43 protein-coding genes, 1 tRNA gene, 2 pseudogenes and 1 riboswitch (1 of these 47 running past the window's edge) are annotated in these 50,323 nt (G+C 58.4%); of the genes and pseudogenes, 17 read left to right on the top strand and 29 right to left on the bottom strand.

Annotated elements, in window-relative coordinates:
- The 8 genes and pseudogenes from HJW02_RS02780 to HJW02_RS02745 form a co-directional block, all read right to left on the bottom strand.
- Nucleotides 1-235: pseudogene (locus HJW02_RS02780) on the bottom strand (autotransporter domain-containing protein); the annotation flags it as partial.
- A 168-nt stretch (nt 236-403) separates the two neighbouring features.
- Nucleotides 404-799, bottom strand: a complete 396-nt coding sequence (locus HJW02_RS02775; protein ID WP_102721992.1) for a metal-dependent hydrolase — start codon at nt 797-799, stop codon at nt 404-406.
- A gap of 53 nt (nt 800-852) precedes the next feature.
- Nucleotides 853-1,254 carry a hypothetical protein gene (locus tag HJW02_RS02770; RefSeq protein WP_102721993.1) on the bottom strand — a complete coding sequence of 134 codons (402 nt, stop codon included), beginning with the start codon at nt 1,252-1,254 and terminating at the stop codon, nt 853-855.
- Nucleotides 1,255-1,332: 78 nt separating this feature from the next.
- Complete coding sequence (locus tag HJW02_RS02765) at nt 1,333-2,148, bottom strand: class II aldolase/adducin family protein (protein WP_102721994.1); 816 nt, start codon at nt 2,146-2,148, stop codon at nt 1,333-1,335.
- A gap of 13 nt (nt 2,149-2,161) precedes the next feature.
- Nucleotides 2,162-3,586, bottom strand: coding sequence for an L-fuculokinase (gene fucK, locus HJW02_RS02760; RefSeq protein ID WP_102721995.1), 1,425 nt, complete (start codon nt 3,584-3,586; stop codon nt 2,162-2,164).
- Between the two features lie 44 nt (nt 3,587-3,630).
- Complete coding sequence (locus tag HJW02_RS02755) at nt 3,631-3,987, bottom strand: four helix bundle protein (RefSeq protein ID WP_022398386.1); 357 nt, start codon at nt 3,985-3,987, stop codon at nt 3,631-3,633.
- Nucleotides 3,988-4,080: 93 nt separating this feature from the next.
- Nucleotides 4,081-5,859: an L-fucose isomerase gene (locus HJW02_RS02750; RefSeq protein ID WP_102721996.1), complete on the bottom strand. Its 1,779-nt coding sequence runs from the start codon at nt 5,857-5,859 to the stop codon at nt 4,081-4,083.
- 618 nt (nt 5,860-6,477) lie between these two features.
- Nucleotides 6,478-7,818: pseudogene (locus HJW02_RS02745) on the bottom strand (sugar MFS transporter); the annotation flags it as partial.
- 188 nt (nt 7,819-8,006) lie between these two features.
- Between HJW02_RS02745 and HJW02_RS02740 the strand changes: the two are divergent.
- Together HJW02_RS02740 and HJW02_RS02735 are read left to right on the top strand one after the other, a co-directional pair.
- Nucleotides 8,007-8,519, top strand: a complete 513-nt coding sequence (locus HJW02_RS02740) for a hypothetical protein (protein WP_102721998.1) — start codon at nt 8,007-8,009, stop codon at nt 8,517-8,519.
- Nucleotides 8,520-8,663: 144 nt separating this feature from the next.
- On the top strand, nt 8,664-10,712 hold the full coding sequence (locus HJW02_RS02735; protein WP_180976246.1) for a sialidase family protein: 2,049 nt from the start codon (nt 8,664-8,666) through the stop codon (nt 10,710-10,712).
- A gap of 322 nt (nt 10,713-11,034) precedes the next feature.
- Here the strand turns inward: HJW02_RS02735 and HJW02_RS02730 are convergent, their stop codons facing one another.
- Nucleotides 11,035-11,628, bottom strand: coding sequence for a sigma-70 family RNA polymerase sigma factor (locus HJW02_RS02730; RefSeq protein WP_102722088.1), 594 nt, complete (start codon nt 11,626-11,628; stop codon nt 11,035-11,037).
- 305 nt (nt 11,629-11,933) lie between these two features.
- Between HJW02_RS02730 and HJW02_RS02725 the strand changes: the two genes are divergently transcribed.
- From HJW02_RS02725 to HJW02_RS02690, 8 genes are all read left to right on the top strand, one after another.
- Entirely contained in the window at nt 11,934-12,419 is a 486-nt protein-coding gene (locus tag HJW02_RS02725) for a GNAT family N-acetyltransferase (RefSeq protein ID WP_102722000.1), read from the top strand.
- A 212-nt stretch (nt 12,420-12,631) separates the two neighbouring features.
- Nucleotides 12,632-12,907 carry a metal-sensing transcriptional repressor gene (locus HJW02_RS02720; protein ID WP_022398378.1) on the top strand — a complete coding sequence of 92 codons (276 nt, stop codon included), beginning with the start codon at nt 12,632-12,634 and terminating at the stop codon, nt 12,905-12,907.
- 125 nt (nt 12,908-13,032) lie between these two features.
- A complete protein-coding gene (locus HJW02_RS02715) occupies nt 13,033-14,943 on the top strand; it encodes a cation-translocating P-type ATPase (RefSeq protein WP_102722001.1) in 1,911 nt (636 codons plus the stop codon).
- Nucleotides 14,944-15,084: 141 nt separating this feature from the next.
- Nucleotides 15,085-15,204, top strand: a riboswitch (TPP riboswitch).
- A gap of 65 nt (nt 15,205-15,269) precedes the next feature.
- The gene (gene thiC, locus HJW02_RS02710) at nt 15,270-17,096 is read left to right on the top strand and encodes a phosphomethylpyrimidine synthase ThiC (protein ID WP_022398376.1); all 1,827 of its coding nucleotides are present in this window, start codon (nt 15,270-15,272) and stop codon (nt 17,094-17,096) included.
- Between the two features lie 102 nt (nt 17,097-17,198).
- Nucleotides 17,199-18,143 (top strand): thioredoxin fold domain-containing protein, encoded by a 945-nt coding sequence (locus HJW02_RS02705; protein WP_102722002.1) that lies wholly within the window; start codon nt 17,199-17,201, stop codon nt 18,141-18,143.
- Nucleotides 18,144-18,263: 120 nt separating this feature from the next.
- The gene (locus HJW02_RS02700) at nt 18,264-18,842 is read left to right on the top strand and encodes an RNA polymerase sigma factor (RefSeq protein WP_240454321.1); all 579 of its coding nucleotides are present in this window, start codon (nt 18,264-18,266) and stop codon (nt 18,840-18,842) included.
- A gap of 15 nt (nt 18,843-18,857) precedes the next feature.
- Nucleotides 18,858-19,529 carry a hypothetical protein gene (locus HJW02_RS02695; RefSeq protein ID WP_102726352.1) on the top strand — a complete coding sequence of 224 codons (672 nt, stop codon included), beginning with the start codon at nt 18,858-18,860 and terminating at the stop codon, nt 19,527-19,529.
- 386 nt (nt 19,530-19,915) lie between these two features.
- The gene (locus tag HJW02_RS02690; protein ID WP_180971013.1) at nt 19,916-20,869 is read left to right on the top strand and encodes a PDZ domain-containing protein; all 954 of its coding nucleotides are present in this window, start codon (nt 19,916-19,918) and stop codon (nt 20,867-20,869) included.
- A gap of 271 nt (nt 20,870-21,140) precedes the next feature.
- On the opposite strand, the gene dgt is transcribed toward HJW02_RS02690, so the two are convergent.
- From dgt to HJW02_RS02675, 3 genes are all read right to left on the bottom strand, one after another.
- Nucleotides 21,141-22,469 (bottom strand): dGTP triphosphohydrolase, encoded by a 1,329-nt coding sequence (gene dgt, locus HJW02_RS02685; protein WP_102722007.1) that lies wholly within the window; start codon nt 22,467-22,469, stop codon nt 21,141-21,143.
- A gap of 59 nt (nt 22,470-22,528) precedes the next feature.
- Nucleotides 22,529-24,766 carry a multicopper oxidase domain-containing protein gene (locus HJW02_RS02680; RefSeq protein ID WP_102722089.1) on the bottom strand — a complete coding sequence of 746 codons (2,238 nt, stop codon included), beginning with the start codon at nt 24,764-24,766 and terminating at the stop codon, nt 22,529-22,531.
- Between the two features lie 141 nt (nt 24,767-24,907).
- Nucleotides 24,908-25,792: an EamA family transporter gene (locus tag HJW02_RS02675; RefSeq protein ID WP_146018191.1), complete on the bottom strand. Its 885-nt coding sequence runs from the start codon at nt 25,790-25,792 to the stop codon at nt 24,908-24,910.
- Between HJW02_RS02675 and HJW02_RS02670 the strand changes: the two genes are divergently transcribed.
- Together HJW02_RS02670 and HJW02_RS02665 are read left to right on the top strand one after the other, a co-directional pair.
- Entirely contained in the window at nt 25,764-26,090 is a 327-nt protein-coding gene (locus HJW02_RS02670) for a hypothetical protein (RefSeq protein WP_146018192.1), read from the top strand. The two genes, HJW02_RS02675 and HJW02_RS02670, sit on opposite strands and share 29 nt — an antisense overlap.
- On the top strand, nt 26,087-27,139 hold the full coding sequence (locus HJW02_RS02665; RefSeq protein WP_102722010.1) for a hypothetical protein: 1,053 nt from the start codon (nt 26,087-26,089) through the stop codon (nt 27,137-27,139). Before HJW02_RS02670 ends, HJW02_RS02665 begins: the two co-directional genes overlap by 4 nt.
- A 272-nt stretch (nt 27,140-27,411) precedes the next feature.
- Here the strand turns inward: HJW02_RS02665 and HJW02_RS02660 are convergent.
- Nucleotides 27,412-27,486, bottom strand: a tRNA-Val gene (locus tag HJW02_RS02660).
- Between the two features lie 216 nt (nt 27,487-27,702).
- Between HJW02_RS02660 and alr the strand changes: the two genes are divergently transcribed.
- The gene (alr, locus tag HJW02_RS02655) at nt 27,703-28,806 is read left to right on the top strand and encodes an alanine racemase (protein WP_102722011.1); all 1,104 of its coding nucleotides are present in this window, start codon (nt 27,703-27,705) and stop codon (nt 28,804-28,806) included.
- A 408-nt stretch (nt 28,807-29,214) separates the two neighbouring features.
- Here alr and HJW02_RS02650 read toward each other — a convergent pair whose 3' ends face one another.
- The 12 genes from HJW02_RS02650 to HJW02_RS02595 all read right to left on the bottom strand — a co-directional run bounded on the left by HJW02_RS02650 (nt 29,215) and on the right by HJW02_RS02595 (nt 43,970).
- Nucleotides 29,215-30,222: an oligopeptide/dipeptide ABC transporter ATP-binding protein gene (locus HJW02_RS02650; protein WP_102722012.1), complete on the bottom strand. Its 1,008-nt coding sequence runs from the start codon at nt 30,220-30,222 to the stop codon at nt 29,215-29,217.
- 21 nt (nt 30,223-30,243) lie between these two features.
- Entirely contained in the window at nt 30,244-31,221 is a 978-nt protein-coding gene (locus HJW02_RS02645; protein WP_102722013.1) for an ABC transporter ATP-binding protein, read from the bottom strand.
- A 3-nt stretch (nt 31,222-31,224) separates the two neighbouring features.
- A complete protein-coding gene (locus HJW02_RS02640) occupies nt 31,225-33,474 on the bottom strand; it encodes an extracellular solute-binding protein (RefSeq protein WP_102722014.1) in 2,250 nt (749 codons plus the stop codon).
- Nucleotides 33,475-33,499: 25 nt separating this feature from the next.
- Complete coding sequence (locus HJW02_RS02635) at nt 33,500-35,107, bottom strand: ABC transporter permease subunit (protein WP_102722015.1); 1,608 nt, start codon at nt 35,105-35,107, stop codon at nt 33,500-33,502.
- A 5-nt stretch (nt 35,108-35,112) separates the two neighbouring features.
- Entirely contained in the window at nt 35,113-36,501 is a 1,389-nt protein-coding gene (locus tag HJW02_RS02630; RefSeq protein ID WP_102722016.1) for an ABC transporter permease, read from the bottom strand.
- 175 nt (nt 36,502-36,676) lie between these two features.
- On the bottom strand, nt 36,677-37,414 hold the full coding sequence (locus tag HJW02_RS02625) for a metallophosphoesterase family protein (RefSeq protein WP_102722090.1): 738 nt from the start codon (nt 37,412-37,414) through the stop codon (nt 36,677-36,679).
- A gap of 165 nt (nt 37,415-37,579) precedes the next feature.
- Entirely contained in the window at nt 37,580-38,458 is an 879-nt protein-coding gene (locus tag HJW02_RS02620) for a hypothetical protein (RefSeq protein ID WP_102722017.1), read from the bottom strand.
- A 20-nt stretch (nt 38,459-38,478) separates the two neighbouring features.
- On the bottom strand, nt 38,479-39,396 hold the full coding sequence (locus HJW02_RS02615; protein ID WP_102722018.1) for a 2-dehydropantoate 2-reductase: 918 nt from the start codon (nt 39,394-39,396) through the stop codon (nt 38,479-38,481).
- A gap of 38 nt (nt 39,397-39,434) precedes the next feature.
- A complete protein-coding gene (locus HJW02_RS02610; protein WP_102722091.1) occupies nt 39,435-41,057 on the bottom strand; it encodes a formate--tetrahydrofolate ligase in 1,623 nt (540 codons plus the stop codon).
- A gap of 309 nt (nt 41,058-41,366) precedes the next feature.
- Complete coding sequence (locus HJW02_RS02605) at nt 41,367-41,945, bottom strand: DUF1287 domain-containing protein (protein ID WP_102722019.1); 579 nt, start codon at nt 41,943-41,945, stop codon at nt 41,367-41,369.
- Between the two features lie 30 nt (nt 41,946-41,975).
- The gene (purD, locus tag HJW02_RS02600; RefSeq protein WP_022398354.1) at nt 41,976-43,232 is read right to left on the bottom strand and encodes a phosphoribosylamine--glycine ligase; all 1,257 of its coding nucleotides are present in this window, start codon (nt 43,230-43,232) and stop codon (nt 41,976-41,978) included.
- Nucleotides 43,233-43,469: 237 nt separating this feature from the next.
- Nucleotides 43,470-43,970, bottom strand: a complete 501-nt coding sequence (locus HJW02_RS02595) for a single-stranded DNA-binding protein (RefSeq protein ID WP_102722020.1) — start codon at nt 43,968-43,970, stop codon at nt 43,470-43,472.
- Nucleotides 43,971-44,161: 191 nt separating this feature from the next.
- Here HJW02_RS02595 and HJW02_RS02590 point away from each other — a divergent pair, with 191 nt between their 5' ends.
- The 4 genes from HJW02_RS02590 to def are packed head-to-tail and all read left to right on the top strand — an operon-like array spanning nt 44,162 to nt 47,068.
- Nucleotides 44,162-45,379, top strand: a complete 1,218-nt coding sequence (locus HJW02_RS02590; RefSeq protein WP_102722021.1) for a hypothetical protein — start codon at nt 44,162-44,164, stop codon at nt 45,377-45,379.
- A 43-nt stretch (nt 45,380-45,422) separates the two neighbouring features.
- The gene (locus HJW02_RS02585; protein WP_022398351.1) at nt 45,423-46,049 is read left to right on the top strand and encodes a MotA/TolQ/ExbB proton channel family protein; all 627 of its coding nucleotides are present in this window, start codon (nt 45,423-45,425) and stop codon (nt 46,047-46,049) included.
- Between the two features lie 7 nt (nt 46,050-46,056).
- Nucleotides 46,057-46,485 (top strand): biopolymer transporter ExbD, encoded by a 429-nt coding sequence (locus tag HJW02_RS02580; protein WP_102722022.1) that lies wholly within the window; start codon nt 46,057-46,059, stop codon nt 46,483-46,485.
- A 34-nt stretch (nt 46,486-46,519) separates the two neighbouring features.
- A complete protein-coding gene (gene def, locus HJW02_RS02575) occupies nt 46,520-47,068 on the top strand; it encodes a peptide deformylase (RefSeq protein ID WP_102722023.1) in 549 nt (182 codons plus the stop codon).
- Nucleotides 47,069-47,532: 464 nt separating this feature from the next.
- Here def and HJW02_RS02570 read toward each other — a convergent pair whose 3' ends face one another.
- The 4 genes from HJW02_RS02570 to HJW02_RS02555 all read right to left on the bottom strand — a co-directional run.
- On the bottom strand, nt 47,533-48,198 hold the full coding sequence (locus tag HJW02_RS02570; RefSeq protein WP_180971017.1) for an SdpI family protein: 666 nt from the start codon (nt 48,196-48,198) through the stop codon (nt 47,533-47,535).
- A 92-nt stretch (nt 48,199-48,290) separates the two neighbouring features.
- Nucleotides 48,291-48,620: an autorepressor SdpR family transcription factor gene (locus tag HJW02_RS02565; RefSeq protein ID WP_102722025.1), complete on the bottom strand. Its 330-nt coding sequence runs from the start codon at nt 48,618-48,620 to the stop codon at nt 48,291-48,293.
- A gap of 332 nt (nt 48,621-48,952) precedes the next feature.
- Complete coding sequence (locus HJW02_RS02560; RefSeq protein WP_022398346.1) at nt 48,953-50,134, bottom strand: glycoside hydrolase family 57 protein; 1,182 nt, start codon at nt 50,132-50,134, stop codon at nt 48,953-48,955.
- Between the two features lie 48 nt (nt 50,135-50,182).
- Nucleotides 50,183-50,323, bottom strand: the end of a protein-coding gene (locus HJW02_RS02555) for a glycosyltransferase (protein WP_022398345.1). It continues 1,158 nt past the right edge of the window; only the last 141 of its 1,299 coding nucleotides appear in the window; its start codon lies beyond the right edge, outside the window; it ends in the stop codon at nt 50,183-50,185.

Below are 50,323 nucleotides of genomic sequence, written 5' to 3'. Positions count from 1 at the left end.
GCTTGCCTACGTTCAGGCCCGCGTTCCCCGCTCCCGTTTCCGTGTAGCCGTCCATGCGCGTCGTCACCACGGAGGCGTTGGCCAGGGGCTGCAGGATGCTGCTCCTGTCTTCATTGAGGTACACGTCGTAGGTCAGTTCATACATCGCTCCAAAGCCCCACCCGCTGGTGTTGCCCTGCGTCCTGTAGCTGCCTTCACCGTAGTTGACCGTGCGGTTGAGCTTGGCGTTGTCCCATCCTCCGGAAAAGGAAGAAGCGTCCCAGCGTCATTCATCATGGATTCCTGTAGAAAATGGATTTCCTGAGGGAGATTCCGTCTTCCTTCTGCCAGAAACCATGATACAGACGGAAACGGCAATGATGAGCAATTCCAGAAAAAAAGACCAGTGCAGCAGGAAGTTCAGCTACCAGGGGTGGTACTGCGCCTGGACAGTGGCCAGCGCGTGAAAGCGCATGGACCACGGAGCCAGGAGAGGGATGTCTCCCACGATGCAGTCCAGAAGGAGGTGCAGGAAGCCGCTCATGGAAAAGATCAGCAGCCATGTTCCGCCCGTGCTCCATGGTTTGATCCGGCTGGCTCCCCATGCGAGGAGCATCAGCGCGAACCAGACGGAAGGATAGTGCGTCCAGTAGGAATAATGGTGGTGCTGGCGGCCGTCCAGGGTATAAAAATAAAACAGGTCCAGGTCCGGGGCAATCGCCCCCAGAAGGGCGGCGGTCATGACGGCCTTCCTTCCCGGTGTGCGTAAACGGATGGTTTTTGCCAGGAGATAGCCTGCAGGCAGATGGGCGATGAACATGAGCGTTCAATAATAGAAGAAAAACGGACAAAGACGGACAGTCCGGGTGCGTACTACCTGGAAAAAGGTTTTTCCACCCAGTCAAAGGATAGTTCCCTGTTTCCGCCTCCCACGGAAGAATAGACTGTTCTAACGCCGCCGGATGAAGGATTCTTCCAGATGAGGGACAGTTCCTCAATCCGGCTTTCCCCCGATTCCAGGAAGATCTTGTGAATGCGGAGGCCAGGCAGGCGCCAGGCCCTCACGTCCGGGTGGACATAGGTGGTTTCCCAGGCGGTTTGATGTCCTTTGCCGGTTCCGCACGTCCATGTAATGCTCAAGGACATTTTTTTATCAGGGGTGCTTTTTCCGGCCCCGGTATATTCCACACTGACGGGAATGGTCCCGGAAGATTGCGGGATGGCTGCCGGGCTGCAAACAAGGGCGGCGAGGGATAGGGGAAGGAGGCTGATCATTTTTTCACAAGGGAGGGGGGCGTTGAGAAAAAAGGGGGCGGCTGGCCTGCATCAGCCGCCGCCCCCTTGGAGAGGGGGTTATCTGCCGGATTTGCCCAGCTTGTACCCGGCGTAGGTTTCCGTGTTGTACAGGGGCTGGTTGTCCGGCACGGCGTAGCCGATGGATTTGCGGATGGCGAGGAAGTCCGCCACGCCTTCCGGTCCCACCTGGTTCAGGGGGGCCTTGTGCAGCCCGGCCATCAGCACCATGCGGCAGTAGGCGTCCGCGTTTTCCATGAACCATTCCGCTTCTTCCACGTCGCGGGCTCCGGTGATCACGCCGTGGTTTTCCATGAAGACCACGGTGGATTGTTTGGCCGCTTCCGCCACGGCTTGTGCCGTCTCCAGAGAGCCGGGCGTGCCGTAGGGGGCCAGCGGGATGTGGCCCAGGAAGATATCCGCTTCCGGATTGATGCCGGAGGGGGGAACCTGCCCGGCGAACAGGAAGGCGTTGCAGTGCGGGGGATGGGCGTGGATGCAGGAGTTGACGCCCACGGATTTCATCATGGCGATGTGCGTTTTCACCTCACTGGTGGAGGGGCGTATGCCCGCCTTCTGGCGCGCGTCCATGTCCACCAGGCAGATGTCTTCCACGGTCATGAAGCCCTTGGAGCACAGGGTGGGGGAGCAGAGCAGCAGGTTCTGCGCCACGCGCACGGAAATGTTGCCCCCGTTGCCGTCTACATATTCGCGGTTCCACAGGCGGCGGCCTATGTCGCACATGCGTTCCTTGATAACCAGGATTTCAGGGGAATGGAAGAATTCGTTCACTTCCTCCCGCGTGACGGGGTTGTATTTTTCCCACGGGAACACCTTGTCCGGGAGGGGAGGGGAGATTGACCAGTCTTCTGACATATTTAGTTGCGTGTTAGTGGTTGAGCTTTTCGTAGGCGGCTTCCTGGGGACCCGGCATATACGTCCGGTAAGTGATGCCGAAGGCGTCCCTGGCCTGCTCCGGCGTAGAGTACACCCCGGCGCCTGCAAAGGCAAACATGGATGCGCCCAGCACGGTACTTTCAGATACTTCAGAGACCTTCACGGGAATGCGGAGGATGTCCGCGCGCATCTGGGTCCAGACGCTGTTTCTGGCGCCGCCGCCCACCAGGATGAGGAATTCGCTTTTGAAGCCGCTCACGGATTCCAGGCGGCGCAGGCGGGATTTCAGCCGCCAGGCAAGCGCCTCCATAGCGGCGCGGTAAATGTGGCCGCGCGTCCGGCCCAGCACCAGGCCGCCGATGGAGCCTTTCCGGTCCCCGGAAGCCAGGAAGTCCGGAACCATCGTTACGCCGTCGCAGCCGGGGGGGATGGCGGCCGCTTCCGCATCCATGGTATCGTAGGATTCACCGCGGAAGCAGGCGGCTTTCACCCATTCAATGATGCCGGAACCGAGCCATTGCAGGCCGGGGTTCAAGAGGCCCGGTTCCGCGTCGAATTCCGCCGTGGCGCCGTCCGCGTAGTCCTCCGGTGTCAGCCGGGCCTGTGCGGAGCGCGCCATCAGGATTTCCCAGGTGCCGGAGGAAAGGACCGGCTGGTCCCTGTCCGCTCCGGAACCGAAGATGGCAAACTGGGTGTCGTGCCCCGCGGAAATGACGGGAACGCCCGCCAGGGCGGGAATGCCCATGGCCGCCGCCGCTTCCGGAGTAAGAACGCCGATGGTTTCCCCCGCGTCCACCGTGGGGGGGAAGAGGCCGCGGCGCAGGCCTAGGCGGTTCAGGATAAGCTCGGAAAAGTCTCCCGTTTCCAGGTCCGTGAGCTGGGAGGTCCCGGCCATGGTCCGGTCCGTCGCCATGACGCCGGTGAGCTTGTACGCCAGGAGGTTGGAGATGAAGAGCCACGCATGGGCCTTTTCCAGCAGCTCCGGGCGGTTTTCCTTAATCCAGACGAGCTTGTAAATGGTGTTGAAGGCAAAGGCACCCACGCCGGAGATGCGGTCAAGCTCTTCCTGGGAGATGTACTTGCCGATGTTTTTCATGACCTCCGCCGTGCGGGGGCATTTCCAGGATATGACGGGGTAAAGCTGGCTGCCGGAGGCGTCCACCAGCGCGCCGTCCACGCCGAAGGTGGTGACGGTTACCGCCCGCACCTGTTCCGCATCCAGGCCCTCAAGGGCCTTCACGGCGCATTCGGAGAGCTGCTTGAAAATCCGGTCCGCGTCCCAGACGTGGAATTCCGGGTTTTCCTCACCGGGCAGCGTGGCGTTCGGCTGCGAGGCCTTCCCCGCGATGACGCCTTGTTCATCCACAACCATCGCGCGCACGTTCGTCGCGCCGCAGTCCAAGCAGAGGGAGTACATAGAGAAATACTAAATTTTGAAGATTAGATACTAAAGGAAACTGTTCAGAGATTTTGCCCGGCAAGCGTTTTTGTCGTAGCGGTCAATAGCCGCATTAATTCCAGGCAATCCTGTTTCAAGCTTTCAAATTGCTGGTCCGTCAGGCAGGAAGTTGCATGCAGAAGGCGGAGCCAATACCAAGTCTCCGAACATTCTTTTAGTGAAATGTGTACTTTGGAGAAGAAGTCTTTTTTGCTTACGGCATAGGAAGCTTCTGCGAGGTTGGCTCCTATGCTTGTTCCGGAGCGCAGAATTTGCTGGATCAGTGCCTGCTCGCACCGTTGCTTGCGAAGATGGCGGCATAAGGAAACGATACGAATGGAAAAGGCAAAACTTTTTTCATGAGCGGCACTTTCGTTCATCTTTTAGTCTTTAATCATTCGTATTTAGTCTTTGATATTAACGCTGAACGTCATCAGGGGAAGAATGTCTTCCCCTGATGAAAAGGTCAGTCGTTAATATTTGCCGTACAGCGGGCCGTAGTTGGCGCAGGCGCGGAAGTCGGCGCCTTCCGGGTCCGCGGTGCCATGGAGGCCCCAGGCGGAGGGACGGTAGATTTGGTCGTCCGGGATGTTGTGGGCGTATACGGGGATGCGCAGCATGGAAGCGAGCGTCAGGATGTCTGCGCCGATGTGGCCGTAGGTGAAGGCTCCGTGGTTGGCGCCCATGTTGGCCATGACGCTGTAGACGTCCGTGAAGGCTCCCTTGCCGGTCAGGCGCGGGGCGAACCAGGTGGTCGGCCAGCCCGGATCGGTGCGTTCGTCCAGGGTCTTGTGCACCTTGGCGGGCAGGTCCACGGACCAGCCTTCCGCCACGATGAGGACGGGGCCGAGGCCCTTGACGATGTTCAGGCGCATCATGGTGACGGGCGCGCCGCCCTTGGTGACGTAGTGGACGGAGTAGCCGCCGCCGCGGAAGTATTCCCGGTTGGCCGGGCACCAGACGGCTTGTTCCATCATGGTTTTCGCGTCGTCCGGGGTAACGTCCCAGTGCTTTTTCATGACGGGCTTGCCGTCCTTGTCCGTGCAGGCCATGCAGCCGTCCAGGGCCGCGGAGCCGGAGTTGATGAGGTGGATGATGCCGTCCTTGGCATGGCCTTCCAGCTTGTAGCCCGTGACGCGCTTCACGGCTTCCGGGCTCCAGTAGGTGCGCACGTCCGCAAAGACGTTGGCCTGTCCGGTGAGCAGGTAGCCGAAGAGGAGGCAGGCTCCGTTCAGGGAGTCGTTTTCCGTGGCGAAGGGCATCGGCGCGCGCGGGCCGTTCCAGTCAAAGGTGGAGTTGAGCAGGGTTTCCGCAATGTCTCCGTTCGGGTAGAAGTCCGTCCAGTGGCGCTGGCCCTGGAAGCCGCCGGCAATGGCCTGGTAGCCCAGGGATTCCTCTTCGCGGTCAATTTTCTTGAGCTTGGGGTTGCCCTGCATCATGTCCCGGAAGATCATGGCCATCAGCACGCTTTCCTTGAAGGTCCTGCGGCGTCCGGCTTCGTCCAGCTTCAGGTCCGGGCGGTTCTTGTCTTCGGCGAATTTGAAGACGGCGTCCGCCCATTGCATGGCGAGGTCGAATTCCGCTTCGTCGTAAATCTTCTGGTCCATGCGGCGGCGCACTTCCGTCATGTCCACGGCCTGTACGCGGATGCCCAGGTAGTTTTCCCAGAAGGACTGGTCCACGATGGAGCCGGCGATGCCCATGGAGCAGCCGCCGATGGAGAGGTAGCCCTTGCCGCGGAGGGTGGCTACGGCCAGGCCGGCGCGGCAGAAGCGCAGGATTTTTTCAGCCACGTCTTCCGGAATGGAGGTATCCCCGGCGTCCTGGACGTCTTTTCCGTAAATGGAGAAGGCGGGGAAGCCCTTCTGGTTCAGTCCGGCCAGGGCGGCGGCCAGGTACACGGCGCCGGGGCGTTCCGTGCCGTTGAAGCCCCAGATGGCCTTGGGCGTGAACGGGTCCATGTCAAAGGTCTCGCTGCCGTAGCACCAGCAGGGCGTGACGGCCAGGGAGACGCCGACGTTGTTGGCCTTGAATTTGTCCGCGCAGGCGGCGGCTTCCGCCGGACCGCCAATGCAGGTGTCTGCGATCACGCACTTGACGGGTTCGCCGGAGGCGTGGCGGATGTTGGCCTCAATGAGAGCCGCGGCCGCCTTGGCCATGTTCATGGTTTGATCTTCCAGGGATTCCCGGACGCCGAGGCGGCGCCCGTCAATCGTGGGACGGATACCGATGGTTGGTAATGCTGTTTTCATATCTTGCGTAGGTGATGTGAAGCTGGTTCAGGCCTGGGCAGGCGCGTCCTCTTCCTTTTTCAAATGGGTGTTGCGGAAGAAGAAGCCGTAGATTAGTACCACGGCAAAGCAGATGATGGGAATAAAGAAGGATGACCGCACCGCTTTTTCCACAAAGTTTTCCTGGGCCGTCTGGAATTGCTTCATGTCCAGGGGGTCGGAAATCAGGTTGCCAAGTACCTCGGCCTGGTTCCCGGAGAGCGTGGTGAGCGCCGGAATCAGGGAGAATTGCTGAATTTGCTGTTCTCTCCCGGCGGGGGCGGGCAGGCGGTCCAGGTTGGCCTTGAAGACCGCCAGTTCTTCCGGCTTGAGGCCGGAGCAGCCGGGCAGGGATTTGGCCGCCCGGTCAAAGGCTTCCCCGTCCAGGGTATGGAGGGAAAGGAAGGTATCCAGGTTTTTCTGGAATTTGGCGGCGGCTTTGGCCTGTTCTTCCCCCCCGGCGGGATTGGCTTCCGACATCTTGTAGAGGGCCAGCATGGCGCCGGAGACGGATTTGCGGGAGTCCGCTGCTTCCGCCTGCGCGATCAGGGGACGGTCAATGGATTCAAAGTAGGCCACCTGGTTTTTTACCGTGGTGTTGTCAATGAAGGAGCCCATGTACGGGGTGATGACCGCGCCCCCCAGAATGGCCATGATGAGGCCCGCGGCGCCCAGCTTCACTTCGGAACCCAGTCCGCGCAGGGCGATGCCGTAAATGGTGGGGAACATCAGGGACATGCAGCCGGAGATGCCCACCAGCGTCCAGACGGAGATTTCCTTGGGCAGGTACATGGTGCCCAGGCAGCAGAGGATGCCCGCGATGGCAAAGAGGGACATCATGTTGGCCGGGTTGAATTTTTTCATCAGCGCCGTGGTGATGGCGCGGCAGGCGATGAACAGGACGATGGAGAAGATGTAGTAGTTGGAGGCCGCCGCTTCCTGCATGCCGGGGAAGACGGACATGATGTACTTGATGGTCCACGTCCAGACGGCGATCTGCACGCCCACGTAGAAGAACTGGGCCACCACGCCGCAGAAGTAGCGCGGCAGCTTCACCAGCTTCATGAGCTGGCAGCGGTAGTCCGGCATGATGAGCAGGAAGGCGATGGGCCCGATCATCATGATCAGGATCTGCTGCACCATGCTGAATTCAAAGGTGGAGTAGTACTGGAACAGGAAGGGAATGAGGATGAAGGCGACGCACAGGCCCAGGCGGCCGAGCTTGGAGGAAAGGGGCTGCGTGTTTTCCCGGGTGGGCACGCTTTCATCGTCGGACTTGTAGCGGCAGAAGAAGAACCAGATGACGGCGGCGATGGCGACCAGGCCCACATAGGGAACGCACACCCAGAAGAGCTCGTCGCTGACGATGGCGTTCAGTTGTTCCGGGTCCATGGCCTTGCGGGTGTCCATGTCCGCATCATTCAAGTGCGCCAGGATGAAGTATTTGGCCAGGAAGATGCCCGTCAGGGAGCCGATTGGGTTGAAGGCCTGGGCGAAGTTCAGGCGGCGTACGCTCGTCTCCTGGGACCCCATGGAGAGGACGAACGGGTTGCAGGTGGTTTCCAGGATGGAGAGGCCGCCCGCCAGCACGAAGATGGCTACCAGGTAAATGTCAAAACTTTGCCCGATGGCGGCGGGTATGTAGCACAGCGCGCCGATCATGTAGAACCCCAGGCCGATGAGCACCCCGGCCTTGTAGGAGAATTCCTCCAGCAGGATGGAGGCGAAGATGGCAAGCACCGCATACGCCCCGTAAAAGGAGATTTGCACCCCTGCGGATTCCGAAGCGTTGATCATGAAGATCTTGCTGAATGCCGGGACCAGGTTGTCCGTCATGTTGTTCAGCAGCCCCCACAGCGCAAAACAGGAGACCAGCATGAAGAACGGCAGCCGGTACTGTTTGGGAACGATCGGCACGGTAGAGGTACGGTTTTTGTCCATATTGCTTTTGTCAATCTCTCACAAGGACGGCGGTGCGTCAATCTGGAAACGGAAAAGAGTCCAGAAATCATCCAACATGTTGACAAATAAAACAAAGCGGTATGTTTGGGTTGGGATATCCTGTCAGCGTTCACGGGAGACCCGGCTTCTTCTTGACTCCTGTTTCCGAGGCGGCTAAGGATGGGCTGATGAAGAAGTGCATTCTTGCCGTTTGTCTTGGGCTGGCCGGTTTTTGGGGCGTTCAGGCGGAAGATTCCCCCGTCGCCAATCCGGAAAAGACGGATGAAAAAAGCGGCGTGACGCTGCCGTCCGGAGAACTGCTGTCAGACCATGTGGCGGAGGCGGAGTTTACGGGTATTATTCACCGCAAGTGCAGGTTCCTTACCTCCCTCTGTCCGGACAAGTGTGACCACGCCAAGGATTTCGCCGCTTTCCGGATCATCAAGTATCTGGATTACCGGAAACCCGGCAAGTACGGGGATGAAAAGCAGGAGCAGCTGATGATTGACGTCAATCCGGCGCACAAGCCCATCCTGCAGGGGGCGGACATCCTGAAAAAGGTAGCCGCCCTGAAGCCGGGGGACAAGGTTGTCCTTCACTGGTCCCATTACTACATGCACCGGGATTCCAGCTCCTTTCCGGAACGTCCCGTGATTTCCATGGAGCCGGCGTCTCCTTCCAGTGAAAAGACGAAAGATTGAGGACTGGTCTTTCTACAGGCCTCCCAGGCAAGGCTGGACGCGGCGGAAAAGCGTGTGTTAGGAAACAGGCTGGCAATGACGCAGCTCCGGGCAAGATTGTTCCGGTTCGCTGCGTATTGTCCTGCGAAACACACCATAAATACGATGCGTTTACCTTTGAATACATTAACGGGGCTTGCCCTGCTGTGTGCCCTGGGCATGTCTGTTCCCGCTGCCTTGGGTACGGAAAGCTTTGAGCAGGCCAAACACGGCAAGTTTACCACGCTTTCCACCAAGTACGGCCCCATGTCCTGCCGGGACGGCGTGGCGGAAATCGGGGGAGGGGGAAAATCCGGGAAATCTTCCCTGCGGATGTTCGGCGGGCAGGATACCGAACTGAAGCTGGACTTGAAGGATACTCCTTCCAGGGAAGTACGGCTGTCCGCCTGGGCGGAGCGCTGGACCGGACAGGCCCCCTTTGAATTTTCCATTGTGGCCGTAGGGCCCAAGGGGGAAAAGAAGATTTATGACGGCAAGGACATCAGGACGGGCGGCTTCAATACCAGGATAGAGGCCGGCGTTCCCGCCGGAACGCGCTCCCTGGTGTTCAAGCTGACGTCGCCGGAGAACAAGGGGTTGAAGCTGGACGACCTGTTCATCGTGCCCTGCATCCCCATGAAGGTGAATCCGCAGGTGGAGATGGCTTCTTCCGCCTATCCGGTGATGGTGCGCATCCCGTGCAGTCCCGTTCTTTCCCTGAAGGTTCAAACGGACGGCTGTCTTAATCCTCAGTTCCTGACGGCCGTCAATCTGGATTTTACGGGCACGACGAAGCTTTCCGACATTGAATCCGTGACGGTGGTGCGGGGAGAAGAGGCTCCGCCCATTCAGCACGGGGAAGACCCGTTTCTGAAGGATGCCTCCCAGGTACTGGGTACGGTGAAGCTTTCCGGCTCCTCCAGGCCCCAGGTTTCCGTGAAGGGGAAGCTGGAGCTGGACCCCGGCGACAATTACCTGTGGGCATGCGTGACGATGAAGAAGGGCGCCTCCCTGGACGGCAGGGTGGTGGTGCGCCCGGCCAGCGTTGTGGCGGGGAACAAGCTGATGAAGGTGGCCAATGCCGCCCCGGTGGCGCAGCGCATCGGCGTGGCCGTAGTGAAGCACGGGGATTTCAACTCCAAGTTCTACCGCATTCCCGGCCTGGACAGGTCCAGGAAAGGGACTCTCCTGGCCGTTTACGACATCCGTTACAACCATTCCGGCGACCTTCCGGCCAACATTGACGTGGGCGTGAGCCGCTCCACGGACGGGGGCCGCACCTGGTCCGACGTCAAGATCGCCATGGACGATTCCAAGATTGACCCCTCCCTGGGGGCTACCAAGGGCGTGGGAGACCCCGCCATTCTGGTGGATGAAAAGACGGGCCGCATCTGGGTGGCCGCCATCTGGAGCCACAAGCATTCCATCTGGGGCAGCAAGTCCGGGGACAATTCCCCGGAAGCCTGCGGGCAGCTGGTGCTGGCGTACAGCGATGACGACGGCCTTACCTGGTCCAAGCCCATCAACATTACGGAACAGACCAAGGACAAGGACTGGCGCATTCTGTTCAACGGCCCCGGCAACGGCATCTGCATGAAGGACGGCACGCTGGTCTTTGCCGCCCAGTACTGGGACGGCAAGGGCGTGCCGTGGTCCACCATCGTTTATTCCAAGGACCAGGGCAAGACCTGGCACTGCGGCACGGGCGTCAACCAGCAGACGACGGAAGCCCAGGTGATTGAATTGAAAGACGGCTCCATCATGATCAATGCCCGCTGCAACTGGGGCGGCTCCCGCGTGGTGGGCGTTACGAAGGACCTGGGCAAAACCTGGGAAAAACACCCCACCAACCGCACTCCCCAGTTGAGGGAACCCGTCTGCCAGGGCAGCCTGCTGGCGGTGGACGGAGTGCCGGGCGCGGGCAGGGTGGTCCTGTTCTCCAACCCCAACACCACTTCCGGACGCTCCCATATGACGCTGAAGGCCTCCACGGATGACGCCGGCTCCTGGCCGGAAGACAAGTGGCTCCTTTACGATGCCCGCAATTGCTGGGGGTATTCCTGCCTGGCGCCCGTGGATAAAAACCACGTGGGCGTGTTGTATGAATCCCAGGGGGCTCTGAACTTCCTGAAAATCCCGTACAAGGAGGTTCTCAACGCGGGCAGTGCGCGCTGACGCCGCTTTCAGGTAATCGTTTACGGGCCGTTTCCTTCCGGGAGCGGCCCTTTTTTGGCAGCGGTCTTTGGGTAGGAATTTCTCCAAAGCGCAGGGGAGGGAGTTCAGGTATGAGGGCCGGGAGGACGGAAAGAGAAGCTTGAAACGCGCAGGGGGAGTGAATCTGAAAGAGGCACGAATCAAGCCTCCGTTTCCCGGCGGCGGTGTTTCTTCCAGGCCGCGGGAGTGTGAGTCCCTGGTGGCTGCGCTTCTGGAGCAAGGGCCTCCGGGCCCTTGTAAAAAAGCTTTCTCCGGATCAGCCCTTTTTCCTGTTCCCTGGCCGTCACTCCAGAAAAGAAGCCAGCGCGTCCTTCAGCATGTTCCTGGCGCGGAACAGCAGGCTTTTGGTGGCGGGAACCGTCATGTCAAGCGTCCGGGCTATTTCCTCGTAAGGCATGTTTTCAAAGCGGCGCAGCTGGACGGCCAGGCGCGCCTTTTCCGGCAGGGCGGCAATCGCTTCATCCACGGCCCGCTGGAGTTCCGTGTGCTCCATGGCTTCATCCGGGGCCTGGGAAGGTTCCAGGAACACGGTCATGCCGCCTTCCTCCTCCATGGCGTCCGCGGAGGTGGTGGGCTTGCGCTTCTGGCGCCGCACTTCATTGAAGACCAGATTGCGCAGGATGGTGAACATCCAGGTGGTGAAGCGTGCGGAGGGCTCATAATTCCCGGCTCCTTTCCAGATGCGGATGAAAACCTGCTGGGCGATGTCCTCCACCTCCGGCCCGTTGTTCAGCATGCGTGCTACGGTGGCGTACACGGAGTTCTGGTGTTTGCGGACCAGCATTTCCATGGCGGAAGCGTCGCCATTCCTGACTCTCAGCATCAGCTGGGCGTCCTCGTCCTGTTCTGCGGATGGCATGTGTTGTGCTTCGTCCATGAAATTCCCTTCTATAAACCCCGTGTCCGGTGAAAGGTTGCATCCGGAAGGGCGCATGCCCCGGAAAAAAAGGTCTATCCCATTTTTCCGCGGCTGACGAGATGAAAACGGGTCTTTCTTCTCTTTCCGCGCAAGGCGCCGGACAAAATGTTTTGCTCCTGCTGATGGCCGGGAACGGCTGAGAGGGTGGAAAACATTCCGTTCTTTTCCCGGTGGGAAGACGGGGCGTGATGGAAATACGGAGGCCACCCTCCATGCCGCTCCGGTTTGACAATGACCGGAGGGGCCTGTTAGGGTAAGGGAAAATGAAAGAGAGAAACGCCGGTAAATTGGTCTGTTTAAGGAATCATCCTGAATTCCTTTCCACAGCTTCCGTCTGGTTCGGCTCCAAGTGGGACGTTCCCGTGGAGGCCTATGAGGAAAGCATGAAGAAATGCATGGAACGGAAAACGGGCATTCCGCAATGGTACGTGGTCATGAACGGACAGGGGGCAATCATTGCGGGTGCCGGAGTGATTGAAAACGATTTCCATGACCGGAAGGATTTAACCCCCAACTTATGCGCGCTATTTGTGGAAAAAAGGCATCGCGGCAGGGGCGTGGCCGCGTCCATCCTGGACTTTGTGCGGAAGGATTTGGCCGCGCTCGGATATCCCCGTCTCTATCTGGTGACGGACCTGGCGGGGTTTTATGAAAAATGCGGGTGGGAACTGCTGACAATGGTGACGGGCGGTCATCGTGCCCGGGAACGCCTGTATACGGCTCCCGCCATGGAAACCGGACCCGTTTGACGGAGGAAGGCCGGAACTTCGTTCTTCCGGTCTTCATGCGGGGGCGGGAAAGGATTGTTGCGCCTGGAATAAGGAGGAAAGAAGGGGGCCGGACACAGTAGGCCCTTGCGGATGGAACGCGCCCGCGGGAGGACTCTGTTCTTGACAGCATTTCCTGTCTGCCTGATAACTTGATGATACAGATACCCCTAACAGTATAAGGAAACGCCGCAATGAAACAATGCATGAATTCTGAAAATTTGCATCGCCGCCTCAAGAAAATCATCGGACAGGTGCAGGCGATCGACAGGATGGTTGACGAGGACGTTCCCTGTGAAGATGTGCTTGCCCAGCTCAATGCCGCCAAGTCCGCATTGCACAAGGTAGGCCAGGTCGTGCTGGAGGGGCATATCAGCCATTGCGTCCGGGACGGACTGGAGCACGGAGACCCGGAGCAGACCATCGCACGCTTTACCAAGGCGGTCGAACGGTTTGCCAACATGATTTAGCAGGAGGGGGCAAGAGCCTTTTTTCAACCGCCATTTCCGGGGATTTTTCCGTCTCATCTTGACAAACCTATACCCCTATAGGTATATAAAACCCGTACCTGCATGGGTATGGAAAGGAGCATCATATGCTGGACCGATTGGAAAAACTGCTGGAATGGGGAGGGACAAGGCGCGACGTCGCGCTGCTGTCCGTTTCCGGATTCGCTCTGCTGTTGAGCATGCTTGATATTGAACCGCTTCCCTTTGGCGTCGCGTGGATAGCCATTGTGCTGTGCGGCGTTCCCATCGTGCTGGAAGCCGTGCTTGGACTGGCGGCGGCCTGGGACATCAAGGCGGATGTGCTCGTTTCCATCGCGCTGGTCGCTTCCGTCATCATCGGGGAGGACTTTGCCGCGGCGGAAATTGCGTTCATCATGCAGCTCGGCGCGCTGCTTGAGAACCTGACCGTGGCCAAAGCCCGGGCGGGAATTGAAAAGCTGGTTCATCTGACCCCGGCTACCGCCCGGAAAGTGGACGGCTCCCGGGAGGAGGTCATTCCGGCGGAACAGGTATGTGCGGGGGACGTCCTCCGCGTGCTGCCCGGAGAGACGGTTCCGGCGGACGGAGTGATTCTTTCCGGCCACACTTCCATCAACCAGGCCGTAATGACGGGTGAACCCCTTCCGGTGGACAAGGAAGCTGGGGACGAGGTTTCCAGCGGAACGGTCAACCAGTTCGGAGCCTTTGACATGAAGGCGTCCAGGGCCGGGGAGGACAGTTCCATTCAGCGCATGGTCCGTCTCGTCCAATCCGCGGATGCGGGAAAGGCCGGAATCGTGAGCGTGGCGGACCGCTGGGCCACCTGGATCGTCGTCATTGCCCTGGCTTCCGCAGGGCTGGCCTGGCTGGTCACGGGCGAACTGATCCGCTCCGTCACCATCCTGGTGGTATTCTGCCCCTGCGCGCTTGTGCTGGCTACCCCCACGGCAATCATGGCGGCCATCGGAAACGCCACCAGGCATGGATTCCTGGTGCGGGAGGGGGATGCCCTGGAACGCCTGGCCTCCGTATCCCACCTCACCTTTGACAAGACGGGAACGCTTACCCACGGGACGCCCCGCGTGGCGGCGGTACGCAGTTTTCTGCCGGACCTCCCCGAACAGGTGCTTTACAGGTATGCCGCCTGCGCGGAACTGCGGTCGGAGCACCCTCTGGGCAAGGCGGTCGTCCGCTGTTACCGGAAGGGAGAAACGCGGGAGCTTCCCCAGCCGGAACAGTTCCGCATGATTCCGGGGAGAGGCGTCCAGGCCGTCCTGGACGGGAGGGAACTGATGGCCGGGAACCTGGAATTGTTCCGGGAAAACGGGCTGGAGGTGCCCGGCGAAGTCAGAAGGGCGGCGGAACAGTACCAAAGGGAGGGATGCACCGTGATTTTTCTCGGCATGGACCGTAAGGCCGCAGGCTTCATCGCCCTGTCGGACACCCTGCGGGAGGACGCCGTCTCCACCATCCGGGAAGTGGCGGAAACCGGGGTGGTTCCCGTGCTGCTGACCGGAGACCATGGGAATGCCGCGGCCCATGTAGCCGGGCAGCTAGGCATTGAGCGGGTTTACGCGGACTGCCTGCCGGAGGACAAGTTCAACTGGATTGACGCATTCCAGAAGGAACGGAACCGGGTGTGCATGATCGGGGACGGAATCAATGACGCTCCGGCTCTGAAAACCTCCCATGCCGGAATTGCGATGGGAGGCATAGGCAGTGACATTGCCGTGGACGCCGCGGACATTGTCCTGGTAAGCGACGATATACGGGAACTCCCCCATCTGCTGCGCCTGGCAAGACGCATGATGCGCACGATCAAGTGCAATCTGACGTTTTCCATGGCCCTGAACTTCATCGCCATCATGCTGGCGGTGGGCGGAATATTGAATCCCGTGGCGGGCGCATTGGTCCATAATGCAGGCTCCGTCGTCGTGATCGTCAATTCCGTCTTTCTGCTGAAATGGGGGAGGAAGAAGAGCATGGCTCCCCACGGCGCGGAGGGAACAGCTCCATAACGGGGGAGAGGGGAGTATCGCGCACCCTGCGGACGCATGATATCAAGTTGCCGCATTGGCATGCGGCGCTCCTGCGCCGTGGGTTTGGCACCCGGACCGGAAAACGCTTGGATGGGACGGGAGCCCGTGCTATCTTTTTCCCAAGTTCGGCAGGGGTGCCCAAACAAAGGCTGAGATTGCGGGAACGGCATGCTGTTCCCGCAGAACCCTTCAAACCTGATGCGGATAATTCCGCCGCAGGGAGTTCGATTGAACGGGCATGCCCCGTTTCTCGGGAAGGTCTCGTTTCCGCTGTTCCCCTGCCGGCACAGAACAGCATCCATTCCATGAACGACACCGCCAATTTGACCTATCCCGGCTCCCGACGCATTTATATTCCGGGCCGTCTGCATCCGGACGTGCAGGTTCCCTTGAGGGAAATCCTCCTGAGCGATACCCTGCTGCCAGATGGCACCGCCCACTCCAATGACCCCGTGCGCGTGTACGATTGTTCCGGGCCGTGGGGGGATGCGGCTTATGAGGGAACCCCGGAGCAGGGGCTTCCCGCCCTGCGCGCCGCGTGGATCCGGGTCCGCGGTGATGTGGAGGAGGCGGAAACGGACCAGGGCCGCTGCCTCCGGGCTGCGGGGGGCACGCCTGTGACTCAGCGGCATTACGCCCGCCAGGGCGTCATTACGCCGGAAATGGAATTTGTAGCCATCCGGGAAAACCTGGGCAGGGAAGAAGCGTTCAAGGCGGTGTATGACCGTTATCCGAACGCCAAGAGCCGCCCGGACGAAGCCCGGGAAGTCCTGGAGGCGCTCACCATGATGCCGCGGCCGTCCGAACTGGAGGCGCAGGAAGGCTTCGGCCCCTCCAGCATGGTGGCCCGCGACCGGCTGGACCACCAGCACGCGCCGGAACGCCGGAACGGCTGCCGCATGCCCGCTTATTTTACGCCGGAATTCGTCAGGGACGAAATTGCCGCCGGACGCGCCCTGATTCCCGCCAACATCAACCATCCTGAGTGCGAGCCCATGGCCATCGGCCGCAACTTCCTGGTGAAAATCAACGCCAACATCGGCAACTCCGCCCTGGGGTCCGGCATTGAGGAGGAGGTGGAAAAACTGCGCTGGGCCATCCACTGGGGGGCGGATACCGTCATGGACCTTTCCACCGGGAAGAATATCCACGCCACTCGGGAATGGATCCTGAGGAACTCCCCCGTTCCCATCGGTACCGTGCCCATTTACCAGGCCCTGGAAAAGGTGGGCGGCAAGGTGGCGGACCTGAGCTGGGAAATCTTCCGCGACACCCTCCTTGAACAGGCCCGGCAGGGCGTGGACTATGTGACGGTGCACGCCGCCCTGCTGTTCCGGTTTGTGAACCACACTGCCCGTCGCATGACGGGCATCGTCTCCCGCGGCGGCTCCATCATGGCGCAGTGGAGCATGATCCACGAACAGGAAAACTTCCTTTATTCCCACTGGGATGAAATATGTTCCATTCTGGCGGCTTACGACATTGCCGTCTCCATCGGGGACGGCCTGCGGCCCGGCTCCGTGGCGGACGCCAATGACTTCGCCCAGCTGGCGGAGCTGGAAGTGCAGGGGGACCTGACCATGCGCGCGTGGAAAGCGGGCGTACAGGTCATGAATGAGGGGCCGGGCCACGTGCCCATGCACCTCATTGCCGAGAACATGAGCAAGCAGCTGGAATGGTGCATGGAAGCTCCCTTTTACACGCTGGGTCCGCTGGTGACGGACATCGCCCCCGGCTACGACCATATTACCGGAGCCATCGGCGGAGCGATCATCGGCCAGCGCGGCTGCGCCATGCTCTGCTATGTGACCAGGAAGGAACACCTGGGCCTCCCGGACCGGGAGGACGTGAGGGAAGGCGTGGTCACCTACAAGCTGGCAGCCCACGCCGCGGACCTGGCGAAGGGGCACCCGTCCGCCCAGTGGCGGGACAACGCGCTGGCGCAGGCCAGGTTTGAATTCCGCTGGGAGGACCAGTTCAACCTTTCCCTGGACCCGCAGAAAGCGCGTTCCTACCACGACCTGACGCTTCCCCATGCCAACGCCAAAAAGGCCCACTTCTGCTCCATGTGCGGTCCGGACTTCTGCGCCATGCGCCTGAGCCAGGACATCCGCCGCCGGTCCCGGCAGTAGGGGGACCGAAGGCGCGGCGTCACGGCAGCCGCCGGGCTGCCAGGAGCGGGAACGTCTGAAAAAGAATGACAAGGGCAGGGATGGTGCTATGATGCCTTTAAGATGAAGAATTCATTTTTTCCTGTCCTTGGCGTTCTTTCTCTGGCTTCTGCCGTGGTTTGTTCCGCATCTCCCGTCTGGGAGACGGATTGGAGCAAGGCTCTGGAGAAAGCCGGCAAAAGCGGACAGCCGGTGCTGGTTGACTTCACCGGCTCCGACTGGTGCCCGGGGTGTATTTATCTGCGGAAAAATATTTTTGATACGGACGCCTTCGCCAAGTATGCGGGAGACAACCATCTCGTGCTGGTGGAGCTGGATTTTCCCAGGACGGAGGGGAAAATGCCTCCGGAACAGCTCAAGTTTCATGAGGAATTGATGCGCCGTTACGGAATCTCCGTGTTTCCCTCCGTCCTGATGATGGAGGGGAATGGCGCTCCCTATGCCAAAATAGTGGGGCCCTCCAGAACGGTGGAGGAATATTTGAAGAAACTGGAAGCCGCCGGGGAGACGAGGCTGAAGCTGAAAGAAGCCGTGGCTGCGGCCCGCGCGCTGGAAGGAAAGGAAAAACTGGAAAAACTGGTGCAGGCCATCAAGCTGCTTCCGGAGGATTTGCAGCCCTATCAGAAGGAATTGATCGCGGAAATCTCCGCCCTGGACCCGGAGGACAAATACGGATTTGCCGGGAAGGCTGAAAAAGCCGTGACCCTGGCGGCGCAGCGGCTCATGATGGAGCAATTTTACAAAAAGCACGCGGGCCCCTTTTCCGCAGAAAAAGTCCGCGCGGGACAGGAGGAAGCTCTGCAAATGCTGGAGAAGCGGGACCTCCTGCCGGCCATCCGCCTGGAAATAGCCAAATACGTCAGCGACGGGTATGCGCTGGAGCGCAATTATCCCAAGGCCCTGGAATACCTGAACATGGCCCGTGACGCCGATCCGGAATCTCCGGCGGCTAAAAAGCTGGAGCCATGGATCAACAATATGCAGAAAATAATCAATAAGGGAAAATAAGCCCTTTTCATGAAGGCATTCCCTCTTCCCGTGAAGAGGAAAACTATATTCCGTCTTTTATTTTAAACAAAAAAATGAACTTGCTGCGCTATGATTGATGAAGGAACCGAACATGCAGAAATGAATACGTCCGCCTACATCAGGGAAGAGGAAGTTAATGAAGAAGACAGCCATTTGCTGAGCTGGGATGAATGGCTGCGGAGGCACGTCGCTCAACTGCTGCTGTTTGCCCGCCAGCAGTCCCGCTCTCCGGAAGATGCGGAGGACATCCTTCAGGATGCCCTGATACGGCTGGCGCGCAAGGAGGCCTCCGGAGAGTTTGTGGGAGGGCAGGAGGCATGGCTTTCCTATGTCTTTGCCTCCATCCGGCGTCTGGCGGTGGACTATGGCCGCAAATCCGACCGGCGCCAGAAAAGGGAGGATGAAGCCTGCGCCGCCGAACAGGACGAGGATGTTTATGCGGACCCCTGGTTTTCCAGCGCCGCGGCGGACGAGGAGCTCAAGCAGTTCATGGAAATGCAGCTCAGGAAGCTCCCTTCCAAATTCTCCGAGGTCATTGTCCTGAAAATATGGGGGGAACAAACCTTTCAGCAAATTGCGGAAACGCTGGAAATCTCACAAAACACGGTGGCGAGCCGGTACCGCTATGGCATCGACCTGCTCCGCAAGGCGCTGAGAAACAAAAAAGACCAACTCTAATGCCGCTCCACTCTTATGAAACATGAAACAACATCATCCGCCGCAGGGGAGGAAGGCGGCGGTACTGCCGCCATGCAGCCCCTTCCCGTATCCGATGAACTGATTTCCCGCCTGGCCGGAAGGTGTGAGGAAATCTTCCCCCTGAACGACCGTCTCCGGCATGATGAAATCTCCGATGAGGAAATTCATGAGATGGAATCCCTTTTGAAGCGTTTGCGGCCTGCCCCGGCGAGGGTTCTGTTCCGGGAACAATGCTGTTCCCTGATGTGCGCCGAGTCCGAACAAGAAATGGAAACCCGGCTGAAAAGGCTTTCCGCCTCTTCCATGCTGGAATTCTCCGTGTGCAAAATGGCGCAGGCCATGGACTGCGCCGGAGAGGCGAAGCAGGAAAAAGCGGTGAAAATCCCCCTGTGGCGGAGGCTCGCCTATATTTCAGGCATTTCCGTGGCGGCTGCGGTGGGCGCCGTTCTACTGGTTCAAAATACGCTGGTAGCGCCCGGCGGCACGGTGGCCGGAGGGAATGAGGTGGAAGCCGGAGCTGAAAAGACGGAAGCCCCTGTACTGCCCGGGGAAAAGCGGGAGCTGCTGCGGAAACCCACTCTTTTTGAATTGCAGGGCGGAGACGAGCGCGTGCCCGTGATCGCCCCTGCCGTCATCCGTAGAATTCTTCCTGAAAAGGAATATTAAACGACCGCCGCGTGAACGCCTGTGGGCAGCGCGGTTGAAATTTTCCATTCTGTTGCTGCAAGTGTTTGCGCTCTCCGGTCCTGTTCCTTGTTCCGCGTCTCTGCTTTGTGAAGAAAAAGAAAGCGTCCTGGATGCATGGCGGAGCTCTTTTCCCATGCCCGGAAATAAATGTTCTACCGGGAGGGAAATCTCCCTGCCGGTGGAGGGAAAGGCGTCTGGATAAAGGTCTCACCCAAGTGTGGATTGGCTTGGCTTTACTCCCGTGATGCGTTCCTTGGCGGTTTGCCGACGCTGCGGGACGGAAGGGGACGGGCGGGGACCTGCAAAAAAAATGCACAAATTTTGAACATTGCGCGGACGGATGCTGTATATTATCTCACATGGATATGAAAACCTGTATCTTTCTGACATTGGGATTGCTGATAGGTTCGGGCTCCGGATATTCCATTGACCGGCCCGCAGGAAGTACGGACAACCTTCAGCCGCCGCCCTTGACTCCCTACACGCCGCAGACCAAGCCGCTGCCCTCTTCCAGACCGGCCAGGCTGGGCATTGTGCCCGGCACGGTGCCGCAGGCAGTCGTGGCTCAATTGGAACTCAGCGGATTTCCCGGCGTGCTGGTGACCAAGGTGATGCCGGACAGCCCCGCCGCCAAGGCCGGACTCCAGGAAAACGACGTCATCATCAAGCTGGGGGACATCTCCCTGTCCGGCCCGCGCTCCGTGACGGAAGCCCTGTCTGAAAAAGTTCCGGGAGACAAGATTACGGCTGTATTCTACCGCAAGGGCAAGCGGGAAACGGCGGATATCACGCTGGACGGCGGAACGCTTTCTGCGGAAGAAATACTGGCGGCCCAGGGAGATCCCCGCACCCAGCCGCGCGTGGTTCCCTCCGTCCGGCGCCAGGCGGTTCCTCCCGCCGGAATGGCCGCACGGCCCAGCCTTCCGCAGCGCATTCTGGACATGCAGCAAATGATGGATGATTTTTTGAGGGACTCCGCGATTGATGATTCGCGGATGGATGACATCATCGGCCGGATGAACCTGGCGCCGGGAGCGGCCCAGATGCTCCGGAGCCTCCAGAACCTTCACCAGATGCCCATGCCCCCCATGGGCAAGGTGTCCGGCGGAGGGCAGAGCACGTCTTCCGTCCGGATGTCGGACGCCAACGGAACCATTGTGGTTTCTTCCAGCTCCCAGGCGGGCACCACCGTCCATGTGACGGATTCCGCGGGAAAAGTCCTGTACTCCGGCCCCTACAACACGCCGGAGGAAAAGGAGGCCGTGCCGGAAGCCGTCAGGGAACGCCTGAAAAACATAGAAACCAATTTCTGCTTTTAACCTCTTCATGAAACAATGGAGAAATCCATGATCATTATGTTAAGGACGGCTGCCCTGTGTGGGGCAGCCTTTTTCATGCAGAAAAGGGGCTTTTTCCTCTTCTGAAAAAGCGGCGCGTTCCGGGAAGAAAAAGCACGGAACAGCAGCAGGACATTTGTTCCTCACCCGGAGGAACCGCCCGAAGCAAAAGGAAAGAGAAGAAAGGGGATATTCTGCGGCCTCCCTGTGGGCAGGTCTTGAACTCCTTTTGAAAAGCGGAGTGCGGCAGGAACTACAGAATGCCGGTCAATTTCCGGTACGTCTCCAGCGCGAAGGAATCCGTCATGCCGGAAATATAATCAAGCATGTGCGCCAGGCGTGCGTCCTTCCCTTCGTCATCCTTGGGCAGACCGGTTCCCTGAAGCATGATGGCTACTTTTTTGGACTGTCCGGAGGAAGGATGGTTCACCCACTCCATGAAAAAGTCAATCAGCTCTCCCAGCACCTTGTAGCCCATGGCTTCCACTTCAATCACCTCCCGGGCCTGGTACACGTTCTCAATGGCGTACTGGTACAATCCGTTCAGCAGCGCGGCCAGTTCCGAACGGTCAATCAGGGATTGATCCATGCTCCCTTGCAGAAGCTCCTCTTCATGCTTCATGAAACTGTCCACGGCAGACTGGATGCTCCTGCCGATGGCGAGCGCGCGCATGTAATGGATGCAGGATTCTTTTTCATCCTTCTTTTCCAGTTCCCGGACGTAGCAAAGCTGGGATTCCGTCAGGAAAGGGCTGAATAAATCCCTGGTAGGCTCAAAATCCAGAATGCCGGAAAAATACCCGTCTTCAATATCCGCGATACGGTAGCAGATATCGTCCGCGGCCTCCATCAGGTACGCCAGGGGATGGCGGCACCAGCAAAGGTATTTTTCATCAGGCGCGGAACGGGGAAGCAGTCCCAGATGGCCGGCCACGAAGGAAGCCGCCTCCCTCTCCTGTTCCCCGATGCCGAACTTCTTGCATTCAAGCTTGTTGGCTGCCGTCATGCCGCCTTTCCTGACGGCCGCGGAATAGGATTGCGTGCAGGGATACTTCATGAAGGCGCCCAGAACGGCCGCCGTCAGTTTCAGGCCGTTGCCTTCCATCGGATCCCCGGTGCGGGTAAGGATGCGGAACCCCTGGGCATTCCCTTCAAACGGCAGCTCCAGGCCGTGCCGTTTCAGGGCGGTTTCAATGGCGTCCTCCCCGGAATGGCCGAAGGGCGGATTGCCGATGTCGTGGGCCAGGCAGGCGGTGGAAACGATGGTGGCCACGTCGGAAGGCACTATAGGAGCGGGAAGGGAACCTTTCTCCGCCAGCCACTCTCCCGCCAGCATGCCGAGGGAGGAGCCGATGTGGGCCACCTCCAGGCTGTGGGTCAGGCGGGTGCGAACGTAATCATTGCGACCCAGGGGGAAAACCTGCGTCTTGTCCTGAAGGCGGCGGAAAGCGCTGGAAAACAGAATGCGCCCGTAATCCCGGTCGTAATTGCTGCGGTTTTTCTGCGGAGACGCCGTACTCTGGTGCCTGGACCCCCAGCGGGCGTCCGACAAAAGCTGCTGCCAATTCATCATCCCTGACATGGTGAAGGAATGCTACAGGGGAATGCCCGGCTGGAACAGGAGAAAATGGGGGAAGGCGTTCAATAGGTCAGCATCAGCCCCACTCCCCAGTGCAGGTTGTTGTCGTAATTGGTGGAAACGCTGAGATGGGAGGTCAGGATGTAGTGCAGGCCCACGGAATAATCCCGGTCCGTATTCAGGGAAAAGGAAAGGCGCAGGCGGGAGGTGAGCGGGATATCATCCCTCTCCAATTGCAGGCGCACCTTTCCGTCCGTATCAATGCGCGCATCCCCAATCAGGAGCAGGGGCAGCGTATACCGGACGCCCAGGGTGCCGTCCACTTCCCGGTCCTTTTTGGTGGTCTGGCGGAACATGTTGCGTTCTCCGGCCTCACCCTTGCGGCAGGTCCAGTCCACCCCGATGTAGGGGTAAAGCCACTGCTTCTCCCCGATGTACCTGCCCAGCCGTCCTTCCGCCTCATAGCCGCGCGTATCCTTGTAGCCTATCTGCCACTCTCCCTGAACGCTCCAGCGGGTGCCTCCGAACTCCAGGTCTCCGATGTTCCCGTTGGAGGCGAAATCATTGTTCACGGTCAGGTACCACTTCCGGTCCATGTCGTAAACGTGCTGGAGCGCCCGCATGGGGTGGGGAAGCTGCGGATTGGGGGGAGAATCCTCATACGTGAAAATCCGGCCCATGCCGCTCATCATGTGGTACAGGATATGGCAGTGGAAAAACCAGTTGCCGCGCGTCTTCTCCGCCGCGTTAAACTCGATCACCTGGGTGGCCATGGGCTGGATGTCCGCCGTGAACTTGAGCGGGGAAAAATCCCCGTGCTTGTTCACCAGCCGGAAAAAATGCCCGTGCAGGTGCATGGGATGCCTCATCATGGTATTGTTGGTCAGGATGATGCGTACATTCTGCCCTTCCTCGATCATGATTCGGTCCGTCTCTGAAAGAGTCTTCCCGTTGATGCTCCACACATAGCGGTTCATATTCCCGGTCAGCATGAAATGCAGCTCCTTCACGGGAACGCCGGAAGGGAGGTTGGTGCGGGAAGGGGACTTCAGCATGTCATACGTCAGGGTGGTTCCCTCCCCCTCCTCCTGCATGCTGCCGTGGCCTCCACCATGGGAGGAACCGGACTTCATGTCCATCATCCCCATATCTCCGGAATGGGAGGCCGGCATGCCGTGGTGATGCATCTGGCGCATGGAACCGGAATTCATTTTCATCATCTTCATATTACCGCCCATGGTCATCATTCCGTTCATCTGCTTCATCTTCTTGAAGTAATTCAGCCTGGGGAAGGGGCGCAGCGGCTGCCTTTCCCCATGGCCCAGCCACAGGGATGATGACCCGGAGGTATCCTCCGCCGTCGCCTGGAACTCGAAAGCCCTGCCTGATTCCGGTACCGTCAGGACGACGTCGTAAGTCTCGGAAACCGCAATCATCATGCGGTCCACGTCCACGGGAACGACATCCTTCCCGTCGCTGGCCACCACGCGGATTTTGCCGCCCGCGTACCTCAGCCAGAAATAGGTGGAGGAAGCCCCGTTGACGATGCGCAGCCTGAGGCGGTCGCCGCCCTTCAGCCGGGGCAGGGAAGCCTGCGAAGAGCCGTTCAGCAGAAAGCGTTCGTAATACACGTCGCTCACGTCCATGGCGTTCATGCGCTTCCATTCGCTGGTCAGCTTGGTTCCCAGGTAGCCGGCGCGCAGGGCCTCCCAGTAGCTCTGCACGCTCCCCTTGCGGATGGAAAACCAGTCCGACCCGGTGTGAAGCTTCCTGTTCACCTCCTGGGGATTCTCGTTCGTCCAGTCGCTCAGCACCAGCGTATACTCCGGCAGGGCGTCCTCCGGCCTGCGCGCCGGGTCGCCGGGCCGCTTGCGGACGACGAACGCGCCGTACAGGCCGCTCTGCTCCTGAAGGCCGCTGTGGGAATGGTACCAGTACGTGCCGTTCTGGATGATGGGAAAAGTATAGGTATGCGTGGTGTGGGGCTTTACCGGCGCGGAAGTCAGGTACGGCACCCCGTCCTGGTCATTGGGCACCAGCAGGCCGTGCCAGTGAAAGGAAGTCTCCGTATCCATCAGGTTGTGCACCCGTATTACAGCGGTGTCCCCCTCCGTAAAATACAGAACGGGGCCGGGAATGCTTCCGTTGATGGTCATGGCCGGGCGCGTGACCCCGGTAAAATTGACCGGAGCGTTCCGGACGTATAAATCGTATTCCACCGTTTTGGCGAATGACGGAGAGAACTGGGCCATCAGGCAGCAGCACAGGAATGGGAAAAAATGGGAGGCGACCTTAAACATGAACAGGAGGAAAGTACTGCCAGAAAAGACCTGTTCATTCCATCTCCGGTTCAAAATGAAACGGATGTGATGTGTCATGCCTTTCCTGGAGCATGAAAGGAGAATCTGGAAACTGGCGCGGGCGGAAATGACAAGGGTGCGTTATTCCGGAATCCGGCCGCCGGAAGCCTGTTTCCGCGCAGCCTTCTTGGGAGGAATGGGCGCGATCAGGAAAGAGGACAAGATAAGCAGGCACCCGAGAGCCAGGAGGAACATATTGGGCTGTTCCCGGAACAGGAGCAGGGAAATCAGCGCCGCCAGGGGAATCTTGAGATTGTTCATGATTGCCAGCTTGACGGGCGTCACCCGGCGGGCGCCGTAATTCCAGAGGAAAAAGCAGACTCCTGAAGCGATGACTCCCAAATAGGCCAGCAGCCACCATTGCATGGCTGAAATCTCCTGCCAGCAGGCCAGCCCTGACGGCAGTCCGGCAGGCAAGGTAACCAGCAGGGCGCCTGCGTAGGCATAGGCGAAGCAGGAAGCTTCACTTCCGCCGAACCAGGAATCCTTCAAGGAAATGTAGGCGATTTGCCCTGCCGCGAAACAAAGGTTGGAAAGCTGTACCAGAACAATTCCCGTAAGTTCGCCATTGCCGGCGGAATACCCTTTCCAAAGGATGCCCGCGCCTCCTATGGCCGCAAGAACGGCCGCCGCCAGATGGAGCGGCGGCAGCTTCTTCTTCATCAGGCCGTTGACCAGAACCACGTAAATCGGCGTAGTGGCCGTGAAAAGGGCGACCTGGTGGGAAGGCAGATAATGGAAGGCTGCGATATAGCAGAGGTACATTCCTCCGAATTGGACGGCGCCTATCCCCATCATCCCCATTGCATGGCTGAAAGGAACCTTCCGGACGAAGGGGAGGAAAACGGCCAGCGAGCCGGCCATGCGCGCCAGCGCGACAAAACTGGCGGGGAGGTCGGACAGGCAGTTCCCCAGCAGTCCGAATGACAACGCCCAGATGAAAGACGTGATCAGCAGCGCAGGCATGAGGGCGGAAGCATACGGAGAAAGGAAAACCAAGTCAATGCCTGTGGCGCAGGAACAGTTACGAGGAGAATTCTTTCCACATGCAATTTTATGGAAAGAAAGGATGTGGGTACATCTGCTTCGCCAAATAGAGAAAGGACAGATTTTCTTGGTGGATGTTTTGTTTTGGCAAGGGAGAAGAAAAAGTTGGACAACGGTATTTAATAATGAAAATAAAAATGTTACAAAAGTTGAAAAAATGATTTTGAGGGTATTTGGACTTGAACTATTTTTGGTGGCTTTTTATAAAGATGCATGAACTTTTGGCCCCTTGCCGTTTTCTCTGTATGTGCCGTGGCATCTGTATCGCTTGCTGCGGAAATTCCTCAGGAAGTTCAGGCATTGGATCGCATATATCAGAAACGGTGCACCCAGGCTTGCGCCCCTCATATTGCTGCTTTTACTCAGAAAGCGTTGGTATTGCAGAAGAAATGCGTTCAACGCTCTGATTTTGAAGGGGCGAAAGTAATTCATGACGGTCTTGAGGAATTAAAGAAAAACAATTTTGACTGGCGATTGGTGAAGGAAACTTGCCAGATTTCTATTCCTAGGGATGGATGGTATGGTTCGGTTGCTAATATGATCCATAAGCTGGATGCTGAGGGCAACCATTATGATATACAGGAATTCCGTAAAAAATTTAAAAACACGGGCGAGAAAGTTAACACCGAACTGACGGGACCGGATCTGATCGTATTTACAGGAGCTCCGAACAGGTTGTGGCTGATCATTGATTCCCGGACGATTTTTGAAATTTATACAAACAATATCGTTGCCCGTTTGATACATGATTCTTCCAAAGAGGGAACCAATGTAGGAAGTGCGGATGAAATAAAAGATGCCGAGTGGCTGCAGATGCAGAACGATCTCAAGAAGCGGTGTTTTCAGGCATGTTCGGAAATAACAAAAAAATATATCCAGGCGTTAGACAAGTTGAAGCTGAAATTATCGGCTGACGGTGATATGACAGCTGCTGTTGCAGTGCATGAATACGCAAAACGGCTTGAAAGCGGCAACCTTTCTCCAGAACGGGACCGTTCCTTGAAAACCTTTGAAGGAAACTGGAAGGATGGTTCCGGTCTGACTTACCGTTTTAATGGGCGTGGAGAAGGTACAGTTAAAAAGTCTAACGGTACTACTGATTTTACGATGACTCCTGTCCGTTCTTCTCCCCACGGGGATTTCCATTATTTTAATGTTTCTTCCGGAGGCTCTCGGATTGCAACCCGGGTGGCCGACAAGGTTTATATTATCATGCAGGATGGAAGAAAGGATTGGCTGCGCGTGTGTAAACGTATCGGGAAATAACATTGAGAAAATACATGGAACCCAGCCGAACTGCAGAACTGAGTGCAACATCGTTGAAGGCATCTCGAAATTGAGCCTGAAGGTTCGTTCTTATACTGCTTTTCTAGGTGGATGCACCCTCCCGTGCCAGGCAGACGGCAAATCATCATCCGGGTGCAGGGAAACATCGGTTTTATCTTTTCGCTATCAGCCTTCTGTTATCCGCTAAAATAAAGCCTGGCTGTGAAAAGAAAAACGCTCCGGAATGCAGGATTCCGGAACGTTTATGAAGATGGTACGCGGTACTGGTTTCGAACCAGTGACCCCATGCGTGTGAAGCATGTGCTCTACCACTGAGCTAACCGCGCATTTGCAGTGCGGGTGAGAATATATCGTTCATGCAGGGGATTGGCAAGGAGTTTTTTGAAGGCAGGTGAAAAAGAGGGAATACTTTCCTTCCGTCAAGATTCCCGGATTCATTCCTCCTGACTGATGTGCGGCTTTGTCCGGATTCCGTTCCGGAAAGTGGGAAGGTGGCTCAATTCCGGCTTGTACAGCATCAACCGTCTTCCTACACTCCGGGCATGAGTTGCACAAGCCCTCCCAGAGCATGGGCCCAGGTTGATACCAATGCGTTGAGGCACAATTTGAACGTCGTCCGCCGCGTGATGCCGGACCACGGTCTGATGGCCATTGTGAAGGCGGAGGCCTACGGGCACGGACTGGAAGGGGTAGTGAAGGCTCTGGATGGTGAAGACTGCGCTTTTTTCGGCGTTGCCACGGTGGCGGAGGCAGGCCGGGTGAGGGATGCTGGGGTGAAGACATGCCCGTTCATTCTCGGTCCCTGTTTTGCCGGAGAACGGGAGGAGATTGTGCAGAACGGCTGGCGCGCCGCCCTTTCCAGCATGGAGGAGGCGGAACATTTCAATTCTCTGGGCGCCCTTTACAACAAGCCCGTCCATGTCCATCTGGGCGTGGATACCGGGATGGGCCGCAGCGGCTTTCTTCCCAGTGAACTGCACGGCCTGACGGAAAAGCTCAAGCAGTTCAGCCATCTGGATCTGGAGGGCGTGTTTTCCCACCTGTCCGCGGCTTCCGACGATATTTCCTTCACGCACGGGCAGATCAGCGGCTTTTCGGAGGCCGTGAACGAACTTTCCCTGGGGCACCAGTACAAGTTCCGGCACCTGTGCAGCAGCGCGGCCGTGTTTAATTACAAGGTTCCCTGCGCCAACATGGTGAGGCTGGGCAGAATCCTGTACGGGTATTCCCCCATGCCGTCCCCGTACAACAAGGAGCTGCGGCCCACGATGACCCTGTACAGCCGCATTACCCTGATACGCACGCTGCCGGGCAACCACGGCGTTTCCTACAACCACTGTTATATGACGAAGGGGAGCACGAAGGTGGCTACCATCGGCATTGGCTATGCGGACGGCTACCTCCAGTATCTTTCCAACCAGGGAGCGCGCGTGTATATCAACGGCCAGTACTGCCCGGTTCTGGGCCGTGTGACGATGGACCAGATTATGGTGGACGTCACCTACATGGACCAGGTGGAGACCGGGGACCTGGTGGAGATCATGGGCCCTAATGTAAGCTGGGAGGAGCTGACGCGCCGCGCCAGTACCATCCCCAGCAACGTGCTGACCAGCATCAGTGCCCGCGTGCCGCGGATTTACGTGTAAGGGGACGCGGGCTGTTTCGTGCTCGTTTGTTTTTTTGACGGGATGGCAGGCACCGAAGCCGCAAAGCTGCGGTGAACCGGTGTTTCCGCTATCGCCTTTAAAGGCGGTGACTCTTCCGGGAGTGAGGGAGTTGTTCCCCTCATGGGTGTTTTTCCTAAGCGGAACAGAGGCTTTTGTTGGGGTATGCTGTCCGCCGGCCGGAGAAAATTTCCTTGGCTGCGCTCTGGATGGATTTTTAGTTATGAAGGGCGGGGAGGCCGTCATCCCCAGGCTGCCAGAACCGTAAATTCATGGTTAATCAGCATTTCCGCCATACCTCTTGGCAGCCGGAATTTTCTTGAAATGGGAGGTTTTACTTCTGGGAGCGCCTTTTCCAATAGGTAACGGATGCGACGTTTTTCCGCGCTTTTACCGCTGGCGCACCTTGTTCCAGTCCTCCGGCTCCAGGGAGCAGGGGTCCGGGGCTACCCAGTGGCCAGGTTCTATTTCCACGGGGGTGAGATCCGCACCCACCGTTTCCGGATAGGAGGGGTGCTGGATGCGGTGGCCGAAGGCGGAGCCGAGCGGCGGATTGATGGGAGAGGGAACGTCCCCCGGCAGGGGCTGGTGCTTGTTGGCCCTGGCGGGATCCGGTTCCGGAATGGCGTCCAGCAGCGCCTTGGTATAGGCGTGTTTGGGGGATTGGTAGATGGTTTCCGCATCTGACATTTCCACGATTTTTCCCAGGTACATGACCGCCACGCGGTCGGAGATGTGCTTGACCACCGCCAGGTCATGGGCGATGAAGAGGTAGGAGAGCTTGCGTTCCTCCTGGAGTTCCAGCAGCAGGTTGAGCACCTGGGACTGGACGGATACGTCCAGCGCGGAGACGGGTTCATCCAGAATGATGAGGCTGGGGTTCAGCGTCAGGGCGCGCGCGATGCCGATGCGCTGGCGCTGGCCTCCGGAGAATTCAAAGGGGAAGCGGTCGATGGCGCTGTCCGGCATGCCTACGCGGTCCAGCAGGCCGCGCACCCATTCCCGGCGCGCGGCGGGTGTGCCCATGCGGTGGATGACGAAGGGTTCCGCTACAATCTGGCCGATGGATTGGCGCTGGTTGAGGGATTCCGCCGGGTCCTGGAAGACCATTTGAATATGGGGGCGCAGGGGCCGCATTTTGCGCTGGGAGAGCCTGGCGATGTTTTTGCCGTTGAACTGGATGGAGCCTCCGGTGGGTTTCAGCAGGCGGACGATGCTTTTCCCGATGGTGGATTTTCCGCAGCCGGATTCCCCCACTAGTCCCAGCGTTTCACCGGGGTAGATGCTGAAGGAGACGTCGTCCACCGCCTTGACCCATCCCGCCTGCCGCAGGAAGATTCCTGAGCGGACGGGAAAGTACATTTTCAGGTTGTTGACTTGCAAGAGTGGTTCCGGCATGGCGAGAGAAGGGGAAAAAGGTTAAAGGTTGGCGCAGCGGGGGCAGGCTTCCACGAAGTGGTCCGGGGATATTTCCACGAGAGGCGGCCGTTCCGTGAGTTCTTCCACGGGCACTCCCTGGCGCTGGCAGAAGCGGCAGCCGGGCACAAAGTCCGCAATGGAGGCCACCTGGCCGGGAATGGTGGGCAGCTTGGTCTTGCGCACGGAGCTCAATTGAGGGATGGAGGCCAGCAGTCCCTTGGTGTAGGCGTGGCGGGGATTGGCAAAGAGTTCCCGGACGGGTGCTTTTTCCACCACGCGGCCGGCGTACATGACTACTACGGAGTCACAGCTCTGCGCAATGACGCCCAAGTCATGGGTGATGAGGATGGAGGAGGAGCCCATTTCCGCCTGGAGGTCCTTGAGGAGGGACAGAATCTGCGCCTGCACGGTGACGTCCAGGGCCGTGGTGGGTTCATCCGCGATGATGAGTTCCGGATGGCAGGCCAGAGCAATGGCGATGACGACGCGCTGGCGCATGCCGCCGGAGAGCTGGTGGGGGAATTCGTCCACGCGCTGTTCCGGCGCGGGGATGCGGACGCGCTGCAGGAGCTGGATGGCGGCGTCCCGGGCTTCCCTGGCGTTCATTCCCCGGTGGAGCATCAGGGATTCCCCTATCTGCCTGCCGATGCTGTGCACGGAGTTGAGCGCCGTCATCGGTTCCTGGAAGATGACGCCGATGTGGCGGCCGCGGATGCCGTGCATGTCCGTCTCCTTCGCCTGGACCAGGTCACGGCCCTTGAAGAGTATTTTCCCGTCCAGGATTTTCCCCATGGGCTGGGGAAGCAGGCGGACGATGGACATGGCCGTGACGCTTTTGCCGCAGCCGGATTCCCCCACGATGCCTACGCAGGTTCCCTTGGGAACGGTGAAGCTGACGCCGTCCACCGCTTTCAGCAGGCCGGATTCCGTCTCGAATCCGGTGACCAGGTTCTTGATTTCCAACAGGGGTTCGCTCATTTGTTATTTTTCCGTGGCAGAGGGTTCCAGCGGGCCGCCGTTTTCCGGGATGACGGGAACGGACGGCAGCTTGCCGCCGCCTTCCTTGTTGTTCAGGCTGTCGATGGAGTCCATATAGCGGTACTGGTCGTATACGGTGTCCACTTCCTCGAAGGTTTTTCCTTTCCGCTTGGCTTCCATGGTTTCCTTCTTGACGTCGTTGTCCACCCAGTACAGGTAGCTTTCCATCGGGTCAAACACGACCGGATGGCAGAATTGCGTGGTGGCGCTGTTCGGCCATTTGACCCAGCGCCAGTAGCCCAGCCTGACGAATTCCGTGGTCCAGCAGGGGACCCACAGGGCCTCGTCATGAATTTTCTGCTGCACCTTCCACGTGGCCTTTTGAAGCTCGTCTTCCGTAGCGGCGTTCGTTTCGTCGTCCAGCAGCTTGTCCATCTCCTTGTCCGCATAAGCGCAGATGTTGTTGGTATAGGTGATGAGGCTGCCGCGTTCGTCATAGGCGTAGCGGGAGTGGAAGCCCTGCTCGTTCATCGGGTGGGGCGGGGTGAAGCCCCAGGCCATGAAGGAGGCCTGGACGCGCTTTTCCATGATCTTGCGGAAGGCCACGGTGGAGTCCAGCGGGTCCAGCTGGATTTCCAGGCCGCACTTGCGGGCGTCTTCCTTCAGTTTGCCCAGCGTGGAGGCCAGGGAGGGGGAGGAATTGGGGAAGGTGATGGCGGCGGTGAGCCGGGTGCCGTCTGGCTTGCGGAGGATTCCGTCCGGGCACGGGATGGTGTATCCGGCCTTGGCGAAGCAGGCGCGGGCCTGTTCCGGAGAGTAGGGGCGCGCCTTGATGTAGGGGTTGGTGAATTTGCCGAAGCCGGAGTTGTAGGAGTTGAGCCGCTGGTAGTCTCCGCGGAAGGTGATGTCAATGATGTTCTGGATGTTCAGCGCATGCTGGAAGCCCAGGCGCACGTTGAGGTCGTTGAAGGGGGCCTTGGAAGTGTTCAGGAAGAGGCCGTACGGAGGCCGGGGGTAAATGGTGAAAAACGTGCTGCGGTTGATATAGCCGTTGTGGACTTCCGGGATTTCCATGCGCTCATGCCACAGCTCCGGCTTCGTGATGTTCAGCACGTCCAGCTCCCCGATGCGGAAGAGTTCAATGGCCTTGGACGGTTCCGCGATGAAGTTGTACACGATCTGGTCCACGTTATACATGTACTTCGTGAATTTCTTGTCCCTGGCCCACCAGTCCGGCACGCGCTGGAGCGTTACCTGGCGGCCGCGGATGATGCCGTCCGGCTTCACCACGTAGGCGCCCGTGGTGGGCGGTACGCGCCACTGGTAGCGTTCCACGTAGCTGGGGCCGAATTCGCAGTAGAAGTGCGGCGGGGAAGGGATGAACAGCGTGCAGTAGAACGGGAGCAGCGGCTTGGCGAAGGGGAGGGTGATGGAGAAGCGGTTGTCGTCGTAGATGGTGATGTTGGACGCGTTCTGGTAGAAGAAGTTGTTGTAGAAGACGTCCCGGCTGTATTCCGAGGTGCGGATGTACATGTTCACCAGCAGGTCGATGGCCTTTACCTTGGCTCCGTCCGAGTAGCGGGCGTCCGGGTCCAGTTCAAAGTAAACAGTGCGCCTGTCTGCGGATTCCGCCCATTTGTGGGCGATGCCGGGGATGATTTTTCCGGTGACCGGATGAATGGAGACGAGGCCGATGATGATTTCATCATACAGCGGGCCGCGGAAGCCGCTGTTGCTGTTCGGGCCGTTGGGCCGGAACGTGTCCGGGTAGGACCCCGGAGCCCATTGGCGCAGCACGCCGCCTTTTTTGGCGTTCGGGTCGCCTATTTCCGGATTGTCCAGCCCGTCTTCCCATTTCAGGTTCTGGGGGATGTCCGCCGGAGTCTTGAATTTGATGTAGTCCCCTTCCGTCTGCCTGCGGTGGATGACGGACAGGGCCGCTTCATCAGCAATGAGCTTGCTTTGCAGCTTTTCCCTGATTTTGGGGTCTTCCTCCTTGAAGAATTTGTCCCGGAGTTCCCGTATTTCCTTCTGCTTGGCGGCTTCTTCCCGCGCCAGCCGGTCATTGATCTGCTTGTTCCACCGTTCCGGGAAGGAGTCAAATCCCGGAGGGAGCGTGCCGAAAGGCACGTTCGGCTGCCAGCCCACCCCCTGGGATTGGGAGGAATCCTTGCAACCGGAACCAACTGCCAGCAGAAGGGACAGCGTCACGGAGGAAAGGATGGTGCGGAGGATGGTGGACAGCTTGAGCATGGGTATGGCGGAAACAGGAGTCTTTTTATTTATAGGTGGTGAATTTCTTGGGGTCGAAGGCTTCCCGGATGGCCTCCCCGATGAAGGTGACGAGCAGGAGGGTAATCACCAGGGCGGAGAAGGCGGAGGTGACCACCCAGCTGGCGGAGAGGTCCGCCAGGCCGTCATTGAGCAGGCGCCCCCAGCTGGCGTACGTGTCCGGAAGGCCGAAGCCCAGGTAATCCAGGGAGGCCAGGGCCAGGATGAGGGCGGAGACGCTGAACGGAACCAGCGTGACCAGGATGGCGACGAGGTTGGGGAGGATGTGGACGAAGAGGATGCGGCTGGTGGAAGCCCCCAGCACGCGGGCCGCCGCCACGTAGTCGCGCGCCTTTTCCTTCATGGTGGAGGTTCTGAGCTGGTAGGTCATGGCCATCCACCCGAACATGATGAGCAGGCTGATGATCAGGAATATGCCTTTCATGTGAAGCGGCACCATGTCTGAGATGATCATGATAATGAACAGGAAGGGAACCTGGGAGAAGATTTCAATGAGGCGCTGCATGCCGAGGTCAAACATGCCGCCGAAGTAGCCCATCATCATCCCGAAGGTGATGCCGATGAAGTACACGATGGGAAGGTAGAAGATGGCGGCCTTCATGTTCACCTGGAGCCCTCCGTACAGGTACGCCAGGATGTCCGCACCCTGGGTGTTGGTGCCCAGGAGGTGGCCGCCCTTGAGGGGAGGGGCCGGGTGGTAGAAGATGCGGCTGATTTTGTTCTCGTCCGTCTGTTTCAGGAAGTCCTCCTTGGTGCCGGGGCCGCTGTAGTGTTCCGCTACGATCTGGTTGTTTTCATACGTGGCGCTGTACACTTCCGTCCGGTCTTCCAGCCAGCCGGTGGCGCGGTCCACCTTTTTCCCCTTGCGGAATTTGTAGCTGATGTGGGGAAGGGCTTCTTCATCCTTGTGCAGCCGGGAGGCCAGGCCGGAATACGGCTTGCCGCTGGACTCGCAGACCAAGCCGTCTTCATTCACCGTCAGGGCCTCGGAACCGGGATTGGTGGAATCCCCTGTGGGGTCGTACGGAACCAGGGGCATGATGACGAGGGAGGGTTTTCCCGGCTGCCCTGCCTGTTTTTTCAGTTCGCGGTAGTTGGCTTCCGCATCCGCAAAGTCCCCGGTCTGGCCGAAGGTGGAGCCTTTGTAAACCTTGCGCATGATGGCGGGGAAGTACCAGGAGCCGTCCTGCACGACGAGCAGCGCCCGTTTGCCCACCAGGCACTGGTCCATGCAGGCCAGCAGCGTCAGTACGAGCAGGATGATGAGGGAGACATAGCCGCGGGAGATGCTTTTAAAGCGCTGGATGCGGCGTTTCGTAATCGGCGTGGGATGGAAGCGGCGCGGCCCTTTCAGCATGATCCAGAAGCCGACCCCGGCCATGACCAGCACGCAGGCCCAGCCGAACCACAGGAATTTTCCCTGCGGCGTCAGGATGCCGCCGTTGTTCTGGTCCGTGCAGACGATGTTGAGCATGCTCATTTCACGCGAGACGGTGAAGGGCCAGCTCAACGTGGGCAGGAGCAGGCCGCACAGCTCTCCCACGGCAGTGAGGACCGCCAGAATGACCAGAAGGTATGCCAGTTTTCTAACCATGTGTGTTATTCAAATTTAATGCGCGGATCCACGGCGGCCACGATGATGTCTGAAAGCAGGTTGCCCAGCACCATCAGGAAGGAGGTAAGCAGCAGCGTGCCCATGATCAGGGCGTAGTCCTTGTCCATCAGGGCCTGGTAGCTCAGCATCCCGAAGCCCTGGATATCGAAGACCTTTTCCACCAGCATGGAGCCGGCCACAATAAGGCTGATGAGGCTGCCCAGCGTGGAGGCAATCGGGATGAAGGAGTTGCGGAAGGCGTGCTTGATAACGGCCCCCTTGAAGCTCACGCCCTTGGCCATGGCCGTCCTGATATAGTCCGCGGAAAGGTTGTCCATCAGGTTGTTTTTCATCATCATGGTGGTGATGGCGAAGGAGCTGACTACATAACAGATCAGGGGAAGCACCGTATGGTGCAGCAGGTCTCCGGCCTGTTGCCAGAAGCCCATGTCCGCAAAGTCCGGAGACGTAAGCCCGCAGAGCGGGAACCATTCCAGCCGCGCGCCCAGATACACCACCAGAACGGCGCCCAGCGCAAAGCCGGGCACGGAGTACCCCAGGAAAATCAAAACAGAGGAGATGTTGTCCACCAGGCTCTTGTGGCGGATGGCCTTTATTACTCCCAGGGGAATGCAGACGGAATAGGTAATAATGGCGCTCAGGATGCCGAAGTACAGGGAGACGGGAATGCGCTCCTTAATCATGTCCCACACCGGTTCATTGTATTTGAAGGAGTTGCCCATGGTGCCCTGGAGCAGCCCGTCAAAGCTGGTCTTATACATCACGGCGCGCCAGGCATAGCCGCGCGCCTTGTCCCTGACGGCTTCCGTATTGTCCGTCTGCCTCATGCGGCGCGCCCAGCGTTCCGCGCGGTCCATGGGGGATTCTATGTCCACGGTCCAGCCTTCCGAGGCGGCTTTCCGGGACGGAGTGCCGGAAAAGAAGGCGTCCTTCACGCTGTCGGAATTCTTGTCCTGGCGCACTACGACGACCTGTTCTCCCGTTTCATTCAGGTTGATCCGGGTGTGCGTATCGGAAATGCCGGAATATTCATCTTCCTTGTCCGCCGCTTCCACGCCGCCGATATCCCCGAATTCCTCACGGGAAATGAAAATCTTTTTGGGGAGCACTCCCAGCCATTGCAGATAGGCGGTGATGATGGGCTCCTGAAGGCTGTACTGTTCCTCTAGGCGCTCCATATCCGCTTCGCTCAGGTTATTGTCGCCGCGCTGGGACCCCGCCTTCTGGCCGGACAGGGCGCTCATGCTCTGCTGTTGCATCATCTGCTCAATGGGACCTCCCGGAACAAAGCGGGTTATGCAAAAGACGAGGAACGTGACCCCCAGCAGCGTCAGGGGCATGAGAAGGAGTCGTCTGATGATGTAGGTCTTCATTCGTCGCGCAGAACTCTACTGGTTTGTGGCAGGCGAGGCAAGTAGCAATGCAAATTTGTGAGCCTTTGCTAACATGCGGTTTCCCCACTTTTTCTTAATGCGGAATGGAAACAATTAAAGATTACGCAGGATTTCAATGGAGCATCCCGTATTACCGTCAATGGTTCGCAAAACATTAAATGCCTTCTCCCAGGCGGCGCGCCAGCATCTCCGGGAGTCCGGCGGCCAGAATGCGCCTTTGCGCTTCCTCCACGTCGTATTCCACGCGGCGCTGGTAATAAACCATGCTGTCCACATCCAGCACGCCGTAGGCGGCGCGGGGGTCTCCGTCCCTGGGCTGGCCGACGGAACCCACGTTAATAAGGTACTTGTTGGTTTTGAGAAGCTGGATGTCCCCGGATTCATATTCCTGGATGCTCCCTTCATGGCGGATGAAGGTGCGGGGGACGTGCGTATGACCGTTGAAGCACAGGAACTGATTGTCGCGCAACATGTTGATGCTGTGCGTGGCCGTGTCCACATTCGTGACGTAGGACCAGGAATTGGGCTTGTCCTGGGTGGCGTGCACCAGAACGATTTCATTGGGCAGGATACGCTGGAAGGGGGCGCGGCGAAGCCACTTCTTCTGTTCTTCGGAAAGCTGCTGGCGCGTCCACATCAGGGCTTTGTACGCCACGGGGTTCATGCCCGCCGGATTGTCTTCCCCAATGGCTTCCTCATCATGGTTGCCGCGCACGGTGGGAATCTGGCGTCCGCGGACGAACTCAAGGCATTCGGCCGGATTGGCGTTGTAGCCCACAATATCACCCAGGCAGTAAACGGCGTCGCATTGAAGCTGTTCTATATCCTTCATCACCGCTTCCAGAGCGGGCAGATTGGCATGGATGTCACTGATCAGGGCTATTCTACTCATGGTGTTGTGGAGAAAAAGCATAGCATCTTTCCGGGGCGTTGCCAAGCGCCTTCGGCGGAGCGGTTAAAGATTAAAGGCCGGAAATTAAAGTTCATCCCAGCCGTCATTGAAAAAGCGCCCCTTTAAAGGAGGAGCTCCTTTTAATTTATCTTTAGTCTTTTGTTTTTAGTCATCCGTTTTTGCGGGAGGCAAGGCCTCCAAGGCCTCCCTCAAGCCGTCCACGGGGTATTTCAGGGAATTGGCCAGGTGGCTGCTCATCAGGTCGCGGGCAATCTCGTCCGTCGGGAACAATTCCCGGAAGGGGACGCGGTCTTTTTCAGGCACTTTCAGCCTGTTTTCCAGGACGAAAATATTGCTCACCAGGCTGGGTGTCCGGTTCCTGGGATCCTTGAACAATTCCCGGCCCAGCTCCAGCGCCTCGCGGGATTTGGAGGGAACGCGGACAAGCGCATAAAACTCCTTGCGCGCCGTCAGGGGCGGCGCTCCCAGTTCCCGGGCCTTGCGGTAGGCTTCCGCAGCCTTTTCAAAATCCGGCTGGCGGTAGGTATCGCTGTACATGTTGCCCAGCAGGGATTGCAGGTACCAGCTGTCCGGGTTGGCGCTGATGCCTTTTTCCAGGAAGCTGCGGCCCTTCTGGATGTACTTCCGGAAGCCTTCCCTTCGTTCCATGGGAGAAAGCCGCTTATTGTCCAGATAGCTGGAGGAGGCGTTATTGCCCAAATGCCACGAACCGTTGTCCCAGTAAAAGTCGGAATGGGGGGCAAGAGAGGTGATTTGGTTGTAGCGGCGTTCCAGATTGGCCCAGTCGGAAATCAGGAAGCAGTCGAAGGCCTCCATGCTCAGCACGGCCGCGACCAGGGAGCGCAGCCCCCCCAGGGAAACCATGGCGAGCTGCTGTTCCAGATAATCGGAGGAGGAGAGCTCCACCGGGTCATCCAGCAGCCCCGCTGCCTTTTCCTGCTCCAGAATACGGTTCTGCAAAGGCAGGCGAATCATGCCGAAGCCCAGCAGGGCAATGATGAAAATGGCGAAGGTTTTCAGCATGATTCGTAAAATGGTTCAGATCAATCCATGTTCAGGCGCTTGCGGATGTCCTTGTCCAGGAGTTCCCATTCCGGCACGGATGCTCCGGCCTGCCGGGCCTTGGAGAGAGGGTCTCCCCAGATGGCCGTGTATTCGACGGGGCGTCCTTCGTTGTAGTCCACGGCGCTGGACGGAATGAAGGAGCCCATGCTTTCCGTGCGGGAAAGGTGGAATTCCACCAGGTCATCCGGCAGGGTGTAGCCGCGGGCCTTCGCCGCCCGGACTACTTCCTCCATGATGCGGCGCGCCCGGGCGACGTTTTCCGGGTTTTGATAGAGTTCCGCAATGCTGATGCCGCCCAGCGCCAGGCACAGCCCGTTGAACGGGATGTTCCAGACAAGCTTGTACCACTGGATTTGCTCCGCGGCGTCAAAGGCGCGCGTCTTGATGCCGGCGTTGGCAAACAATTCGGAGAGTTCCCGGGCCTTTTCAGAGCCTTCCGGTGAGGGGACGAAGGGTGCAAATTGAATGTTGCCGCCTTCCAGATGGTTGACGTGGCCCGGTTCCGCGCGCATGGCGCAGATGAAGCAGAGGCCCACATAGATGCGGTCAGCCGGGATGATGCGGGCGATTTCCTCCGCATTTCCCATGCCGTTCTGGAGCGTGACTACAACCGTATCCGGTCCCATCAACGGAGGGAGGGCCTTGGAAAAACCGGCATTTGCCGTGCTTTTCCAAGCGACTATGACGAGGTCCACCGGGCCGACTTCCGCCGCGTCCCGGTACACCTTGAGCCGGGGCAGGGAGATGTCTCCATGCAGGCTTTTTACTTGCAGGCCGTGTTCTTTCAGGTAGCCGTATTCCGAACGTACGATGAAGGAGACGTCCTGGCCGGATTCCTGAAGTCTGGCTCCGTAGTAGCAGCCGAGGGCTCCGGCTCCCAGAATGGCGATTTTCATGGTGTGCGGTGAAGGTGTGTATCTTGTATTGAGATTGCCTAGAGGCCCTGAACGTTGCCCTTGTTGTCCAGATAGATGTGCATGGCGTTCGGTGAGACGGGCAGGGCCGGCATGCGCATGATTTCACCGCAGAGGGCCACCAGGAAGCCGGCTCCGTTGGCAATTTCAAAGTCACGCACAGTGACGGTGAAACCGGTGGGGCGGCCACGGAGACGACCGTTGTCGGAAAGGGAGTTCTGGGTTTTTGCCATGCAGATGGGCAGGTCCGTGAGGCGGCTGGCTTCAAACTGGGCCAGCTTCTTTCTGGCCGCGGGCGTCAGTTCCACTCCATCCGCTCCGTAAATACTGCGGGCGATGATGTTGAGCTTTTCTTCCACCGGAAGGGCGGATTCATAGAGGGGCTTGAAAGGAGCGGAGGGCTTGTCCGCAGCTTGCACCACCATTTGGGCCAGGTTTTTGCCGCCTTCCCCTCCCTGGGAGAAGATGTCCGCAATGGCGCAGGGAATGCCGCGTTCCGCACAGTGCGCCACGATGGCGTCCAGTTCCTCCTGGGAGTCGTCAAAGAATTTGTTGACGGCTACCACCACGGGGCGCTTGTAGTGGGCGGCGGCGTCCAGATGGGCGTCCAGGTTGGCAAGACCTTTTTTCAGTGCGGCCACGTCCGTGTTTTTCAGGTCCGCCAGGGCGGTGCCTCCGTGCATTTTCAGGGCGCGCGCCGTGGCTACGATGACGATGGCGGCAGGGTCCAGTCCGGATTGGCGGCACTTGATGTCCAGGAATTTTTCCGCGCCCAGGTCAAAGGCGAACCCGGCTTCCGTGACGGCATAGTCCCCAAAGTGGAGGGCCATTTTGGTGGCCAGCACGGAGTTGCAGCCGTGGGCGATGTTGGCGAACGGGCCTCCGTGCAGGAAGCAGGGCACCCCTTCCACGGTCTGGACCAGGTTGGGCATCAGGGCGTCTTTCAGCAGGGCCATGACGGAGCCGGTGATGCCGAGTTCCCTGGCGAATACGGGCTTGTCGTCCGTCGTGAAACCGATCACGATGCGGTTGATGCGGTCTTCCATGTCCTTGTAGGAGGTAGCGAGGCAAAGGCACGCCATGATTTCCGAAGCCGGAGTGATGTCGAAGCCCGTTTCACGCGGGAAGCCCTGCTTGTTGAGTCCCACGATGATGGAGCGCAGGGAGCGGTCGTTCATGTCCATGACGCGCTTCCACGTGACTTTGCGTTCGTCAATGTTCAGCGTGTGGAAGAACATGGCGTTGTCAATGATGGCGCTGATCAGGTTGTGGGCGGACGTGATGGCATGGAAGTCTCCCGTGAAGTGCATGTTGATTTCATCAGGCGGCGTCAGGGAGCTTTTACCGCCGCCGGTGGCGCCGCCCTTGCGGCCGAATACCGGGCCCATGGAGGGCTGCCGAAGCGCCAGGCAGGCTTTTTTACCGATGGCCTGCAACCCCTGCGCCAGACCGATGGAGACGGTGGTTTTCCCTTCTCCGGAAGGGGTGGGCGTGATGGCGGAAACCAGAATGAGTTTGCCGGGTGCGGCCGGCTTGTCCAGTACGTCCAGGGAAATCTTGGCCTTGTTGCGGCCGAAGGGGATCACGTCGTTTTCATCGACGCCCAGCTTGTTGACACAATCGGAGAATGCAGGTGTGACCATGAATGCATGATGACGGAAGCCCCCTCTTTTTGCAAGAAGGTTCATGGGCATTCATGTGGCGGAAACGTGGATGTTTTCAACCATCATGGGAGTGGGCCCAGGGAAATCCTGGGTTCAAGGAGGGTACGGGCAGAGGGTGCGCGGGAGAGGGAAAATTGGGCGGTGCGGGCACCGTTGTTTTTCAAACCGTGGGAGCGTGTCCTTCCACTATGTTTTCTAATGAAAGCGTTCCGGGAATGAGGGCCTCTGGACCTTATAAAAATTTCCCTTGAAACCAGGGTATTTCAGGAAAGAAGCCGATTTGAAGGGTTACCGCTTCAGCACAGGGCGGTAATGGCCCGTGATGGTATGGGAGAAGAGGAAGTCTTCCTCCTGCGCACCGCAGCCGACGTTGTGAATAATCAGTGGCGTTCCTTCCTTCGTCTTCCGGTCGGAAACGATGCCGATGTGGGGAACACTGTCGGACAGGTTCCACGTAACCAGGTCGCCGGGCTTGTAGTCCGCCGCGGTTTCCGTAATGGGAACGGACCATCCTTTCCGGGCAAAGAAGGCGCGGAGATTGGGAACCCTGCGGTGGTCAATGCTGCGGTCCGTGGTTTTCAGGCCCCATAGTTTCGGATATTTGGAGAAGTGGGCCTTCATGTCTTCATGCACGGCTTTCTGGAGGTCCAGTCCGAAAGCCCTCATGGCTCGGATGACCACGTCCGTACATACTCCCGTTTCCTTGGGGACATCCCCGTTGGGGTAGGGGATGGTTTGATAGCCTCCGTTGTAGGAGACCGTTACTCCTATCTGTTCGCGCGCCTTGGCGGCCAGTGCGGCGTTGTCCGCCATCAGGCACGCGGAACAGGAAAGGAAGAGGAAGGTGAGAAGGACGGCGGGTTTCATGGGGTAGTTGGGCTGGGAAAATGGTAAAAATCAGACGAAGCTGGCAAAGCCGATGTCCGGACGGCGCTGCATGCCGTCAAATTTGACCTTTTTGGTTTCGTTGTGGGCACGCTGGCGCGCTTCGGAAAGGGATTCCCCCTGCGCCACGACGGCCAGCACGCGGCCGCCGTTGGTTTCATAACAGTTTTTGTCCGCATTCCATTTGGTGCCGGCGTGGTAAACGGAGGCATTCGCAACGTCGTCCAGCCCCTGGATGGCGTCGCCGGAGCGGGAGGTTTCCGGATATCCCTTGGAGGCCAGCACGCAGCAGACGCTCCAGCCGTTTTGGAAGGAGATTTCTTCCGGAGTGAATTCTCCCTTGGCCCCGTGCAGGCAGAAGGAGGCCAGATCCCCGGAGAGCAGGGGCATGACGGCCTGGCATTCCGGATCCCCGAAGCGGCAGTTGTATTCAATCACCTTGGGGCCGTTCGGAGTCAGCATCAGGCCGAAGTACAGGAAGCCGCGGTAGGGCAGTCCGTCCTTTTTCAGTCCGGCTACCGTCGGGGCCACGATTTCCTTTTCAATGCGTTCCAGCATGTCCGGCTCCACAAGCTGGCGGGAGGCCACCGCGCCCATGCCGCCCGTGTTGGGGCCCGCGTCGCCTTCCTTGAGGCGTTTGTAGTCCCGCGCCGGGCACAGGATGAGGTAGTGGTCGTCCACCAGGGCTCCGAAGATGGAGACTTCCGGCCCGGTCAGGAATTCTTCCACCAGCAGGCGCCCTTCACCGAAGCGCCTGTCCGTAAATACTTCTTTCAGGAAAGCGTCCGCTTCTTCCTTGCTCATGCAGACGGCCACGCCCTTGCCGGCGGCCAGGCCGTCAAATTTGAGCACGGTGGGGTAAACGCCGCCGATGAATTGCCGGGCTTCCTCCAGGGTGGCGGCCACACGGGCCTGCCCGGTGGGGATGTGGTGGCGGAGCAGGAATTCCTTGGCAAATTCCTTGCTGGCTTCCAGCTGGGCGCTTTCCTTCACCGGCCCCCAGCAGGGAATGCCCACGCGGGCACAGGCGTTCGCCAGGCCTTCATCCTTCACCAGATAGCTTTCCTCCCCGGCTACGCAGAGGTCCACTTTATTGGAAACCATCCAGTCGATCAGCGTAGGCAGATCCCTGGCGGGAATGGGGGCTGCCAGACGGTTGATGGCGTCACTCCCCGGGAAACAGTACATTTCCGGTGCGGAGGGAGATTCCTTGAGCGCCTTGACCAGTGCGTGTTCACGCCCACCTTTTCCAATAACGGCTATTTTCATACGCGGCAAGTATGCCGGGACGGACTGATTTTGCCAAGCTGAAATGAACGGGGAAGGCACTCCCGGCATACGGTTTTTTCCGTGCTGCTCCAAGGGGCTTTCATGATTCAGGGGACGGCTGTGGAACGTCTGCGTGCCCCTGGGCGGTGTTTTGCTTCCGCGGGAATCCCGGCCATGAAAAAGACCGCCTGACACGGAGGAAAGGCGGCCTGTGAAAAGAAGTTGTTTGTCCTGGCTTTAGAACGGGATTTCGTCATCCATGTCTCCAAAGTCGCTGGACGGCTGGTTGGAGGGAGGCATGGGGGGCGGATTGTAGTTCTGGGCCGGACGGGACTGCCCGTAGTTGTTGGAGCGGGGAGCTCCCTGGGGCTGCTGGCGCGGAGCGCCGCCCATGTCGCCTTCACCGCCGCGGGGGAAAAGCTGGATGTTTTCACCGATCACGCGCAGCTTGGTGCGCTTCTGTCCGGAGGCCTTGTCTTCCCAGGAGTCCAGTTGCAGGCGTCCTTCCACAAAGACTCCGCGGCCCTTGCTGAGGTAGTTGCCGGCTACTTCCGCCTGGCGGTTCCAGAGGGTGACGTCCACAAAGGTGGTTTCCTCCTGGCGTTCGCTGTTGTCGCCCGCATAGTAGCGGTTGATGGCGAGGCGGATGTCCGTGACGGCGGTGCCTTTGGGGGTGTAGCGCAGCTCGGGATCGGCGGTCAGGTTGCCCATTAAGAAGACTTTGTTGAGATTGGCCATATGGGGTGGGTGTTAACGAGGTGTGTGATAACGTATAAGAAAGGTGCCTTGCCGTTTGGGAGGCGTGTGGCTGGTCGCTAGCAACTATGGCCCTGCACGTGATTTTGTGCAATACTAAATTGCGGAATCGTTCTTCATCATGTCTCCTTTCTACATTGCATTCGTCATGGAACCGTGAAAACTTCACCTCCATGAGTTTCAAGCAACGGCGGCGAAACGGACTGTTCCGGGTTTCCTGGAGCATGTGCCTTTTGCTGTCCGTGCTGGCGCACCTGTTCCTGCTGGCGGGAAGCTACCTGGTTCCGGAGGAATGGCTGGCTTCCCCGCGCCCGGCGGAAGCGGCGCGGCGGCAGGTGGTGGTGAGCGCGCGCATGGTGAAGAAGGTGGAGCCTCACCCGGAGGGCCGGAGGCAGGCGCCGAAGGAGCATCTGCCTGCCATCGTGAAGACTAATGAGGAGCAGGAAAGCGCCACCAGGCCGGAGGCCCCCAAATTCCAGAGCAACAGGAACACGCGTGCGGAAGGCGGCCGAAAGGACCCGGACAGCAGCAGGGACATGCCTGCCCAGGACGGCGTGGAGCGCGAGAATGGGGAGATTGTCCTTTTTGACCAGAATAGGCAGGATGGCGACCTGAGCCATGAACGGGACGGCAACAAGAATGCCGCTCCCGGAGCGGCCGCCAACGTTCCCTACCAGCCCCTGGAGCCGTCCATGCCTCCCGCGGGCCATCCGGATTCCGTAGACCATTCTCCCAACAGGGAGGGCGTTCCGGGCAAGGCAAGCGAGGAAGGACTGGCCCGGCAGAACCGCCGCCCCGCGCAGGAAAGGGCCATGCAGCTTCCGCATGCGGTGACATTGCCCCGGCCCGGTGAACCGGAGAAGCCGGACGCCCTCCAGGAACTGGCCAAGAGCATTGCGAAGGGGGCGGACAATCCTCCCCTCAATCTTCCCAACCTGAACCTGCCTCCCAATACGAGGCCGGCGCAGAAGCAGCCTTTATACGACCCCATGTTTAACGCGGAGAGCCAGCCCGGCTTCAAGACGCATGAGCAGAAAACCAAGCAGACGGGCAAATTCAGCTTTGGCCGCCGCCCGACACTGGATGTGGAAGCCACCCCCATGGGGACGTACCAGGCGATCGTTTACCGGGCCATCGGGGAGCAGTGGTACCGGCAGTGTGACTTGAACCGCGACCTGATCGTCACCGGAACCGTGCGCATCCGCATCCTGATTAACAAGAACGGCAAGGTTTCTTCCATGAGGCAGACTTCCCGCGTGGGAGCCAGCGAGGTCCAGAAGTCCTTCACCTTCCTCGCCATTAAACTCGCCCGGCTGCCCGCGATGCCGCCGGAGGTGAGGAACGCGCTCGTCGGGGATTCGCTGGAAATGTACTTCGACTTCAATTTTTAACAACCTACCATCCTACAACAACATCATTCACTGATACTTCACCATGAACTTTATCAAGGACTGCATCACATTCTTCCAGGCAGGCGGCGTTTTCATGTATCCGCTGGCGGCCTGTTCCGTTCTTCTCATTGCGGCCATCATTTACCGCATGTTCAATATGAAGAGGAGCACCATCTGTCCCGCCAGGCTGACCCGGGCCGTGGAGCAGTATACCCGCGGGGCCTTGGAGCGCAGCGAACTGGAAAGGATGGCCGCGGATTCGGGTTCCGTGGAGGGGCGCCTGGTGCTGGACGCCCTGAATTCTCCTCTGGAGGATGAAGCCGCCCTGAAGGAGATGATCCAGGTGAAGGCCCGCGAGGAGTTCGTGACGCTCCAGGCGGGGCTTCCCCTGCTGGACATGATTGTGATGATCGCCCCCATGTTCGGTATTCTGGGGACTGCCAGCGGCCTGGTGCAGATTTTCAGCGTTTTCGGGATGGATGAGAGCCACGGCATGATCGCGCAGGGGATTGCCCAGGCGCTGAACACCACGATTGCCGGTCTGGCCATCGCCACTCCCGCCGTAATCGCCCACGTTTATTATTCCCGCAAGCTGGAGCGCATTTCCGCTTCCATGGAAGTCCTGCTGACGGAGCTGATTTCCTTCCGCTGCCATCATTCCCAACGCTGAACAGGCCATGCAATTTTACCGCAAGAAAGCAAGAACCATGGGGGTTCCCATCGTCCCCATGATTGACATATTGACCATTCTGCTCATCTTTTTCATCGTTCACACCCAGTGGAAAAAGCCGCAGTCCCTGCTGAAAATAGACGTGCCGGGCGCGGAGTTCATGGAAGGGGCTCCTTCCACGGAGCAACGGGCCGTCCTGGCCGTGACGGGGAAATCCTCCATTTCCCTGAACGGGAACCTGGTGGAGATGAATGAGCTGGCCGCCGCCCTGGAGTCCCTGAAAAGGGAGAAGCCGGACGTCAAATTGCAGCTTGACGTAGATAAAAAGGCGGAGTTTGGCGTCATTGTCGGCATTTGGGACGCGCTGACGTCTGTGGGTATTGACGCGGGGGATGTTCCTGCCAGAATAGAAATCAACAAATCCGGCGCACAGTAAGCGCCTTAACACATATATACTCCCCTCCCTCCCGATGTTATTGGAAATCGCACAGTATGGAAATCCGGTATTGAAGGAAAAATGCCGCCCCGTAGAACATTTTGACGACGGCTTGAAAGCTCTGGCGGAAAACATGCTGGAAACCATGTACGCCGCAGAAGGCATCGGCCTGGCGGCTCCGCAGGTGAGCATTCCCATTCAACTGGTGGTGATTGATATTCCGGAGGAGGAAGAGTCCGTCACCTGGCTGAAGGTGAACGGGGAGGACAAGGAGCTTTCAGACATCATGCCCCTGATGTTTGCCAATCCCGTCCTGGAGCCTTACGGGCCCATGCATCCCTTCCATGAAGGCTGCTTGAGCGTGCTCAAGATACGCGCTTCCGTCGTGAGGCCGGATTTTGTCAAAGCTACGGTGCTCCTGATAGATGGAAGAGAAGTGACGATTGACTGCAACGGATTGCTGGCGCGATGCTTGCAGCATGAATGCGACCATTTGAACGGCATCCTGTTTGTGGAGCGCGTTTCTTCCGCCCAGAAGATCACCCTGCGCAATAAATTGAAGCGCCTGGCTACCGGGTATTGACGGTTTCCCGGATCGGGTTCGGGCCGCCTGTTTGGCGAAAAGTCCCGGCGGCAGGGGAAATCACTCTTGAGCTGCCGCGATAAAGCGCGGGGTTAGCCGGTCTGTTGCATCGTGAGGCATAATGGGCTGTGAAATTTCTGGACTGAGTTTCTTTCTGCACGTGCCTGAATCCCTCTCCATGAACTTTATTTTACTCCGCATCTGCTCAAGGAGTCCATTGGGGCGCGCAGAAAATCTTGATCCCTTTTTCTTCAAATAGAGTGATGATTCCTCGTGGTCCCGCTGTTTGGTTTTCTGCGGTGCAGAGAAGGGAGGAGTGTCTTCCTCCTTCCAGCTTCCCGATCATGCCAGGTCTTTCGTTTGGCCGTTGAGGTACATGGGCAGAGATGGGGGCGCAGAGGCATTGCGAACCAGTCGTCCATCCTTTCTTGGCTCTTTCTTCTACTAATGATTAAGGCCGGTCATCAACAAGCGTCGCTGTCAGACGAAGATGAAAGTTCAGTCCTGTTCCTGTGGGGCTTCCAAAGAAGTATGACCAATGCCTGGAGCAGAAGGGAGACCATGTTAAAAATGAAGATTGCAGGAAAGGAGCCGGGAAGGAGAAGCGTCACAAGGATGTTGAACAGGCTTCCGCAGAATAGAAACCTGCCGCCCAGTCGCTGAACACTTGCCCATGCTTCATTACTACTGAAGGCGTAAGGGGTGCGTATTCCGAACCATTTGTTGGGAGTTATCTTGGGGCAAACGTTGGCCAGGAGCAGAAGAAATGTGTTCAGGCTTATGAAGATGACTTTGGCCGTGTCTTCCAGGCTGACCGTATTTGCCAGGCTTGTCTTTTGAATGGTCAGGCAAAGATAGGAAAACAGGACGACCAGGAAGAATTCCGCGTACGTGGCCATCTTCGCGCCAATCCGCCTGTTGTTTTCATTCCTGCTGAAGTGAATGGGCAAAAGGATGATCAGACGGAGAATCTTCCCGATGAGGAAGCCGAGGATTCCCAGGCCAATGAATCCCAGAAGGGCGTCCATGCCGTTCTTGTCCTCAAAACGGGTGGGCATGCCGTATTCATTGAAATGTACGGCGACGCGGGCGGGCAGCCGTGACGATACGGCTGCATAGTAAGTCAGCACGGGAAACAGGGCTATGACAAGTTCGTTGAAAATTGGCCCGATCCACCAGGATGGGGAAGATTGAGCAGAGAGCGGGGTTGGCTGCATGGCGTTTAATGATTGGGCTGGGTTCCGATGATTTTGTTCCATTTTCCGGGGGATGTTTCGCGGGCCGCCTTGAAATTGCCTATCCAGACCAGTATTTCTTGAAGAACGCTCAGGTTGATATCGTAAAAGATGAATTTGCCTTCCCTGTGGTCGCGGACGAGATCGGCTTCTTTTAAAACAGACAGGTGGCGGGAGATAGCGGCTCCGGTAATACTGAAATGTTCCGCGATTTCTCCGGCCGGCATGGCGCCGTTTTTCAGTATTTCCAGAATTTCACGGCGTGTGGGGTCAGCCAGGGCTCTAAGCGTAGATTGCAGGGAAGAGGGATTATTCATTTTATATTTAACTTTAATGTTAAATATTTCTAATATGGATTCCCGGCGAGGTCAACAAAAATGAAGAGAAGGACCGAACGGGAACACTTGTTTATCACGTTCCTGCGTGTCGTGATAGCCGCTCTGATGGGATCATTCCTGAAACCGGACCGCCGTCCGCTATCCGGATACGGATTCCAAGGATTTAGTCTAAAGCTTTCCCGCGCCGCAAGCCTTTGCAGCAAACTGAATCATTTGTGCGGATGGAGAACGTACGGTGGGGAGGAGCGTTCGCTGACGCTTCCAGTTTCAGGTCGAATGCTGCAAATGCTCGCTGCGTTCCAAGGGGAGCTTCAGGAGGCTGCCGCAGGGACCGGAGCGTTCTGTGATTCCCTTTTGACGCGGATTTGCAGGTCCGCCAGGGCGTTCATGTAGTAGATGTACGCGTCAAAGGCAGAGGCATACGGGGTGAAGGAGTTTTCCTTCTGCATGTAATGGAAGTGGTCCGCGCTCTGGAGCTTGCGCCAGACGTGGGTGAGGTCCTTGTCATTGGCGGCCTTGACCGGTTTTTCCAGGCGGTAGATTTTGCGGATGGCTTCGTCCTGCATGACGTTGCCGTTCCAATGGGACATGGTTCCGAAGGTGGAGCAGGTCATTTCCTGAGTGCATTCGCAGACGGAGACGGGCTTGATTTCACGCACCACTTCAGACGGGGTCATGAACCGGTTGCCGGCATCCACGCAGGCAAGGATCATGGTGCGCCAGAATTCAAAGACGCCCGTAGCGTCAGACTGGCGTTCGCCAAGCGTCTCATAGTCCATGGACAGGGTGGTGACGCTGCCCTGCTGGTGCGTCAGCCAGTCCGCGAAGGTGGTGGGGGAAAGCGGGTATTCCGGCCATTCCGGATCGGTTCTCATGATCGCCAGGTCATTGGAAAGTTCCCGGTTGCGGAATATGGTGGTGGTGTTATAGACCCACGGGGCCAGGAATACTTCATTGCTGGTGAATCCCTTGAGCATCGCCGGATTGCCGTCCGCCATGATGCCCTTGAAGCCGAGCGTTTCCGCCTGCGCCGCAATGGCGTTGGAGTACAGCATGCCGGTGTTCATCAGCACGTCTGATTCCTGGCGGAAGAGTTTTTTAAGGAGTTCCCGGTGCTCTTCAATCTGCTCTGCAAATTCCTGCGGTGAATAGACGGAGGCGAGGGAGTTGTAGTACGGCATCACCAGAAAGTCCACGCAGCCGGTTTCAGCCAGTTCCTTGAAGGCGGCAATCAGGTCCGGCCTGTGGTACAGGGCCTGTTCCAGAATGACGCCGCTGAGGGCCAGCCCGAAGCGGAATTTGCCCCCTGTGAGTTCGATGAGCTGCTTCATCAGCCGGGTGGCCGGGAAGTAGCAGCGTTCCGCCACCGTGCTGAGCACGCGGGCATTCAGATCGTCATCTTCATAGAAGGCGTGTTCTCCAATTTTGAAGAAGTCGTAATGAATCAGCCGGTTGGGCTGGTGTGCCACGAAAGTGAGGGAAATGTTGCTCATGTACGGGGAAAGGGCTGGGAGTTATCGTGTGGGGTGAAAAGGCGGTTCTTAGCGGTTCAGCACATGTTCGTAAACCCGGATGACCTTGTCTGCGGCGGCGTCCCAGGTGGAGGCCTTGATGTCCTCCGTGCTTTGTTCCACCACTTTCCGGTACAGTTCCTCATCCGTGCAGAGATGGACGATGTGTTC

The organism is Akkermansia sp. GGCC_0220 (assembly GCF_017566105.1).
GTDB classification, from domain to species: Bacteria; Verrucomicrobiota; Verrucomicrobiia; order Verrucomicrobiales; family Akkermansiaceae; genus Akkermansia; species Akkermansia massiliensis.
The sequence above is the reverse complement of the archived record's forward strand: the minus strand, read 5'-3'. Positions and strand labels throughout refer to the sequence as shown.

Coding starts and splice junctions, on each gene's coding strand:
- HJW02_RS02775 (WP_102721992.1), bottom strand. CDS start 799: ATGTTCATCGCCCATCTGCCTGCAGGCTATCTCCTGGCAAAAACCATC.
- HJW02_RS02770 (WP_102721993.1), bottom strand. CDS start 1,254: ATGATCAGCCTCCTTCCCCTATCCCTCGCCGCCCTTGTTTGCAGCCCG.
- HJW02_RS02765 (WP_102721994.1), bottom strand. CDS start 2,148: ATGTCAGAAGACTGGTCAATCTCCCCTCCCCTCCCGGACAAGGTGTTC.
- fucK (WP_102721995.1), bottom strand. CDS start 3,586: ATGTACTCCCTCTGCTTGGACTGCGGCGCGACGAACGTGCGCGCGATG.
- HJW02_RS02755 (WP_022398386.1), bottom strand. CDS start 3,987: ATGAACGAAAGTGCCGCTCATGAAAAAAGTTTTGCCTTTTCCATTCGT.
- HJW02_RS02750 (WP_102721996.1), bottom strand. CDS start 5,859: ATGAAAACAGCATTACCAACCATCGGTATCCGTCCCACGATTGACGGG.
- HJW02_RS02740 (WP_102721998.1), top strand. CDS start 8,007: ATGAAGAAGTGCATTCTTGCCGTTTGTCTTGGGCTGGCCGGTTTTTGG.
- HJW02_RS02735 (WP_180976246.1), top strand. CDS start 8,664: ATGCGTTTACCTTTGAATACATTAACGGGGCTTGCCCTGCTGTGTGCC.
- HJW02_RS02730 (WP_102722088.1), bottom strand. CDS start 11,628: ATGGACGAAGCACAACACATGCCATCCGCAGAACAGGACGAGGACGCC.
- HJW02_RS02725 (WP_102722000.1), top strand. CDS start 11,934: ATGAAAGAGAGAAACGCCGGTAAATTGGTCTGTTTAAGGAATCATCCT.
- HJW02_RS02720 (WP_022398378.1), top strand. CDS start 12,632: ATGAAACAATGCATGAATTCTGAAAATTTGCATCGCCGCCTCAAGAAA.
- HJW02_RS02715 (WP_102722001.1), top strand. CDS start 13,033: ATGCTGGACCGATTGGAAAAACTGCTGGAATGGGGAGGGACAAGGCGC.
- thiC (WP_022398376.1), top strand. CDS start 15,270: ATGAACGACACCGCCAATTTGACCTATCCCGGCTCCCGACGCATTTAT.
- HJW02_RS02705 (WP_102722002.1), top strand. CDS start 17,199: ATGAAGAATTCATTTTTTCCTGTCCTTGGCGTTCTTTCTCTGGCTTCT.
- HJW02_RS02700 (WP_240454321.1), top strand. CDS start 18,264: ATGAATACGTCCGCCTACATCAGGGAAGAGGAAGTTAATGAAGAAGAC.
- HJW02_RS02695 (WP_102726352.1), top strand. CDS start 18,858: ATGAAACATGAAACAACATCATCCGCCGCAGGGGAGGAAGGCGGCGGT.
- HJW02_RS02690 (WP_180971013.1), top strand. CDS start 19,916: ATGAAAACCTGTATCTTTCTGACATTGGGATTGCTGATAGGTTCGGGC.
- dgt (WP_102722007.1), bottom strand. CDS start 22,469: ATGTCAGGGATGATGAATTGGCAGCAGCTTTTGTCGGACGCCCGCTGG.
- HJW02_RS02680 (WP_102722089.1), bottom strand. CDS start 24,766: ATGTTTAAGGTCGCCTCCCATTTTTTCCCATTCCTGTGCTGCTGCCTG.
- HJW02_RS02670 (WP_146018192.1), top strand. CDS start 25,764: ATGAAAGACGTGATCAGCAGCGCAGGCATGAGGGCGGAAGCATACGGA.
- HJW02_RS02675 (WP_146018191.1), bottom strand. CDS start 25,792: ATGCCTGCGCTGCTGATCACGTCTTTCATCTGGGCGTTGTCATTCGGA.
- HJW02_RS02665 (WP_102722010.1), top strand. CDS start 26,087: ATGAACTTTTGGCCCCTTGCCGTTTTCTCTGTATGTGCCGTGGCATCT.
- alr (WP_102722011.1), top strand. CDS start 27,703: ATGAGTTGCACAAGCCCTCCCAGAGCATGGGCCCAGGTTGATACCAAT.
- HJW02_RS02650 (WP_102722012.1), bottom strand. CDS start 30,222: ATGCCGGAACCACTCTTGCAAGTCAACAACCTGAAAATGTACTTTCCC.
- HJW02_RS02645 (WP_102722013.1), bottom strand. CDS start 31,221: ATGAGCGAACCCCTGTTGGAAATCAAGAACCTGGTCACCGGATTCGAG.
- HJW02_RS02640 (WP_102722014.1), bottom strand. CDS start 33,474: ATGCTCAAGCTGTCCACCATCCTCCGCACCATCCTTTCCTCCGTGACG.
- HJW02_RS02635 (WP_102722015.1), bottom strand. CDS start 35,107: ATGGTTAGAAAACTGGCATACCTTCTGGTCATTCTGGCGGTCCTCACT.
- HJW02_RS02630 (WP_102722016.1), bottom strand. CDS start 36,501: ATGAAGACCTACATCATCAGACGACTCCTTCTCATGCCCCTGACGCTG.
- HJW02_RS02625 (WP_102722090.1), bottom strand. CDS start 37,414: ATGAGTAGAATAGCCCTGATCAGTGACATCCATGCCAATCTGCCCGCT.
- HJW02_RS02620 (WP_102722017.1), bottom strand. CDS start 38,458: ATGCTGAAAACCTTCGCCATTTTCATCATTGCCCTGCTGGGCTTCGGC.
- HJW02_RS02615 (WP_102722018.1), bottom strand. CDS start 39,396: ATGAAAATCGCCATTCTGGGAGCCGGAGCCCTCGGCTGCTACTACGGA.
- HJW02_RS02610 (WP_102722091.1), bottom strand. CDS start 41,057: ATGGTCACACCTGCATTCTCCGATTGTGTCAACAAGCTGGGCGTCGAT.
- HJW02_RS02605 (WP_102722019.1), bottom strand. CDS start 41,945: ATGAAACCCGCCGTCCTTCTCACCTTCCTCTTCCTTTCCTGTTCCGCG.
- purD (WP_022398354.1), bottom strand. CDS start 43,232: ATGAAAATAGCCGTTATTGGAAAAGGTGGGCGTGAACACGCACTGGTC.
- HJW02_RS02595 (WP_102722020.1), bottom strand. CDS start 43,970: ATGGCCAATCTCAACAAAGTCTTCTTAATGGGCAACCTGACCGCCGAT.
- HJW02_RS02590 (WP_102722021.1), top strand. CDS start 44,162: ATGAGTTTCAAGCAACGGCGGCGAAACGGACTGTTCCGGGTTTCCTGG.
- HJW02_RS02585 (WP_022398351.1), top strand. CDS start 45,423: ATGAACTTTATCAAGGACTGCATCACATTCTTCCAGGCAGGCGGCGTT.
- HJW02_RS02580 (WP_102722022.1), top strand. CDS start 46,057: ATGCAATTTTACCGCAAGAAAGCAAGAACCATGGGGGTTCCCATCGTC.
- def (WP_102722023.1), top strand. CDS start 46,520: ATGTTATTGGAAATCGCACAGTATGGAAATCCGGTATTGAAGGAAAAA.
- HJW02_RS02565 (WP_102722025.1), bottom strand. CDS start 48,620: ATGAATAATCCCTCTTCCCTGCAATCTACGCTTAGAGCCCTGGCTGAC.
- HJW02_RS02560 (WP_022398346.1), bottom strand. CDS start 50,134: ATGAGCAACATTTCCCTCACTTTCGTGGCACACCAGCCCAACCGGCTG.